Source organism: Arthrobacter sp. S2(2024) (assembly GCF_036662515.1).
Classification (GTDB): Bacteria; Actinomycetota; Actinomycetes; order Actinomycetales; family Micrococcaceae; genus Arthrobacter.
This window is the reverse complement of the sequence record NZ_JAYKZI010000009.1, coordinates 13,072-69,996: the sequence shown is the minus strand read 5'-3', so window position 1 is coordinate 69,996 and position 56,925 is coordinate 13,072. Positions and strand designations below refer to the sequence as shown.

53 protein-coding genes, 6 tRNA genes and 1 riboswitch (1 of these 60 only partly in view) are annotated in these 56,925 nt (G+C 64.7%); of the genes, 36 read left to right on the top strand and 23 right to left on the bottom strand.

Annotated elements, in window-relative coordinates:
* The 9 genes from VLA65_RS16500 to VLA65_RS16460 form a co-directional block, all read right to left on the bottom strand.
* Window positions 1–195, bottom strand: partial view of a 3-hydroxyacyl-CoA dehydrogenase NAD-binding domain-containing protein gene (locus VLA65_RS16500; protein ID WP_332603111.1) — the start only. 1,956 nt of this gene lie to the left of the window's left edge; 195 of the gene's 2,151 nt are visible here — the first part of the coding sequence; its start codon is at window positions 193–195; the stop codon falls past the left edge of the window.
* Window positions 192–1,484, bottom strand: a complete 1,293-nt coding sequence (locus VLA65_RS16495; protein WP_332603110.1) for a thiolase family protein — start codon at window positions 1,482–1,484, stop codon at window positions 192–194. The genes VLA65_RS16500 and VLA65_RS16495 overlap by 4 nt, the downstream gene beginning before the upstream one ends.
* Window positions 1,485–1,797: 313 nt before the next feature.
* On the bottom strand, window positions 1,798–3,150 hold the full coding sequence (locus VLA65_RS16490; protein ID WP_332603109.1) for an HRDC domain-containing protein: 1,353 nt from the start codon (window positions 3,148–3,150) through the stop codon (window positions 1,798–1,800).
* Window positions 3,151–3,219: 69 nt separating this feature from the next.
* Window positions 3,220–3,885, bottom strand: a complete 666-nt coding sequence (locus VLA65_RS16485) for a DUF3000 domain-containing protein (RefSeq protein ID WP_059389098.1) — start codon at window positions 3,883–3,885, stop codon at window positions 3,220–3,222.
* Window positions 3,886–3,946: 61 nt separating this feature from the next.
* Entirely contained in the window at window positions 3,947–5,059 is a 1,113-nt protein-coding gene (locus tag VLA65_RS16480) for a threonine aldolase family protein (RefSeq protein WP_370872286.1), read from the bottom strand.
* Between the two features lie 9 nt (window positions 5,060–5,068).
* Window positions 5,069–5,800 carry an SDR family oxidoreductase gene (locus VLA65_RS16475; protein WP_307055152.1) on the bottom strand — a complete coding sequence of 244 codons (732 nt, stop codon included), beginning with the start codon at window positions 5,798–5,800 and terminating at the stop codon, window positions 5,069–5,071.
* Window positions 5,797–7,167 (bottom strand): DUF6421 family protein, encoded by a 1,371-nt coding sequence (locus VLA65_RS16470; protein ID WP_332603108.1) that lies wholly within the window; start codon window positions 7,165–7,167, stop codon window positions 5,797–5,799. Before VLA65_RS16470 ends, VLA65_RS16475 begins: the two co-directional genes overlap by 4 nt.
* 174 nt (window positions 7,168–7,341) lie before the next feature.
* Complete coding sequence (msrB, locus tag VLA65_RS16465; RefSeq protein WP_253257371.1) at window positions 7,342–7,833, bottom strand: peptide-methionine (R)-S-oxide reductase MsrB; 492 nt, start codon at window positions 7,831–7,833, stop codon at window positions 7,342–7,344.
* Window positions 7,834–7,846: 13 nt separating this feature from the next.
* The gene (locus tag VLA65_RS16460; RefSeq protein ID WP_059389095.1) at window positions 7,847–8,338 is read right to left on the bottom strand and encodes a hypothetical protein; all 492 of its coding nucleotides are present in this window, start codon (window positions 8,336–8,338) and stop codon (window positions 7,847–7,849) included.
* Between the two features lie 141 nt (window positions 8,339–8,479).
* Here VLA65_RS16460 and VLA65_RS16455 point away from each other — a divergent pair, with 141 nt between their 5' ends.
* On the top strand, window positions 8,480–9,730 hold the full coding sequence (locus tag VLA65_RS16455) for an alpha/beta hydrolase family protein (protein WP_332603107.1): 1,251 nt from the start codon (window positions 8,480–8,482) through the stop codon (window positions 9,728–9,730).
* Between the two features lie 27 nt (window positions 9,731–9,757).
* On the opposite strand, the gene ybaK is transcribed toward VLA65_RS16455, so the two are convergent.
* The 3 genes from ybaK to VLA65_RS16440 form a co-directional block, all read right to left on the bottom strand.
* On the bottom strand, window positions 9,758–10,249 hold the full coding sequence (gene ybaK, locus VLA65_RS16450; RefSeq protein ID WP_332603106.1) for a Cys-tRNA(Pro) deacylase: 492 nt from the start codon (window positions 10,247–10,249) through the stop codon (window positions 9,758–9,760).
* Between the two features lie 15 nt (window positions 10,250–10,264).
* Window positions 10,265–10,720, bottom strand: coding sequence for a SufE family protein (locus tag VLA65_RS16445; RefSeq protein WP_284990698.1), 456 nt, complete (start codon window positions 10,718–10,720; stop codon window positions 10,265–10,267).
* Window positions 10,721–10,821: 101 nt separating this feature from the next.
* Window positions 10,822–11,745 (bottom strand): sulfurtransferase, encoded by a 924-nt coding sequence (locus tag VLA65_RS16440; protein WP_284990697.1) that lies wholly within the window; start codon window positions 11,743–11,745, stop codon window positions 10,822–10,824.
* A gap of 209 nt (window positions 11,746–11,954) precedes the next feature.
* Here VLA65_RS16440 and zapE point away from each other — a divergent pair, with 209 nt between their 5' ends.
* The gene (gene zapE, locus VLA65_RS16435) at window positions 11,955–12,992 is read left to right on the top strand and encodes a cell division protein ZapE (RefSeq protein WP_284990696.1); all 1,038 of its coding nucleotides are present in this window, start codon (window positions 11,955–11,957) and stop codon (window positions 12,990–12,992) included.
* 23 nt (window positions 12,993–13,015) lie between these two features.
* On the opposite strand, the gene VLA65_RS16430 is transcribed toward zapE, so the two are convergent.
* From VLA65_RS16430 to VLA65_RS16400, 6 genes are all read right to left on the bottom strand, one after another.
* The gene (locus VLA65_RS16430) at window positions 13,016–14,233 is read right to left on the bottom strand and encodes a benzoate/H(+) symporter BenE family transporter (protein ID WP_332603105.1); all 1,218 of its coding nucleotides are present in this window, start codon (window positions 14,231–14,233) and stop codon (window positions 13,016–13,018) included.
* A gap of 464 nt (window positions 14,234–14,697) precedes the next feature.
* Window positions 14,698–16,125: an amino acid permease gene (locus VLA65_RS16420; protein ID WP_442880317.1), complete on the bottom strand. Its 1,428-nt coding sequence runs from the start codon at window positions 16,123–16,125 to the stop codon at window positions 14,698–14,700.
* Between the two features lie 268 nt (window positions 16,126–16,393).
* Window positions 16,394–16,469, bottom strand: a tRNA-Gly gene (locus tag VLA65_RS16415).
* Between the two features lie 57 nt (window positions 16,470–16,526).
* Window positions 16,527–16,601 (bottom strand) — tRNA-Val (locus VLA65_RS16410).
* Window positions 16,602–16,642: 41 nt separating this feature from the next.
* Window positions 16,643–16,713: transfer RNA gene (locus tag VLA65_RS16405), tRNA-Cys, on the bottom strand.
* A 55-nt stretch (window positions 16,714–16,768) separates the two neighbouring features.
* Window positions 16,769–16,841 (bottom strand) — tRNA-Gly (locus VLA65_RS16400).
* A gap of 260 nt (window positions 16,842–17,101) precedes the next feature.
* On the opposite strand from VLA65_RS16400, the gene VLA65_RS16395 reads away from it, so the two are divergent.
* A tRNA-Val gene (locus tag VLA65_RS16395) sits at window positions 17,102–17,176 on the top strand.
* A 76-nt stretch (window positions 17,177–17,252) separates the two neighbouring features.
* On the opposite strand, the gene VLA65_RS16390 is transcribed toward VLA65_RS16395, so the two are convergent.
* The gene (locus VLA65_RS16390) at window positions 17,253–18,401 is read right to left on the bottom strand and encodes a GGDEF domain-containing protein (RefSeq protein ID WP_307054254.1); all 1,149 of its coding nucleotides are present in this window, start codon (window positions 18,399–18,401) and stop codon (window positions 17,253–17,255) included.
* Between the two features lie 162 nt (window positions 18,402–18,563).
* Between VLA65_RS16390 and VLA65_RS16385 the strand changes: the two genes are divergently transcribed.
* From VLA65_RS16385 to hisF, 14 genes are all read left to right on the top strand, one after another.
* Window positions 18,564–19,445 carry a cytochrome gene (locus tag VLA65_RS16385; RefSeq protein ID WP_059389088.1) on the top strand — a complete coding sequence of 294 codons (882 nt, stop codon included), beginning with the start codon at window positions 18,564–18,566 and terminating at the stop codon, window positions 19,443–19,445.
* Window positions 19,446–19,495: 50 nt separating this feature from the next.
* On the top strand, window positions 19,496–20,062 hold the full coding sequence (def, locus tag VLA65_RS16380) for a peptide deformylase (protein WP_059389087.1): 567 nt from the start codon (window positions 19,496–19,498) through the stop codon (window positions 20,060–20,062).
* Entirely contained in the window at window positions 20,059–20,979 is a 921-nt protein-coding gene (gene fmt, locus VLA65_RS16375; RefSeq protein WP_307054256.1) for a methionyl-tRNA formyltransferase, read from the top strand. The genes def and fmt overlap by 4 nt, the downstream gene beginning before the upstream one ends.
* Window positions 20,976–22,526 carry an RsmB/NOP family class I SAM-dependent RNA methyltransferase gene (locus VLA65_RS16370; protein ID WP_332603103.1) on the top strand — a complete coding sequence of 517 codons (1,551 nt, stop codon included), beginning with the start codon at window positions 20,976–20,978 and terminating at the stop codon, window positions 22,524–22,526. The genes fmt and VLA65_RS16370 overlap by 4 nt, the downstream gene beginning before the upstream one ends.
* A 93-nt stretch (window positions 22,527–22,619) precedes the next feature.
* Window positions 22,620–23,282, top strand: a complete 663-nt coding sequence (rpe, locus tag VLA65_RS16365) for a ribulose-phosphate 3-epimerase (RefSeq protein ID WP_284752056.1) — start codon at window positions 22,620–22,622, stop codon at window positions 23,280–23,282.
* A gap of 99 nt (window positions 23,283–23,381) precedes the next feature.
* Window positions 23,382–23,536: riboswitch (FMN riboswitch) on the top strand.
* Between the two features lie 85 nt (window positions 23,537–23,621).
* Complete coding sequence (pnuC, locus tag VLA65_RS16360; protein ID WP_332603132.1) at window positions 23,622–24,320, top strand: nicotinamide riboside transporter PnuC; 699 nt, start codon at window positions 23,622–23,624, stop codon at window positions 24,318–24,320.
* A complete protein-coding gene (gene ribD / locus VLA65_RS16355) occupies window positions 24,317–25,468 on the top strand; it encodes a bifunctional diaminohydroxyphosphoribosylaminopyrimidine deaminase/5-amino-6-(5-phosphoribosylamino)uracil reductase RibD (RefSeq protein WP_332603102.1) in 1,152 nt (383 codons plus the stop codon). Before pnuC ends, ribD begins: the two co-directional genes overlap by 4 nt.
* Window positions 25,468–26,106, top strand: a complete 639-nt coding sequence (locus VLA65_RS16350) for a riboflavin synthase (protein WP_059389086.1) — start codon at window positions 25,468–25,470, stop codon at window positions 26,104–26,106. The genes ribD and VLA65_RS16350 overlap by 1 nt, the downstream gene beginning before the upstream one ends.
* 71 nt (window positions 26,107–26,177) lie before the next feature.
* Window positions 26,178–26,798 (top strand): 3,4-dihydroxy-2-butanone-4-phosphate synthase, encoded by a 621-nt coding sequence (gene ribB / locus VLA65_RS16345; protein WP_370872257.1) that lies wholly within the window; start codon window positions 26,178–26,180, stop codon window positions 26,796–26,798.
* On the top strand, window positions 26,795–27,496 hold the full coding sequence (gene ribA, locus VLA65_RS16340; protein ID WP_059389084.1) for a GTP cyclohydrolase II: 702 nt from the start codon (window positions 26,795–26,797) through the stop codon (window positions 27,494–27,496). The genes ribB and ribA overlap by 4 nt, the downstream gene beginning before the upstream one ends.
* Before the next feature lie 41 nt (window positions 27,497–27,537).
* Window positions 27,538–28,023, top strand: coding sequence for a 6,7-dimethyl-8-ribityllumazine synthase (gene ribH, locus VLA65_RS16335; protein ID WP_284990685.1), 486 nt, complete (start codon window positions 27,538–27,540; stop codon window positions 28,021–28,023).
* A 117-nt stretch (window positions 28,024–28,140) separates the two neighbouring features.
* On the top strand, window positions 28,141–28,404 hold the full coding sequence (locus tag VLA65_RS16330) for a phosphoribosyl-ATP diphosphatase (protein WP_018778638.1): 264 nt from the start codon (window positions 28,141–28,143) through the stop codon (window positions 28,402–28,404).
* Window positions 28,405–28,562: 158 nt separating this feature from the next.
* Window positions 28,563–29,423 carry an ATP phosphoribosyltransferase gene (gene hisG, locus VLA65_RS16325; RefSeq protein ID WP_284990752.1) on the top strand — a complete coding sequence of 287 codons (861 nt, stop codon included), beginning with the start codon at window positions 28,563–28,565 and terminating at the stop codon, window positions 29,421–29,423.
* Between the two features lie 23 nt (window positions 29,424–29,446).
* Window positions 29,447–30,223, top strand: a complete 777-nt coding sequence (gene hisF / locus VLA65_RS16320; RefSeq protein WP_078105458.1) for an imidazole glycerol phosphate synthase subunit HisF — start codon at window positions 29,447–29,449, stop codon at window positions 30,221–30,223.
* An 88-nt stretch (window positions 30,224–30,311) separates the two neighbouring features.
* Here the strand turns inward: hisF and VLA65_RS16315 are convergent, their stop codons facing one another.
* The gene (locus tag VLA65_RS16315; RefSeq protein ID WP_284990683.1) at window positions 30,312–30,956 is read right to left on the bottom strand and encodes a TIGR03085 family metal-binding protein; all 645 of its coding nucleotides are present in this window, start codon (window positions 30,954–30,956) and stop codon (window positions 30,312–30,314) included.
* 89 nt (window positions 30,957–31,045) lie between these two features.
* Between VLA65_RS16315 and hisI the strand changes: the two genes are divergently transcribed.
* The 11 genes from hisI (at window position 31,046) to pyk (ending at window position 46,313) form a co-directional block, all read left to right on the top strand.
* Entirely contained in the window at window positions 31,046–31,474 is a 429-nt protein-coding gene (gene hisI, locus VLA65_RS16310) for a phosphoribosyl-AMP cyclohydrolase (protein ID WP_332603101.1), read from the top strand.
* 55 nt (window positions 31,475–31,529) lie between these two features.
* Window positions 31,530–33,110 carry an anthranilate synthase component I gene (locus VLA65_RS16305; protein WP_306962447.1) on the top strand — a complete coding sequence of 527 codons (1,581 nt, stop codon included), beginning with the start codon at window positions 31,530–31,532 and terminating at the stop codon, window positions 33,108–33,110.
* The gene (locus VLA65_RS16300; protein ID WP_306962445.1) at window positions 33,107–33,712 is read left to right on the top strand and encodes a Trp biosynthesis-associated membrane protein; all 606 of its coding nucleotides are present in this window, start codon (window positions 33,107–33,109) and stop codon (window positions 33,710–33,712) included. Before VLA65_RS16305 ends, VLA65_RS16300 begins: the two co-directional genes overlap by 4 nt.
* 89 nt (window positions 33,713–33,801) lie before the next feature.
* Window positions 33,802–34,074 carry an HGxxPAAW family protein gene (locus tag VLA65_RS16295; RefSeq protein WP_236817197.1) on the top strand — a complete coding sequence of 91 codons (273 nt, stop codon included), beginning with the start codon at window positions 33,802–33,804 and terminating at the stop codon, window positions 34,072–34,074.
* Between the two features lie 2 nt (window positions 34,075–34,076).
* Complete coding sequence (trpC, locus tag VLA65_RS16290) at window positions 34,077–34,895, top strand: indole-3-glycerol phosphate synthase TrpC (protein WP_284990677.1); 819 nt, start codon at window positions 34,077–34,079, stop codon at window positions 34,893–34,895.
* Between the two features lie 108 nt (window positions 34,896–35,003).
* Window positions 35,004–36,386: a tryptophan synthase subunit beta gene (gene trpB / locus VLA65_RS16285; RefSeq protein ID WP_284990676.1), complete on the top strand. Its 1,383-nt coding sequence runs from the start codon at window positions 35,004–35,006 to the stop codon at window positions 36,384–36,386.
* Window positions 36,386–37,198: a tryptophan synthase subunit alpha gene (trpA, locus tag VLA65_RS16280; RefSeq protein WP_284990675.1), complete on the top strand. Its 813-nt coding sequence runs from the start codon at window positions 36,386–36,388 to the stop codon at window positions 37,196–37,198. The genes trpB and trpA overlap by 1 nt, the downstream gene beginning before the upstream one ends.
* A 20-nt stretch (window positions 37,199–37,218) precedes the next feature.
* Complete coding sequence (gene lgt, locus VLA65_RS16275; RefSeq protein ID WP_332603100.1) at window positions 37,219–38,430, top strand: prolipoprotein diacylglyceryl transferase; 1,212 nt, start codon at window positions 37,219–37,221, stop codon at window positions 38,428–38,430.
* A 262-nt stretch (window positions 38,431–38,692) separates the two neighbouring features.
* Window positions 38,693–43,306, top strand: coding sequence for a glutamate synthase large subunit (gltB, locus tag VLA65_RS16270; RefSeq protein ID WP_307054268.1), 4,614 nt, complete (start codon window positions 38,693–38,695; stop codon window positions 43,304–43,306).
* The gene (locus tag VLA65_RS16265) at window positions 43,299–44,756 is read left to right on the top strand and encodes a glutamate synthase subunit beta (protein WP_284990672.1); all 1,458 of its coding nucleotides are present in this window, start codon (window positions 43,299–43,301) and stop codon (window positions 44,754–44,756) included. Before gltB ends, VLA65_RS16265 begins: the two co-directional genes overlap by 8 nt.
* 57 nt (window positions 44,757–44,813) lie before the next feature.
* Window positions 44,814–46,313 carry a pyruvate kinase gene (pyk, locus tag VLA65_RS16260; protein ID WP_284990671.1) on the top strand — a complete coding sequence of 500 codons (1,500 nt, stop codon included), beginning with the start codon at window positions 44,814–44,816 and terminating at the stop codon, window positions 46,311–46,313.
* Window positions 46,314–46,447: 134 nt separating this feature from the next.
* On the opposite strand, the gene VLA65_RS16255 is transcribed toward pyk, so the two are convergent.
* Window positions 46,448–47,053, bottom strand: coding sequence for an ANTAR domain-containing response regulator (locus VLA65_RS16255; protein WP_059389079.1), 606 nt, complete (start codon window positions 47,051–47,053; stop codon window positions 46,448–46,450).
* Between the two features lie 196 nt (window positions 47,054–47,249).
* Here VLA65_RS16255 and VLA65_RS16250 point away from each other — a divergent pair.
* Window positions 47,250–47,331, top strand: a tRNA-Leu gene (locus VLA65_RS16250).
* Between the two features lie 662 nt (window positions 47,332–47,993).
* Here the strand turns inward: VLA65_RS16250 and VLA65_RS16245 are convergent.
* Together VLA65_RS16245 and VLA65_RS16240 are read right to left on the bottom strand one after the other, a co-directional pair.
* A complete protein-coding gene (locus tag VLA65_RS16245) occupies window positions 47,994–48,854 on the bottom strand; it encodes an MBL fold metallo-hydrolase (protein ID WP_332603099.1) in 861 nt (286 codons plus the stop codon).
* A 122-nt stretch (window positions 48,855–48,976) separates the two neighbouring features.
* On the bottom strand, window positions 48,977–49,315 hold the full coding sequence (locus VLA65_RS16240; RefSeq protein WP_332603098.1) for a carboxymuconolactone decarboxylase family protein: 339 nt from the start codon (window positions 49,313–49,315) through the stop codon (window positions 48,977–48,979).
* A gap of 132 nt (window positions 49,316–49,447) precedes the next feature.
* On the opposite strand from VLA65_RS16240, the gene VLA65_RS16235 reads away from it, so the two are divergent.
* The 7 genes from VLA65_RS16235 to VLA65_RS16205 form a co-directional block, all read left to right on the top strand.
* Complete coding sequence (locus VLA65_RS16235) at window positions 49,448–50,356, top strand: helix-turn-helix transcriptional regulator (RefSeq protein WP_332603097.1); 909 nt, start codon at window positions 49,448–49,450, stop codon at window positions 50,354–50,356.
* 2 nt (window positions 50,357–50,358) lie between these two features.
* Window positions 50,359–51,345 carry an aldo/keto reductase gene (locus tag VLA65_RS16230; protein WP_332603096.1) on the top strand — a complete coding sequence of 329 codons (987 nt, stop codon included), beginning with the start codon at window positions 50,359–50,361 and terminating at the stop codon, window positions 51,343–51,345.
* Window positions 51,346–51,367: 22 nt separating this feature from the next.
* Entirely contained in the window at window positions 51,368–51,802 is a 435-nt protein-coding gene (locus VLA65_RS16225) for a cupin domain-containing protein (RefSeq protein ID WP_332603095.1), read from the top strand.
* Window positions 51,799–52,656 (top strand): aldo/keto reductase, encoded by an 858-nt coding sequence (locus VLA65_RS16220; RefSeq protein WP_332603094.1) that lies wholly within the window; start codon window positions 51,799–51,801, stop codon window positions 52,654–52,656. The genes VLA65_RS16225 and VLA65_RS16220 overlap by 4 nt, the downstream gene beginning before the upstream one ends.
* Before the next feature lie 19 nt (window positions 52,657–52,675).
* Window positions 52,676–53,047, top strand: coding sequence for a DUF2255 family protein (locus tag VLA65_RS16215; protein ID WP_332603093.1), 372 nt, complete (start codon window positions 52,676–52,678; stop codon window positions 53,045–53,047).
* Between the two features lie 487 nt (window positions 53,048–53,534).
* A complete protein-coding gene (locus VLA65_RS16210) occupies window positions 53,535–55,490 on the top strand; it encodes a beta-glucoside-specific PTS transporter subunit IIABC (protein WP_332603092.1) in 1,956 nt (651 codons plus the stop codon).
* Between the two features lie 27 nt (window positions 55,491–55,517).
* On the top strand, window positions 55,518–56,925 hold a 1,408-nt coding region (locus tag VLA65_RS16205; protein WP_332603091.1), incomplete at its 3' end, for a glycoside hydrolase family 1 protein.

Here is a 56,925-nt window from a genome sequence, read left to right as displayed (position 1 = left end):
TTCAAGTACCGTGCCGAGCTCGACGAGGGTATTGGGTCCGAGGGTGGTGGGCTTGGTGTGGTCCAGGCCGTTGTCGAGGGTGATCAGGGCGAACGTTCCGGCGTTGCCGGGGAGTTCGATGTCCTGAACGTAGGAGTGGGTCACGGTCTCGTCCGGGAACAGTCCGGCCAGTTTCTGGAATTCTGCGGCGCTCATGCTGCGGCTCCCTTGCTCTCGGTCTCGACGGCGGTCTCGGTCTCGCTGTTGTAGCTGTTGTGGCTGTTGTAGTCGGGGTGGTGCGGGTTCTCCCAGATTACTGTGGCACCCATTCCCAAACCGATGCACATGGTAGTGATGCCGTACCGGACGGACGGGTCTTCCTCGAACTGGCGGGCCAGTTGATTCATGAGCCGAACGCCGGATGATGCGAGGGGATGCCCGACGGCGATCGCTCCGCCGTAGCGGTTGACGCGAGGGTCGTCGTCGGCGATTCCGAAGTGGTCCAGGAAGCTCAGGACCTGAACCGCGAAGGCCTCGTTGATCTCGAAAAGGTCGATGTCCCCGATGCCGAGTCCGGCGTTCTTGAGGGCCTTCTCAGTGGCCGGGACCGGGCCGATACCCATGACCTCGGGTTCGACCCCCGCGAAAGCATAGGAGACCAGGCGCATTTTCACGGACAGGCCGAGCTCTTCGGCAGCCTCCGCGGAGGCCAGGACTGCCGCCGTCGCGCCGTCGTTCAAGCCGGCCGCGTTGCCTGCGGTGACCCGGCCATGGGCCCTGAACGGCGTACGCAGCTCCGCGAGGTCTTCAACGGTGGTCCCGGGCCGCGGCGGCTCATCGACGGTGTTCACTGTCCAGCCTTGTCCGGGCTTCATCGTGGCGACCGGGACCAAGTCGGGCTGGATCTGTCCCTTGCCGTAGGCGGCGGCGAGCTTTGCCTGGGACGCCGCTGCGTAGGCGTCGGTTCGCTCTTTGGTGATCGCCGGGAAGCGATCGTGCAGGTTCTCGGCGGTGTTGCCCATGTTCAGGGCGGCTGGATCGACGATCCGCTCGGACATGAACCTGGGGTTGGGATCCGCGCCCGCACCCATGGGGTGGTTGCCCATGTGCTCCACGCCCCCGGCGATCACGACATCGTACGCGCCGAAACCGATGCCGCTCGCCGTCGTCGTGACTGCGGTCATTGCTCCGGCACACATGCGGTCGATCGCAAAGCCGGGCACGCTGCGGGGGAGGCCGGCCAGGAGGGCCGCAGTGCGGCCGATGGTCAAGCCTTGGTCGCCGGTCTGCGTCGTGGCGGCGATGGCGACTTCGTCAACGCGTTCGGCGGGCAAGCCCGGGTTGCGTCGCATCAGTTCCCGGATGCACTTGACTACGAGGTCGTCGGCACGGGTGCCCGCATAGATGCCCTTGTCGCCCGCTTTGCCGAATGGCGTCCGGACACCGTCAACGAAAACGACGTCGCGGACTGTCCTCGGCTTGGCGCTGTTCCCGGTTTGGCTCATGTGTGACTCCTCGTTGAGACATAGATGCCGGACAGCCCTCACGGGGGAAGCCGGTGTCATTTACCGCCATGTTACTCGCCAGTAACTTAGCGCGCAAGGAGATCCGCGCTCACATATGACGGCCTTTGGTCCGATCCTCGCTCGCGTATGACCGGTTTCCGGCGGACCCTCGCTCACGTCACCGAGCGGGGGTTGGGCCGGGAGGGCTTGTTTGTGAGCGGGGGTTGGGCCGGGAGGGCTTGTTTGTGAGCGGGGGTTGGGCCGGGAGGGCTTGTTTGTGAGCGAGGGTCCCAGGGGAGGCGGAAACCTCGGTTCAGGGCGCCGGGGTCCGTTCCTTGGACGCCGGGGTCCGCGGCTCTTTGGGCTCCTTGGGGGGCAACGGCTGCGGATTAAGTGACGCCTCGGTGAGGATCGGCGCCGTGATGGCGATTTGCCACTCGCGGGCGCCAAGGGCGCGCAGCTCTTCCGACACGGACTCCACGGTGATGTCCGACGGCGGCCGCCACAGCACGCGCCTCATGTAATCCGGGGTGAGCAGGTTTTCCACGGGAAGCTTGAGCCGATCCGCGGCCTCTTGTAGCCGGGGCCGGGCAGTCCCGAGCCGGGCCGCGGCTTCGGGATCGCGGTCTGTCCAGACACGAGGCGGCGGGGGAGCGTTGGTTGGAAGATGGAGCGGCGGAAGGTCGTCGGTGGTCCTCGCGCCGGCAATGCAGCGCAGCCAGCGTGGTGCTTCGCGCTGTGCCGCCCGTCCGTGGAAACCTTTGGTGGCCAGGAGCTGCGGAACGGTTGTGGGCATGGCCTTGGCGGCGGCGACCAAGGCGGAGTCGGGAATGAGGCGGCTGGGAGCAACATCCCGTTTCCGAGCGAGCTGATCCCGTTCGTACCAAAGTTCGCGCACGGCAGCCAATTGGCGGCGGTCACGGATCTGGTGCAGTCCGGAGGTCTTGCGCCACGGGTCCACCCGCGGGGCGGGAAGGCCTGCTCCGAGGATTCCGGCGAATTCCTGTTCGGCGAAATCCAGCTTGCCATCCGCTTCCAGGAGTTCGATCAGTTCTTCGCGCAGTTCGGCGAGCACCTCGACGTCGAGGGCCGCGTACCGCAGCCAGGGTTCCGGGAGGGGGCGGGTGGACCAGTCGGCGGCCGAGTGTTCCTTGGCGAGGCCGAAGCCCAGGAGCTGCTCTATGACGGCCGCCAGGCCTACGCGGGGCAGCCCGGCAAGGCGTGCGGCGAGCTCCGTGTCGAAGAGCTTGTCGGGCCACATGCCAAGCTCGGCCAGGCACGGAAGATCCTGCGTCGCGGCGTGCAGGATCCACTCGACGCCGCGCAGCGCCTCGTTGACGATTTTCAGGTCATCGAAGGGTTCGGGATCGATCAGCCAGGTGCCTGCGCCGTCGCGCCTGATCTGCACGAGGAAGGCGCGCTGCCCGTAGCGGAAGCCGGAGGCTCTTTCGGCGTCGACCCCGGCGGGGCCGGATCCCGCGGCGATGGCAGCGGCGCACCGCTCCAGGCCGGACAGGGTGTCGATGACAAGCGGCACCCCCTCGCGCGGGGCATCCAGATCGATGATCTCGGGTATTCGGCCTTCGAAGCCGTCTACCGTGATGTGTGGTGTGGGATCAGCAGCCGGAGCGCCGGCTGTGGTGGGTTCCAGATTTTCAGGGGTCATGGTGCCTTCAGTTTACCGACTCTGTGCCCGGCCGGTCCGGCCAAGGGCTCCAGCACACCTTCACAGGCTTCATGTGAGCCGCCGATTTGGCAGGGGCGTGACACCGGGAGGCAGGGGAGGGAGCCCCGCGAACGTGCAGACCATATCGCACCATGCCTCCAGATGGGCCTGGACATCGGAAGACGCTGGTGTCCATGAGGCGCGGAGTTCGATGTCGATGGTTTCAGGTCTTTCGGCCAACGTGCCGAAGCTCTCGGACAGGATGCGCGTGGCCGTTCCGCCAGCCGCCCGGTACTGGGCTGAATGGTTCTCCAGGGAGTCCACGAGCCATGTCCACGCAACGGAACCGAGCATGGCGTCATTGCCCATGTCGGCTTCCAGCTGGGCGCGGATATAGGTGACGATCCGGAATTCGCCGTCCCATACAGCCGAGCCGTCGGGATCATGGAGCAAGATGAACCGGCCTGTTGCAAGCTCGTCGTCTTCGTCGTCGGCCGCGCCGGGGGAACCCGGTGTGTTTTCGCTGGAAAATGCCATGGCGGCGGGGCCATGGACCGGGGTCCGGCCGGGACGCGTCGACCGGCTGAATACCTCTGCCCCCAGGGCAACGGCGTAGGGGGCCAAGCGGGAGGGCGCCGGGATTTCCGCGAGCCGCAGCTCGCTCCGGCACTTTGCTTTTCGTAGCGTTCCCAACGCATGCAAGAAATCCGCGGGAACCTGTGCGAGTGCGTTCACCTTCGCAGATTATGTGTCCGGGGCGGCGAAACCTTGAAGCCACGCCGCCCCGTCCTGCGGCCTATGCCGCGGCCAGTTCGCGCTTGATTGCGGCAACGAAGGAATCGATGTCCTCTTCGGTGGTGTCGAAGGAACACATCCAGCGCACCTCCCGGTTCGCTTCGTTCCAGTCGTAGAACTTGAAGGAGGAGCGGAGGCGATCGGCGACGCCGGCGGGCAGTACCGCGAAGACGCCGTTGGACTCCGTGGCCTGGGTAGGCTCCACGCCCTCGATGGAGTCGACCGCCGCACGCAGCCGTGAGGCCATGGCATTCGCGTGTTCCGCTGAGCGAAGCCACAGCCCGGACTCCAGAAGCGCGACGAACTGGACCGAGATGAAGCGCATCTTGGAGGCCAGCTGCATGTTCATCTTGCGCAGGAACTTCAGCCCGTGGGCGGCCTCGGGATTCAGGGCGACCACTACTTCGCCGAACAGCAGCCCGTTCTTGGTGCCGCCGAAGGACAAGATGTCGACGCCGGCGTCGCGGGTGAACGTCCGCAAGGGCACGCCAAGGTGGGCGGCAGCATTGGCGAGCCGGGCGCCATCCATGTGCAGTTTCATGCCCTTGGCATGGATGTGGTCGGCGATCGCCCGGATTTCTTCCGGCGTGTAGCACGTGCCGAGCTCCGTGGTCTGCGTGATGGAGACGGCCAGGGGCTGCGCGCGGTGTTCGTCGCCCCAGCCCCACGCTTCGCGGTCGATCAATTCCGGGGTCAGCTTGCCGTCCGACGTCGGGACCTGGAGAAGCTTGATGCCGCCGATCCGCTCCGGTGCGCCGTTCTCGTCCATGTTGATGTGGGCGGTCGATGCGCAGATGACCGCACCCCAGCGCGGCAGCAGCGACTGCAGGGACAACACGTTCGCGCCAGTCCCGTTGAAGACGGGGAAGCATTCGATGCCTGCGCCGAAGTGCTCCTCCATGACTTCCTGGAGCCGCTCCGTGTACTGGTCCTCCCCGTAAGAGACCTGGTGGCCGCCATTGGCTGCGGCCAGGGCCGCCAGGATTTCAGGGTGGACGCCTGAGTAGTTGTCCGAGGCGAAACCGCGGACGGAGGGATCGTGGAGGCGCCCAACGGCTTCCGTGTCGAGGGCAGCCGGGAATTCTTCTGTAGTGCTCGTCACTTGTTCATTCACGCTTTCAGTCTATTTGGCCAGGAGGAGGCGCTGTCCGTTCAGTTCCGCTGCAGGCTTGTCGAAGAGCCCGACGGCGGCCGCCGCCAAGTCCTCGACGTCCGTGTACCCGGGGAATTTCCGCTCCGGGTGCTCCCGCCGCATCGCCGCGTCCAGGAGCGACTTCACCACGAAGACGACGGCGGCGCTGTGCTGCTCGGTTGGTTCGTCCTTGTTTCCTGATTGATCGCGGCGGAAACCGTCAGCCACGGCCAGGGTCCAGGTCTCCGCGGCAGCCTTGGCCGCCGCGTAGGTGGCGGCCCCGGCGGTAGGTGCGGCGACCGCCGTCGAACTCACCATGGCGAAACGGCCCGTGGGGGAAGAGGCGAGATCCTTGTAGAAGACCCTGGAGACGTTCCTCAGGGTTGTGATGGCGCTTTGCTCAAGGGCGGCCCAGTCTTCGTCCGGCTGGTCTTCGATTCCCTTGGCTCCGCGCCACCCTCCCACCAGATGGATGACGCCGTCGACCCTTTCCGTGCTCCCGTGGATGTCCGAGGCGAGTTCGCGCACGGACTCAAGCCGGGAAAGATCGCATACGAGGGGAGTGACGTCGTCGCCCGCTTCGGCCGCTGCAGCCTCGATTCGGGCCTCGTTTGAGCCGATGGTGAAGACCCGGTGCCCGGCCAGCGCGAAGGCGCGGGCCACGGCGATGCCGGAAGAGTTGCTGCCACCTGTGACGACGACAGTCAGCGGTCCGCCGGTCATGAGGCTGCGGTCTGCCCGGTGATACCGGTGGTTGATTCGATGATCGGACGCATTTTCTTCTCCAGTGCTTCGTAGAACATGGACAGGGGGAATTCGTCGTCGAGGACCTGGTCTGTGAGGCCGCGGGGCGGCCCGTCGAGCGGCAGTGCCTCCGGGCCCTTCGCCCAGACCGAAGCCGGGTGCGGAGTGACCGTACCGGAAATGAGCTTATACGCTGCAAGCCAGTGGGCGGCCTTGGGGCGGTCGATCGAGCGCCAGTACAGTTCTTCGATCCGGGCACCGAGCTCGATCACGACGTCGGCCGCCTCGTCCCAGTCGATGCTGAGCTTGCTGTCGGTCCAGTGCAGGACGTGGTGCTGGTGCATCCAGGCGAAGAGGAGCTGGCCGCCCAGTCCGTCGTAGTTGCGGACCCGGTTGCCGGTGATCGCAAAGCGGAAGATGCGGTCGAAGATGACGGCGTACTGCACGAGCTTCGCGTGGCGCCGGGCGTCCGGGGATGCATCCTCGTCCTTTTCGATCCGGACGGATTCGCGGAAAGCCGTCAGGTCGCAGCGGAGCTCCTCGAGCGAGTAGAGGAAGAACGGCATCCGTTGCTTGATCATGAACGGATCGAAGGGAAGGTCGCCGCGCATGTGGGTGCGATCGTGGATCAGGTCCCACATGACGAACGTGCGCTGCGTGAGTTCCTGGTCATCCAGCAGCTCGGCGGCATCTGGGGGAAGCTGCAGGGACGTCGTTGCGGCGGCTGCTTTGAGCACGCGGCGGAAGCGGGCGGCCTCGCGGTCTGCGAAGATGGCGCCCCACGTGAAGGCAGGCGTTTCCCGCACTGCAACGGTCTCGGGGAAGAGGACGGCCGAATTCGTGTCGTACCCGGGAGTGAAATCCACGAAACGGATGGGTACGAACAGCTTGTTGGAGTAGTCGCCGGCCTCCAAGGCGCCGATGAACTCGGGCCAGATCACCTCGATCAGGACCGCTTCCACGAGACGGCTCGTGCTGCCGTTCTGGGTGTACATGGGGAACACTACGAGGTGCTGGAGCCCGTCTTCGCGGTGTTCCTGCGGCTGGAAGGCCAACAGTGAGTCGAGGAAGTCCGGAACTCCGAAGCCGGCGTCGGCCCAGCGGCCGAAGTCCGCGACCAGGAGTTCGAGATAGGCGGCGTCATGCGGGAACGCAGGGGCCAGGCTCTTGATGGCTTCCGTGATGGTGGCCGTGTATGCCCGGGCAGCCTCGTGGTGGAGGGCATCCTGGATGGAACCGTCCTGGCTTTGGAACGCCTGGAGGGCAGTGGCCGCGGCCTTCAGGGAAATCCAGTCCCGGTTGTCAGAGGTGATGCGCGGACGGGTGGTGGTAACGGTGATGGTCATCGTCGACTGTGCCTTTCCTCAAGAATCGTTGTTCTGAGGCGAGCGTAGCAAGCGGTCAGAGTCGCTAATTCAAAAGTGGCTCGAGCATAAGAAACTCTTTCGCAAGTGGCTCCGGCAGCCCCGGAAGATCCAGCCCGGGGAGGGCTGGCCTTGGGGGCTGCCGGCAGCTTGGCGCTACTGCCCGGCCGGGGACTCGACAAGCCTGAGCGAAACGGAGTTAATGCAATACCGCTGGTCAGTAGGTGTGCCGTAGCCCTCACCCTCGAAAACGTGCCCCAAGTGGGAATCGCAATTGGCGCAGCGGACCTCCACCCGTTCCATTCCCAAAGTACGGTCGTGGATGTAACGGACCGTGCCTTCCGCGAGTGGTGCCCAGAAGGACGGCCAGCCGCAATGGGAATCGAATTTCTCGTTGCTGGTGAAAAGCTCTGCGCCGCACGCGCGGCACTGGTAGACGCCTGCCGTATGGGTGTCCCAGTACTCACCCGTGTACGGGCGTTCCGTTCCGGCTTGGCGAAGAACCCTGAACTCCTCCGGGGTAAGTTCCTCGCGCCACTCGGCGTCCGTTTTCTCCACGCATTGCCCGTCCTTCGGGACATCCTGGAGGGGAACCCCGGCCAAGGGGTCCGCGGCTTGGAAGTACTTCCTGTTATCTGCAGTGCTCATGCTCACTCAACGCTCACGAGTCGCCGATAAATCCCGAGCCGGCGTAGAGATGCAGCACGGGCAGCCCCAACTGGTCCTGGGCTTTGTTCGCCCAATCTGTATGGAAGGTATCGGCGATCGCGTGCGGGCGGGTCACGACGACGGCCTGCGCGGCATTGAGAGCCTTGACCTTGGACACCAAGCCGGCCACCGCGCCGCCGTCGACGATTTCACCAGTCACCCCGCCACCCAGCCCATCCAGGGCCGCGAGCGACGCCGACAAGGCCTCGGCAGCCTGGGCCCGCTCCGACTGCGGATCCGGCGCCTCCGCGAGCAGATCCCGGAATGCCTTGGCTACTTCAAGCAACGAGAGGTTCTCGAGGAAGTCCACCAACAAATGCCGTTCGGTGTTTGCAGGCACCAGCACCACTAGGGGCGAGTCTCCGCCGTCGATCAGTTTGGCAATATTGACGCGGTCGTCCGGGCCGAGAGGCTCTTCGGTAAGGATGACGATTGGTTCACTCATGGCTACAGCGTAGACCTGAGCCGTGCCGGGAGGCATGGTTTCGCGCGGCAATTCTGTTCTCGCCGCGGTGTTGCCTCCCGCGAGGAAACGCCACAGAGGGCGCTGTTCGGAACACTGCCCCGCAACCGGGAGAATGGTCACATGGCATCCATGACCCGAGCTGCGCCAAACGTTGAGAGCGGTGCGAAAATGTCCGTCCGCGCCAAATGGGCCGTTGCGGGGATCGTTGCTGGAAGCAGCATCGCCGGCTTGCTGGGCGCAGGGTCTTCTGCGCTCGCAGCCTATTTTGCCCGGCGTGTCATTACCCCCTCAACGCGCGAGGCCGACCAGGAGGTGTTGGCGGTGGTACGCGGTGATAAGGGGCTCCAGGTCATTCTCGCGGCCACCCCGGACACCACCGTCGACGGCGTGTTCAGCCTCTTCTTCGCGGGCGGGACAGGGTTCGCGCGGATCGGTCGGATCGTGTCCTATTCGCCCGCCGAACGGACGGTGCAGCGCGAAGTCGAGGAAGTCTATAGCGGGGATCTGTCGACGGCCCGGCGCGGGTGGTGGAGCGGTGCTGTGTACGACTCCCCGGCGGCGCTTGGCCTGGACTCCGAAGACATACAGATCGACGTCGAGGGTGGGCAGGCGCCTGCGTGGCTGGTTCCGTCAAGCGCCGGGAAACCCGCGAAAACCTGGGCGATCATGGTCCATGGCCGTGGGGCCACGCGGCTCGAAGGCTTGCGAGCCGCGCGCGTAGCGCACGACCTTGGGCTCAACAGCCTGCTCATTTCCTACCGGAACGACGGCCTGGCGCCGTCTGCCCCGGACGGGCGGTACGGCCTGGGGTCGACGGAATGGCACGACGTCGACGCCGCCATTGAGTATGCACTCGCGCACGGCGCCCACGAAGTGGTCCTGTTCGGGTGGTCGATGGGCGGGGCGATCTGCCTGCAGACGGCCGATCTCTCGCATCACCGCCATGTGATCAGGGCCATGGTCCTGGACGCACCCGTGATCAACTGGGTCAACGTCCTGGCGCACCACGCGCAGATCAACAGGATCCCCTACGCCGTGGGCCGTTACGGGCAGCTCATGTTGGGGCACCCGTTGGGCAGGCGCCTGACCGGCCTGGCCGCGCCCGTCGACTTGAAGGCGATGGACTGGGATGCCCGCGCCGTCGAATTGCGGACTCCAACCCTGGTCATCCACAGCGTGGACGATGAGTATGTTCCCTACGAACCCTCGGCCAGCCTCGCCGAAAAGAATCCCGACATGGTCACCTTCGAACCTTTCGAAGGCGCGCGCCACACGAAGGAGTGGAATGTGGATCCGCAGAAATGGGAGCGGTTGGTGCGCTCATGGCTCGCTCCGCACCTCACGCCCCGCGGCGGGCCTGTGTCGGCGTGAGCATGCCGGTGCTACTGCCGGCGTTTGCTAGGGGCTGCCGATCGGCGCGGTGCGTGCGCCGGTCAGCCGGATAAGGTCTGCGGGGTCCAGCTCGATGTCCAGGCCGCGGCGTCCACCGGACACGAGGACCGTGCCGAAGGCCAACGCCGATTCGTCGAGCACAGTTGGCGACGGCTGGCGCTGGCCCAGCGGGGAAATCCCGCCCAGGACATAGCCGGTGCGCCGCTCGGCCATCTTGGGGTCGGCCATGGTGGCCTTCTTCGATCCGAGAGCTGCCGCGATTGCCTTGAGATCCAGCGTGCCGCTGACCGGAACTATGCCTACCGCCAGCTTGCCGTCAATGTCCACCATCAAAGTCTTGAAGACCCGCTCGGGATCGATACCGAGGACCTCGGCCGCTTCAAGCCCGTAGCTGGCCGCCGAAGGATCATGCGTATAGGGGTGCAGTGTGAAAGAAACGCCGGCCGCAACCAGTACGGCTGTGGCCGGCGTTCCTTGTGAGGCCTGTTTCTTAGCCATTCCCGGTATCCCGGATCAGGACAACAAGCGGTCCGCCGCGGCGACCTTGCGCTTGATCCGCCCCAGCATGGCCGTCATGCCACGCATGCGCAGGGGAGTGATTGCCCGGGTGAGGCCCAGCAGTTCCGGCATGTCATCCGGTACAGCCAGGATCTCCGCGGCAGTCAGCCCATCCAGTCCTTCGTGCAGAACCCCCGCGAAGCCGCGCGTGGTAGGCGCCTCCGGCGGTGCCTTGAAGAACAAACGGTAAGCGACGCCGTCGGGGTTCTTTTCCTGTTCAATGGTCAGGAACAGCGGCGACTGGCACTCCACCACTTGTTCCAGCAGCTCAGGGTGGTCCAGCAGCCGTTCCGGCAAAGCCGGGAGCCCACGCGAGAACTCAAGCAACAGCTGAAGGCGATCGGGCTCGGTCAGTGCCTGGAAGTCATCGACAATTTCCGCCAATGCGGCGGGCAAAGTATAAGTACTCATCACTTCCAGCTTACGCAAGTCCGGGCCGGTCTGGCTCCTGTTGCTTGAATATGGCCTAGCCAAGGTGGCAGGCCTATCGGGCAGGGCCCGGAGATTCCGGACTACTTTCCGGCGAGTGCGGGGACGGAGCCCCGCTCAGCGCCCTTGGCGATCGGGACGCGCACCGCGTTGCCCCACTCCGTCCAGGAACCGTCGTAGTTGCGGACCGTTTCGAAACCAAGCAGGTACTTCAGGGCGAACCAGGTGTGGCTGGAACGCTCGCCGATACGGCAGTAGGCCACGACGTCGTCGCCTTCCGTGAGGCCCGCTTCCCCGAGATAGAGGTCCTCAAGTTCGGTCCGGTTACGGTACGTGCCGTCTTCGGCAGCGGCGCGTGCCCACGGGATGGACGCCGCGGTGGGGATGTGCCCCCCGCGCAGGGCGCCCTCTTCGGGGTAGGCAGGCATGTGGGTGCGCTGGCCGGTGTATTCCTCAGGGGAGCGGACGTCGATCAGCGGCTTGCCGAAGTGGGCCAGCACGTCATCCTTGAAGGCACGGATCGGGGCGTCGTTCCGGTCGATCACGGGGTACTCGCCCGGGGCGGGCTGGGGGACATCGGTGGTGATGTCGCGGCCCTCGGCGATCCACTTGTCACGGCCGCCGTCCAGGAGCCGGACGTCCTCGTGGCCGAAAAGCGTGAAAACCCAGAGGGCGTAAGCGGCCCACCAGTTGGACTTGTCGCCGTAGATCACCACGGTGGTGTCCCGGGAGATGCCCTTGGCGGCCGCCAGGGCCGCGAAGGCTTCACCGTCGACGTAATCCCGGGTGACTTCATCGTTCAGGTCCGTATGCCAGTCGATCTTGACCGCGCCCGGAATGTGGCCGGTCTCGTACAGGAGGACGTCTTCGTCGGATTCGACAACAACCAGCTTGCCGTCGCCAAGAGCGCCGCCTTCGAGGGCTGCGGCAAGCCACTCGGTGGACACCAGGCGTTCGGGGTGGGCGTACGCGGCGAACTTCTCGTTCTGTTCAACGGGGTAGGACATTGGTATGGCCTTTCACTGACACTTTCACTGACACCGGGCGGCACCGGGCGTTAGGACATGCCCGGGCTTTAGTCCCACAGTATCGAGGGCCGGGGACTAAAGCTCCTCCCCGTTCATATGGTGAAATATGGCCTTCATCACGTGTCCGCCCTGGGCATGGCATAGCCGGTATTCTTGCTGGGGACTTACGACACGAAGAACGGACCGCATTGGTACAGATCGAACAGCTCGCCGCGCGCACGCCGGCGGTCTCAGCGGATGAGATTCTCAAGGGTTTCTACCCTTCGCCACGGTTCGGCGAGGTGTCCTTCAAGAGCTACCGGCCTGATCCGAACCAGCCCAGCCAGGCGGCAGCGGTCAAGTCCCTGGAAGCGTTTGGGGCGACGGTCGGAGCCGGCGACGGAGACGGCCTGTTCAAGCGCCTTTTCAGCAAGAAGGCCAGCACCAGGGCCGGCATCTACCTCGACGGCGGATTCGGCGTCGGAAAGACCCACTTGCTGGCCTCCCTGTGGCACTCGGCTCCGGGTCCGAAAGCCTTCGGGACATTCGTGGAGTACACCAACCTCGTGGGCGCCCTCTCCTTCCGGAAAACCGTGGAGGCTCTGAGCAGCTACAAGCTTGTCTGCATTGACGAATTCGAGCTCGATGATCCGGGCGACACGGTGCTGATGTCCCGCCTCATGCGTGAATTGTCCGACGCCGGTGTGAAGCTCGCTGCCACATCCAACACTCTGCCTGGTTCACTGGGAGACGGCCGCTTTGCCGCCGTCGACTTCCAGCGGGAGATCCAGGTCCTTGCGGACCAGTTCGATGTTGTCAGGATCGACGGGGAAGACTTCAGGCACCGCGGCTTGCCCGCGGCTCCGGCACCCTTGAAGACCGAAGACCTCAAACGGCAGATGCACGCCGAGTTCGACGGCCAGACCGTGGCCGTGGACGACTTCCGCGGCCTGATCGACCACCTCGCCGGTGTCCACCCCAGCCGCTATCGCAAGCTGATCGCAGGCATCGATGCTGTTGTCTGGCGCGACGTCGAAACCATTACCGAGCAGGCCGTCGCCCTACGCTTCGTGGTACTGGCCGACCGCCTGTACGACAAGGACGTCCCGATCCTTGCCAGCGGTGTGCCCTTCGACAAGCTCTTCACTGAGGAAATGATGACTGGCGGGTACATGAAGAAGTACTTCCGCGCCGTGTCCCGTCTGACCGCCCTGGCGCGCGAGGGCCAAAACCACGAGCCGTCGTAAAGATTGGGGCAGGCTGCCCCACTCTACTTTTGGGGTTCCCTGTTTTTCAGGACCCAACGCACCAGGATTCCGGCGGCAAGCGCCCAGAACGCGGCGCCAATCCCGGCGAAGCTGAGGCCCGAGGCCGCGATCAGGAACGTCACGGAGGCCCCCATGCGTTCTTCGGCAATAGCCAGGGCAGAGGCGATGGCGGATGCCAGGGTGCCCAGCAGGGCCAAGCCCGCGACGGCTTCCAGGAGCCCGGGCGGTGCCGCTGCCACAACGGTCACCAACGCGGCGGAGAAGGCTGCCAGCATGAGGTAGGCCAGGCCTGACGTGAAGGCCGCGATCCAGCGCCGGCCCCGGTCCTCACCTGCCTCTTCCCCAGCCGCCAGGGCAGCGCTCAACGCCGCCAAGTTGATCGCATGCCCGCCAAAGGGAGCCCCCAGCGCGGTCCCTGCGCCGGTCACCAGCATCGACTGGCGCCACGGGACGGTGTACCCGAAGGACTTCAGCACGGCCACCCCCGGAATGTTCTGGGAAGCCATGGTGACAATGAACAACGGCAGGGCGATGCCGGCCACTGTGGTGGGAGTGAAAGCAGGGGTGGTCCACTGCAACTCAGGCAACAGTCGGTTCACAGGAATGTCCACGCCGTTGACCACGATGTAGATTCCGATGACTGCGAGTGCCACCAACAATGCGGCAGGGACCGACCAGCGGGGTGCCAGCTTCATCATGACCAGCCAGCAGAGGATCACCGGAGCCACCAAGAGGGGAGCGGTGCCCAAGGCTTTGAACGGGGCAAGGCAGAGGGACAAAAGCACTCCGGCCAGCATCGCCTGGGCGAGGGCCGTGGGAATCTTCGCCATTAGCTTGCCAAGCGCCGGAATGAGCCCGGTCAAGGCGATCAGTACACCAGCGATGAGGAAGGCGCCGACGGCGGCCGGCCACCCGCCGTCGGGCACTCCGGTTCCCGCCAGCAAAGCGGCCCCTGGCGTCGACCACGCAAGGGTGACAGGCAAGCGGGAGCGCAAGGAAAGCCAGAGCACGCCGAGCCCGAAGGCGAGGGTGAGGGCCAGGAGCCCGCTGGCGGCTTGTTCCTGGGTGGCCCCCATCGCCCGGAGGCCTGCGAGCACTACTGCGAAGGAAGAAGTAAAACCGACCAGCGCGGTCACGATTCCAGCAACAAGCGGGCGGGAGAGCTGCCGGGAGGCGGAAGCTGGACGTGGCTGTCCGGTGTGGAGTGATGACGCTGGCATAGACCATCACGTTACCGGAGCCTTGGTGCGCGTGCCGAGGCGGCAACAGTTAAACGCCAAGGGCACCGGCGGCGCCTCGCGGCGGGACCGGTGCCCCGTTGACGTAACTGTAATCGGGAGCTCTGGCCGGCAGAACCGGCTACGGAGCCTCATTGGCGGAGGGAGCTGTCCAGGCCGTAGCCCTTTCAGCGTCACCGTCGAGGTTGTCCACGAACTCGGAAGCGGCTCTCTGAACCGCATCTAGTCGTCGATAAAATCGGCGGTCTATTCGATCCCGTCCTTGATGGCTTCTTCACTGCCACCAACGAGGTCCTGAACTTTGCCCTTCAGATCGTCAAGTAATCCCACGGGCACCTCCCTTCAATCACGGAGCCAGTTCGCTCCTCCGTTCTCGATCCTAACCCGAGACCTTGGAGGTGCCAAGGGAAAATTTGACTGGAATGTCAAACGATCCTTGGAAAAGGTCACAGCTGCTTCTCGGGAGAAAGCTCCTGGTGGCGGGGGCTGTCCGGATTCATCAAGGAGTGCTTGCGACCGTAGCTGAAGTAGATGACCAGTCCGATGACCAGCCACACCACAAAACGCAGCCAGGTTTCCCAATGGAGCTGGAGCATGAGGAAGCCGGATGCGAGCATTCCGAAGGCCGGAACCACCGGCATGAACGGCAGCCGGAAGGTACGGGGCGCATTGGGCTTCTTGTAGCGGAAGATGATGACTGACAAGCACACCACCACAAACGCCGCGAGGATGCCGATATTGGTCAGGTCGGCGACGGCCTTGATGGGGAAGACGCCGGCGAGCGGCGCCGAGGCGATGCCTGCGATCCACGTGACGCGCTGCGGGGTGCCGTGCTTGTCGGTCCCCGCAAACCAGCCCGGGAGCAGGCCGTCACGGCTCATGGAGAACCAGACACGGGTGACGCCGAGCAGGAAGGTCAGCATCACGGTCAGGATGGACAGGACCGCGAATACGGAGATGATGGTGGCGATGACGGGCAATCCGACTCCGGTGAAGGCGGAGGCGAAACCGGCGGTGGGATTGATGTCCTTGTAGTTCTGCATGCCTGTAAGTACCAGGGTGGCCGCTACGTAGAGGAGCATGGCGATGACAAGCGAGAGGACGATTGCCTTGGGCATGTGCTTCTTGCCGTCCTTGGCTTCCTCCGCGGCTGTACTCATGGCGTCATAGCCGAACACTGCGAAGAAGACCGTTGCGGAGCCGGCCAGGACCGGCCCGAAGCCGCTGGGCATGAATGGGTTGTAGTTGTTGGTGTTGATGTAGAAAATGCCCAGACCGATGATGAACAGAATGAGCACCACTTTGATGGCCACCGCCACGAGTTCGAAGCGGCCAAACGCCTTGGTTCCGCGGCTCAGGATCCAGGTGACCAGCAGGCAGACCAGGATGGCCGGAAGATTGATGACCCCGCCCTTCCCCTCGTCCACGGTGGAGGTCATCCAGGTTGGCATGTGGATGCCTATTCCGGCGAGGAATGCGTCAAAGTAGCCGGAGATGCCGATCGCGACGACGGCAACGATTGCGATGTACTCCAGCAGCAGGTCCCAGCCGATGAACCATCCGATGACCTCGCCAAGGGCGACGTAGCCATAGGTGTAGGCGGATCCGGCGCGGGGGATCATGCCCGCGAATTCGGCGTAGGAGAGTGCCGCGGCCGCAGAGGCAAGGCCCGCAACCAGGAACGAGATCAGCACGGCCGGGCCGACACCCGGGGTATCCGCGCTTCCGTGCGCCACGAGCCCGGCCAAGGAGAAGATCCCGACGCCGATGATGCCGCCGACGCCGATGGCCGTCAGTTGCCAGAGGCCCAGGCTTTTGAAGAGCCCGCTGTGCTTGCTTTCCTCCTCGATGTCGTCAATGGGTTTCTTCCTCATGATCGAGCGGACGAGAGTTTGTTGATTCACCATGTGCTCCTGCGTGTGGGCGTGGACGAATTAGGCCTGAAGAAAAGTATGCGAGCTGAATCACATTGGATAAAGTGATTTTTGCTGAGTGGTATTGATCAGTTCTGCTGATCTTTCGGGTGGGCGACACAGGTAGGCGGGGCGTAGTGGGTGGCTGCGGGCACAAAAAAAGCAGCTCCGGCGGAGCTGCTTGAACGGTGTCACTGCATTTGACCAGGTGCAATTGCGATGGAGGAAATGGAGCGGACGACGAGATTCGAACTCGCGACATCCACCTTGGCAAGGTGGTGCTCTACCAGCTGAGCTACGTCCGCACATGATGGTCATCCGGCCGGGGCCGGACGTTCATCAACAAGCAAGTTGCCTTGCCTTGGTGGGCGATACTGGGATCGAACCAGTGACCTCTTCCGTGTCAGGGAAGCGCGCTACCGCTGCGCCAATCGCCCAAATGCAATCCGGCCTGGACCGGAAACCAAGGTTTTCACCGAGGTGGGTACGGGATTCGAACCCGTGTATACGGCTTTGCAGGCCGCTGCCTCGCCTCTCGGCCAACCCACCGTGTAAGCACGATTCCTGGGGCTCCAAGAAGTCAATGCCGTGACAGTGTCCTGCGAGCGGACGACGAGATTCGAACTCGCGACATCCACCTTGGCAAGGTGGTGCTCTACCAGCTGAGCTACGTCCGCATAGTCTTCTTCGGCGGCCTGCCCGCAGGGGGCATTCCGTCGCTTTCCGACGAGTAAAAACTCTATAGGAGGTTCCGGGAAACTCCAAATCGATCTGCCGGAATCGTGAGCAAAGGGCGTAAGTTCCTTGAATTGGCGCGGAATTTGCGAGTTACACGCTTGTGATTCGTGGGCATTTTCCCGGTTGTTGCCTAGCCTGCCGGCCCGATACTTTCCGGATTTTTGAATTCCGGCCGGGGTCGGTTAGTCTTCTTGTGCACGGGCGATTGGCGCAGTGGTAGCGCGCTTCGTTCACACCGAAGAGGTCACTGGTTCGAACCCAGTATCGCCCACCAAGAAGAGGTCCTGTGCGAAACATGGTTCATGTTTCGCACAGGACCTCTTGTCGTTGCTCGTGGATCCGTCGCCCAATCACGCAAGGGGTGACGCCCGGACCACCCGGTTCCTTCCGAGTGACTTTGCTTCGTAGAGGGCCGCATCGGCGGCCGCAATCATCGCGGTGAGGTCGACGGCGTCGAACTCAGTTGACGTGACCCCGTAACTCACCGTTGGGACGTGGATGTCGTCGAGGCTCTTGGCTGCCGCCAAAGAGCGATTGATGTCGGCCGCGATGCTTTCAGCCCTTTCCTGGCTGGCTCCCGGCAAAAGCAGGATGAACTCTTCGCCCCCGTAGCGTCCGACCAGGTCCGTGGATCGTACCGACTCGGTGCACGCAGCCGCGAACGCCTGCAGTGCGGTGTCCCCGGCGGCATGACCGTACTCGTCATTGATCGCCTTGAAGTGGTCCAGATCGGCCAGGATCAATGAGGCGACCGAGTTTGTGGTGTGCAGGCGCTCGAGCTCCTTGGTGGCCAGCTCCATGAACGTGCCACGGTTGAGGAGCCCGGTCAGGTTGTCGCGGGCAGCGCGTTCGCTGAGCCGGTTGATCAACTGATCGTTGCTGAGGGCGGTCATGCTGAACGAGACGGCAACCAGGAGTATCAGCGTGACCAGGCTGGCCATGGAGGGGCCAAAATACAGGCGGAAGTTCGGTCCGCTTGGACCTTCGACGAGATACACGGACAGGCGGCAGAAATAGTAGGCCGCCAGGAATCCCGCGGCCAAGGCCATCGACTTGTGCACATGGGAGTAGCTGGAATCAAGTAGCCACAGATCGCGGGACGCCAACGCGATTCCCACAGTCATGAATCCCAGATAGACCAGGCCCCCGGACCACGTGTTGTGACCGGGGCTTTCCAAAACGGAGGCGATGGCCGTGACGCCACAGGCCGCGGCAAATTGCCACCGAGGCGGCGGTAACATCCTGAGGGACCGGGCGCCGGTCCACACGCTGAACGCTCCGCCCACCAGGAGGACGTTTCCCGAGGGATTCGCCCAGACTTGATACGGCGTCCCGTTGAGAAGGAACGCAAGGTTGCCTGCGAGGAAGAAGAGGAGTGCGATGCACCACCACCCGTTGTAGGACGACCGCGTGCGCCTGAAGGATGCGTAGAACAAGAGGAGCAGGGTCAGGGCGACCACGCCTAGGGCGACTCGCAGTGTTGTTATATCGAGGACCAAGATGCGCTCCAGTAGCCGAGGACGTGACCAATTATGGCACCGTGAGTCAAGGAACCTTGCGCGCCATGCGTGGGGCCTTGTGAATTACGGGACGGGGAAGTCCCGTCGACGGCCACCAAGGCTCCGCGTTTTCTTGTCGGCGGTGTGTGAAAGAGTTTTCTTATGACAGATCCACTGCTTGCCCATGCCACCGAATACGGCCGGATGTATGCCCGGTCCACGTCCGAGACCTTCTCGGTCCCTTCCATCACCACGGTGATCGGCCAGCAGGCCCATTCCCTGGACGGCTGGTTCGGCTACATGGGCGCCAGCAGCTTGGCGAAGGACCCGGAACTCCCGCAACATCTTTCCAGTCCTGCCAAGATGCGGCAGGCCGTCAACAAGGCAGCCAAGGCCGCGGAGGTGTACCGGGACGACGCCGCGCGCCGCGGCGACCGCGTGCACAACTACTGCGAGCAAGTGGCCCTCCGCACCCTCGGACGCGCGCACCGCGTCAAGGAAACGCGTGAAGAGCTCGCTTCGAACGGCGAGGATGCCTTCGCGGCCCGCTTCGATGAATGGTGGGAGCTGTACCGGGTGGAGCCCATCGCTCCCGAGATTACTGTCTGGAACTCAAGCGTTGGTTACGCCGGAACCTTGGACCTCGTCGCCAAAATCAACGGCAGGGTCTGCCTGATCGACTACAAGACCAAAGGCACAACCCGTGACGGAACAGTGAAACCGCTCGACGACAAGGTAGTGATGCAACTGGTTGCGGGCATGAAGGCCGAAGAAAGCCTCGTGGATCCAGTGGCAGGGGAGTGGGAGCCGTGGAAATACGGTGAGAACCCGGTCCTGCTTGCGGTGGCTATCGGCGAGACCGAAGTGCGTCCCCAGCGGGCCAATCCGGACGTACTCAAGCACCACTGGTGGAAGTTCTGCGCCTTGAAGCGGGTGTGGGAGATGTCTGCCGATGTGGCCGCAGCGGGAACGGCGCTGCTCCCGGTAGCTCCGCCGTCGTACCCTGCCGCTGCGGCGCCCGCAGGCTCAACTAAACTGGCCTAGGCCCCTTTTGCCGGGACCGAAGCTTCGCCGATCGTGAGGAAAGACAGCACATGGCCATTTTGAGTATCCGTATCATCGGCGACCCCGTGCTCCGCACGGTTGCTGATCCAGTCACGGAATTCGGGCCTGAGCTCGCCAAACTGGTGGCGGACATGACCGAGACTATGGAGGACGTGGACGGTGCAGGGCTCGCCGCACCGCAGATCGGTGTCAGCCAGAGGGTCTTCACCTACCGGATCGGCGGGGTGGAAGGCCACATCATCAACCCCGTGCTTGAGAACAGCGATGACTTCCAGCCCGACGAGGTAGAGGGCTGCCTCTCCATTCCCGGACTCGCGTTCCCGGTTCGTCGCCGCAGGACCACCCGTGCAACCGGTGTGGACATCAACGGCAACACCGTGTCCGTGGAGGCGGAGGGCATGCTCGCGCGCTGCTTCCAGCACGAGACCGACCACCTGGACGGGATCCTGTTCACGGACCGCCTGGAGGGTGAGGACCGGAAAACCGCTCTCCGCGCCATCCGCGCGGCGAACTACCACTCTGTGACTGAACGGACCACGGCCAAGAGGGCCAACACCGTGGGCTCGAGCTTCGGCAGCTTCGGGGCCGCCGAATGAGGGTGCTCTTCGCCGGCACCCCGGCTGTCGCCGTCCCTTCCCTTGACGCGCTGATCGAGGCCGGATTCGAGATCGTCGCCGTGCTGACCAGGCCGGATGCCCCGACCGGCCGCAAGCGGATCCTGACGCCGTCTCCCGTGGCGGCACGTGCGGCTGAACTCGGCATCGACATCATCCACGCCTCGAAAGTGGACGCCGGGACCACCGAGCGGATCGCTTCGTATGAGCCGGACGTCGCCGCGATCGTCGCCTACGGGGGCCTCGTCCCCCAAGCCGCGCTCGGAGTACCACGCCACGGCTGGATCAACCTCCACTTCTCCCTCCTCCCTGCCTGGCGCGGCGCGGCGCCGGTCCAACGCTCAGTCATCGCCGGTGACGACATCACCGGAGCCGCCACGTTCCTCCTGGAAGAAGGACTCGACACCGGACCGGTCTTCGGGACGTTGACGGAAACCGTGCGCCCCGAAGACACGGCCGGCGACTTGCTGGAGCGGCTCTCGCGCAGCGGGGCGGTCCTGCTCAGCCAGACGCTGTCCGCCGTCGAGTCCGGCAAAGCGGCGCCCCAGCCCCAGCAAGGCGATGTCTCGCTGGCGCCAAAACTGACGCTCGACGACGGCCGCCTCGACTGGGCGCAACCGGCCCTCGCCATCAACCGCCGGTCCCGAGGCGTCACGCCCGAACCTGGAGCCTGGACCACGCTCGACGGACAGCGCGTCAAGCTGGAGCCCGTCGGATTGCGCCCGGACATCCGGGACCTTGCACCCGGCCAGGTCCGGGTTGACGGTAAGAACGTCCTGGTCGGGACCGGATCCCATGCAGTGCAGCTCGGGCGGATCCAGCCTGCGGGCAAGAAGATGATGCCGTCGGCCGATTGGGCCCGTGGTTTGGCAACACCAGAAAGCGTGGAATTCGAATGAATGAGTCCGGCCGGCGCGGCCCTAACAACAGCGGGAATCGGGACGGCGGGGGCCACGGCAACCGCGGTCCCCGGGGCGAGAGCATCCGCAACGCCCAAGGCCGCGAACGCAATAGGGGCCCGCAGCGCGGTTTCTCGACCAACGCACCGTCGCAGCGGACCCGGCGCGCGGATCCGGCACGATTGGTGGCGTTCGAAGTCTTGCGCGCAGTCGCTTCGGAAGACGCGTATGCGAACCTCGTGCTGCCCTCACGGATCCGCCACCACCACCTCGACAAGCGCGACGCCGGATTCGCCACCGAGCTGAGCTACGGGGCACTGCGCGGCCAGGGGATGTACGACGCCGTCCTGGCCGAGTGTGTCGACCGGCCGCTCGCCCAACTCGATCCGGCAGTCCTTGACGCGCTGCGGCTTGGCGCCCACCAATTGCTCGCCATGCGCGTTCCTGCCCACGCCGCACTCGACCAGACGGTCGGGTTGGCCCGCGCGGTCATCGGGGCCGGCCCGTCGTCGCTCATCAACGCCGTGCTTCGGAAAGTCACCGCCAAGACGCTGCCGGAGTGGCTCGACTACCTGCTGGAGAACGAAACCGACGAAACCAGGATCGCCTCCGTACGCCATGCGCACCCGGAATGGATTGTCAGGGCGCTGCGCCAGTCCCTCGTCACGCATGGACGTCCCGCGAGCGAAATCACCGAACTGCTCGAAGCCGACAATGCGGCGCCGGTGGTGAACCTCGTGGCGCTGCCCGGCATCGGCAATCTTGATGAAGCCCTGGAGAGCGGGGCCACCCCCGGCGAACTCGTCATCGACTCGGCGCTGTCCAGCGGCGGCGACCTCGGGCGCATGTCCTCCATCCGCGAAGGCACCACGCGCGTCCAGGACGTCGGATCCCAACTGGTAGCCCGCGCCGTCGCTGGTGTGGACCTCGGACAGTCCGCCAAGGACGGCGAGAAGTGGCTGGACCTGTGCGCCGGTCCCGGTGGCAAGGCGGCGCTGCTGGCGGCCCTCGCCCACCAGGAAGGTGCGACCCTCCTCGCGAACGAGCCCGCGGAACACCGGGCAAAGCTGGTCAGCCAAGCCCTCTCGGCGGTCCCGGGGGACGCCTGGACCGTACGGGTAGGCGACGGGCGCGACGTCGGCAAGGAACAACCGGAGACTTTCGACCGCGTGCTGGTCGACGTTCCCTGCAGCGGCCTTGGCGCGCTGCGCCGCCGCCCCGAATCACGGTGGCGCCGGACGCCCAAGGACCTTGCCGATCTCGGTCCGTTGCAGCGTGAACTGCTTAACTCGGCCATCGACGCCGTCAAGCCGGGCGGAGTGGTGGCGTACGTGACGTGCTCCCCGCACCCGGCCGAAACCACCGCCGTCGTCAGCGATGTCCTGCGCAAGCGGGACGACCTGGAGCAGATCGACTCCGGCGCGGCCCTGGATGCCGTCAGCCTGAGCGGCAACCTGGGCGCCGGGCACGGGTTGACCGCCCAACTGTGGCCGCACGTGCACCAAACCGATGCGATGTTCCTGGCCCTTATCCGGAAGAAGCCGTAACCTTCGGCGTCTTTCCCCGGCTGAAAGTCCCGCGTGCCTAAGCTGGAGAACTGCCAAACCACCCAGACCGCCACCAACACTGAGGGAACTGCCTTGACTGAGTGCTGTATCAACCCGAGCATCCTGTCCGCGGACTTCGTGAACCTGGAAGCCGAGCTGAAGAGAATCAGCAACGCCGACGCCGTCCACGTCGATGTCATGGACAACCACTTTGTCCCGAACCTGACGCTCGGCCTGCCGGTCGTGGAGCGGATCCAGGCCGTCAGCCCGGTCCCGCTCGACGCCCACCTGATGATCGCCGACGCCGACCGCTGGGCACCGGCCTACGCCGACGCGGGCGTGGCTTCCGTGACCTTCCATGCGGAAGCGGCGATGGCTCCCATCAAGCTCGCCCGTGAGCTCCGTGCCCGCGGTTCGAAGGCGGGCATGGCCCTTCGTCCGGCTACGCCGGTGGAACCGTACCTGGACATGCTCAGCGAACTGGACATGCTCCTCATCATGACCGTGGAACCGGGCTTCGGCGGGCAGTCCTTCCTTGACGTGACCCTGCCCAAGATCCGTCGGGCGCGTGCCGCGATCGACGGCTCGGGTATCGGCGTGGCAATCCAGGTGGACGGCGGCGTCACGGAGGAGACCATCGTCCGGGCAGCCGAAGCCGGCGCGAATGTGTTCGTTGCCGGATCCGCCGTCTATGGCCACGAGGATCCGGCTGCCGCGATTGAGCGGCTGCGCGCCGCCGGCCTCGCGGCAATGTGACCGGCCCCGCGGCAATGTGACAACCATGACGCAATTGCCTGCATATTGGTCGGGGAATACATCAGCCATTCCTCCAGTTGTGTCAGAATAGCAATACACATACGTGCTCCGGGGTCGGTGTAATTCCGAACCGGCGGTTATAGTCCGCGACCCGCGAGCCATCGCGTTTCCTTCACGGGAATCACGGCGGCGGACGGTTGAACTGGTGGAATTCCGGTACCGACAGTTAAAGTCTGGATGGGAGAAGCACGTACAGTCATGCTTTGGGCGCTCCGTGCGCCCGGCATCGCGCTGTCGTACACCCCCGGAGCCATCGCGGCATTCGAGGGAAGGAACGACATGGACTTTCTGCGATGGCTCTTCGAAGCACAGATTCCCGTAGGCGGATCTGTGCTTGTTCTTCGCGAAGTGCTAGGCAATATTTTCGGGCTCGCCAGCGCCCTGGGCGGCATGCGCCGCAAAGTCTGGGCATGGCCCATCGGGATCGCAGGCAACGTGCTCCTGCTGACCGTCTTTCTTGGCAACGTCTTCGGTGCCGCCTCACCGGCAACCCTCTGGGGCCAGGCCGGACGCCAGATCATGTTCATCAGCGTCGCAGCCTACGGCTGGTACCGCTGGCGCCAAGGCCTCCAAGCAGGCACCCACGGCCACGCCATTGTGCCCGGCTGGGCAAGCCCCAAAGTGCGGATCGGAATGCTGGCCGCCATGATTGTCGGAACAGCCGCACTCACCCCCGTCTTTGATTCCATGGGCTCCTACCCGCCCGTGTGGGCTGATGCCTGGACCTTTATGGGTTCACTCTTGGCAACGTATGGGATGGCGCGTGGCTGGACCGAATTCTGGTTGATCTGGGTTGCCGTGGACATTGTCGGAGTTCCGCTGCTTTTCAGCGCGGGCTACTTTGCCAGTGCGTTTATGTATCTCTTTTACGGGTTCTTCACACTCGCCGGATTCTTCGTCTGGTGGCGTGCGGACCGACGGGAAAGGCAGCCGCTCAGGACAACAGCCGAGCCGGAAACCGCAGGAGCCCTCTCATGAGCGAAGCCATTAACCCGAAATTTTCGGAAGCTGAGTCGGCGGCCATGGAGACCGCGCTCCACGTGGCCCTCCGGGGACACCGTGGCGCCAATCCCTTGGTGGGAGCAGTAGTGCTCGGGCCCAAGGGAGAGCAACTCATCACGGGCTACCACCGGGGCGCCGGCACCCCCCACGCCGAGGCGGACGCGATCGCCAAAGCGCAGGCAAGAGGCCTCGACCTCGCCGGAACCACCATGGTGGTCACCTTGGAGCCCTGCAACCACGTGGGCCGCACGGGACCGTGCACCCAGGCGATCATCGACGCCGGCGTATCGCGAGTGGTTTACGCCGTGGACGACCCCCATGATCCGGCAGCGGGAGGGGCCGCGAGGCTGCGCGCTGCCGGTGTGGACGTGCGGTCCGGGCTGGCCGCCGCCGAGGCCTTGAAGCTGAACCGGGAGTGGTTCAATGCGGTGGAGGCGAGGCGCCCGTTCGTCACTCTTCACATTGCCCAGACCCTGGACAGCAGGATCGCGGCCGCGGACGGGACCAGCCAATGGATCTCCAGTCCGGAATCGTTGGCCGACAACCACGGACTGCGCCGCTTGATCGACGCCATTCTGGTGGGTACCGAAACCGTCCTGGTGGACAACCCGCGGCTGACGGCACGGGAAGAGAACGGCGATGAATCGCCAAGCCAGCCACTCCGGGCCGTCATGGGTCTACGGGAGGTCCCGGCGGACGCCGCCGTGCGGGGGACTGACGGGAAGTTCGTCCATTTGCCGACACGCGACCCTTCCGAAGCTTTGGAGTTGCTCTTCGCCGAAGGCGTCCGGCACGTCATGGTGGAAGGCGGCTCCCGCATCCTGAGCGCCTTCCTTGCCGCTGGCCTTGTGGATGAATTGATCGTCTATCTTGCGCCCACCTTGTTGGGCTCCGGTACGCCGGCCCTGACGGATCTGGGCATCTCCACCCTCGCAGACGCCCAGCACTGGAACTGGGACGACGCCGGTGGCGGTGCGGTCCATGCACTGGGCCGCGACCTCCGGCTGCATCTGAGGTCCGGCCCGTCGGATGGAAACAAACCGGCGTGGACGAAGTCGCACACCGAACACCATGAACCATTTCCGGGCAAGGACGCCTCGGACACCACCACAGGAGGACACTGATGTTTACCGGAATCGTTGCTGAACAAGGCACGGTCCTGTCCGTCGAGCACGACGGCGAGGCCAGCGCTACGCTGCGCCTCATGGCCCCCAGCACCACCGAAGGGCTTGGCTTGGGCGGCTCCATCGCGGTCAACGGCGTGTGCCTTACCGCCACGGACATCGACGGCCGGGAGTTCAGCGTTGACGTCATGGGCGAAACCCTCGTCCGCACCACCATCGGCGAACTGGCCGCGGGTGACACCGTGAACCTCGAACGGTGTGTCCAGGCGGGCGGCCGCCTGGACGGACACGTCGTGCAGGGCCACGTCGACGGCGTCGGGCAGCTTCTGGAGCGCGAGTCGCTCGGCAATTGGGACCGGCTCCGCTTCGGCGTGCCGGCCCCGCTGGCACGGTACATCGCCGAAAAGGGGTCCATCGCCGTCGACGGCGTTTCACTCACCGTCACTGCCGTTAGCCCGGCCGAAGCAGAGAACCCCTGGTTTGAAGTGGGGCTCATTCCCACCACGCTGGACGAAACCGGACTCGGGGCCAAGGCCACCGGCGGACGCGTCAACCTTGAGGTGGACGTTCTCGCGAAATACACCGAGCGGCTGCTGTCCTTCCGTGCGCCGGCAACTGCAGGCGGTGCTGCCCAGTGAGCGCCGCACACAACGGCAGCACCACGGTGGTGCGCCAAGGGCTGGACCCCGTTGAAAAGGCCGTGCAGGCGATGGCGGCCGGCCGTCCCGTCATTGTCGTGGACAATGAAGACCGCGAAAACGAAGGCGACATCATCTTCGCCGCCGAACACGCGACGCCTGCACTCATGGGCTGGACCATCCGCTACAGCTCGGGCGTCATTTGCGTCCCCCTCGAAGGGGCGCGGGCCGATGCCCTGGCGCTGCCGCCCATGGTCCTGGTCAATGAAGATGCCAAGGGCACGGCCTACACGGTGTCCTGTGATGCCGCTGTGGGCGTAAGCACCGGGATTTCCGCCACGGACAGGGCCCTGACAGCCCGGATTCTGGCTGATTCCAGCAGCACGCCGTCCTCGATCACACGGCCCGGGCATATTTTTCCGCTCCGGGCCGTTAATGGGGGAGTGCGTGAACGTCCGGGGCACACGGAAGCGGCGGTTGATCTCTGCCGGCTTGCGGGGCTCGCCCCGGTGGGCGTGATCGCCGAGTTGGTACATGACGATGGTGAAATGATGCGCCTGGACAGCCTCCGGGAGTTCGCTGCGGAGCATGGATGTCCTCTGATTTCGATCGAGGATCTCGTTGCTTATGTTGTAGCGTCGGAGGCTGGGAACCAGGTTGCAATTCCGGCAGGAAACGAGGAGCAGCGATGACTACAGCGACAACGCACGACGGCGGCACTCCGGCGCGCGCAACGCATCCGGTGAGCGGCGGCCCGATTGTCCAGCTACCCACCGCCTTCGGTGAGTTCGTGGCACAGGCGTGGACCGACCTTGCTACCGGTGCGGAGCACCTGGCCGTGAGTTCCCCGAAGGCGCCGCTCGAAGGCAAGGCCCCGCTGGTGCGCCTGCACTCGGAGTGCCTGACGGGCGACGTTTTCGGTTCGTACCGCTGCGATTGCGGCGAACAGTTGGCCTATGCCCTCGAGCTGATCCGGGAAGAGGGCGGCACCTTGCTCTACCTGCGAGGACAGGAAGGCCGCGGCATCGGCCTGGCAAACAAGATCAAGGCCTACGCACTGCAAGAAGCCGGATTCGACACGGTCGAGGCCAACGAGCAGCTCGGGCTGCCGGTGGATGCGCGCTGCTACAAAGCGGCTGCCCAGATCCTTGCCGAAATGGGCCTCCACGAAATCCGCCTCCTGAGCAACAACCCGGACAAGCAGAACCGGCTTGCCGCGGCCGGCGTGAAGGTTGTCGAGATGGTGCCCACCGAGGTTCCGTCCCGTGAAGAAAACCTTCGGTACCTTCAGACCAAGAAGGACCGGATGGACCACAGACTGACCCTCGGTGACACCGAACCAGCCGGCACCCACGCTTCCGCCGGCACATTTGACCTCGAACAAGACTGAACTTCACCTACAAGCCTGACTGAACGGACTAACACACACCCATGAGCGGACACGGCGCCCCCACCATCGACCTCACCACCCTCAACCCGGCGGAAACCCACCAGCTGAAGCTCGCCATCGTGGCGGCCAGTTGGCATACCCAGATCATGGACGGGCTCCTCGACGGAGCACTGCGTGCCGCGAAGGAAGCCGGCATTGCCGAGCCCACTGTGCTGCGCGTCCCGGGATCCTTTGAGCTTCCCGTCGCGGCTGCACGGCTCGCGCCGCATTTCGACGCGGTCGTCGCCCTCGGCGTCGTCATCCGCGGCGGGACGCCGCACTTTGAGTACGTGTGCCAGGCGGCGACGGCGGGACTCACTGAAGTCAGCGTCCGCACCGGGGTGCCGGTCGGCTTCGGCGTGCTCACGTGCGACACCGAACAGCAGGGCCTGGACCGGGCCGGACTGGAAGGCTCGTCCGAGGACAAGGGGCACGAGGCCGTGACCGCTGCGCTCTCCACGGCACTGACCCTCAAGCAGTACACCTAGCAAATCGACGAAAGGGATGTGGGCATAACCGCGCACCTTGTGCGTTCGCTCACATCCCTTCCGTCATGCAATGACCCGACAGGCGGGCACCGCCCCCGAGCAAGTAGGCTGTAGGGCGTGAAGAATTTCGAGACGCTGTTCGCAGAACTGAGCGAAAAGGCAGCGACCCGTCCGGCAGGCTCCCGCACCGTCGCCGAATTGGACTCCGGAATCCACGGCATCGGCAAGAAAGTCGTGGAGGAAGCCGCCGAAGTCTGGATGGCTGCAGAGTATGAGTCCGATGAAGCCGCGGCCGAGGAAATCTCCCAGTTGCTCTACCACCTGCAGGTCCTGATGCTCGCCAAGGGACTGAGCCTGGAAGACGTTTACAAGCATCTCTAGCCACGTCCGCTTCGTCAGGACCTGGCAAGGTCCCACCGGAGCCCCAGCGTGGCCCCCGCGCTCACTGCATGTTCCCTCTGAGAAAAGTCTCATCTGAGAACAGTGCTGTGGGCACCATGCCTGAAACACTTACCTTCCACCCCCAAGAAAGTCCCAACATGCTGCGAGTAGCCGTCCCCAACAAGGGATCCCTGTCCGAAGCCGCCTCCGCGATGCTGTCCGAGGCGGGATACCGCCAGCGCCGCGATACCCGCGAACTGGTCATGGTCGATCCCGACAACGACATTGAGTTCTTCTTCCTCCGCCCCCGCGACATCGCCGTGTATGTCGGCCAAGGAACGCTCGACGTCGGCATCACGGGTCGAGACCTCCTGCTGGACGCGCAGGTCGAAGCGGAAGAGCTGCTTCCCCTTGGCTTTGCCGCGTCCACCTTCCGCTTCGCCGGCCCCGTCGGCGACTTCTCCGCCGTCGAGCAGCTTGAAGGCAAGCGCCTCGCCACGAGCTACGACGGCCTCCTGCGCGATTACCTCGCCGAGCGGGGCGTCAAAGCCAAGGTGGTCCGCCTCGACGGCGCCGTGGAGTCTTCCGTGCGCCTCGGCGTCGCAGACGCGATCGCCGACGTCGTCGAGACCGGAAACACGCTCAAAGCAGCCGGAATGGAGATCTTCGGCGAGCCCATCCTCAAGTCCGAAGCCGTCCTGATCCGTCGCACCGGCGAAGGTGGTGCCGCAAACGGCACCGTGAAGGAAATCGAGGTCCTGATCCGGCGCCTGCAGGGCGTGCTCGTGGCCCGCCAGTACGTCCTCATGGACTACGACATCCGCAAGGACCTCGTGGAAGAAGCCGCAACCCTCACCCCGGGCCTCGAATCGCCCACGGTGTCGCCGCTGCGCGACTCGGACTGGGTTGCCGTTCGCTCCATGGTTCCGAAGAAGGAAACCAACCGGATCATGGACGAGCTGTACGACCTTGGCGCCCGCGCGATCCTGGTCAGCAGCATCCACGCCTGCCGCATCTGACACGAGACAATCCAGGAGTAGCAATGGCTGTAGCAGTACGGGTCATCCCGTGCCTAGATGTCGACGCCGGCCGGGTGGTGAAGGGCATCAATTTCGAGGGTCTTCGCGACGCCGGAGATCCCGTCGAGCTGGCGCACCGCTATGACAACGCCGGGGCGGACGAACTCACATTCCTTGATGTCACGGCGTCTTCCGGCAACCGGGAAACTACGTTCGACGTCGTTCGCCGCACTGCCGAGGAAGTCTTCATCCCGCTGACGGTCGGCGGTGGTGTCCGTGGCGTGGCCGAAGTGGACAAGCTCCTGCGTTTCGGCGCGGACAAGGCCTCCATCAACACGGCCGCCGTCGCACGCCCTGATGTCATCGACGAGATCACACGCCACTTCGGCTCACAGGTGCTGGTCCTGTCAGTGGACGCGCGGCGCACGAGGCCCGGCTCCGAGCCCACGGCCTCCGGCTTTGAGGTGACCACCCACGGCGGACGCCAGGGCACCGGAATCGACGCCATTGCGTGGGCCAAGGAAGCCGCGGACCGCGGTGTGGGGGAGATCCTCCTGAATTCCATCGACGCCGACGGCACCAAGGACGGTTTCGACCTCGAACTCATCCGCCTGGTCCGTGCGGCAGTCCACATCCCGATCATCGCTTCCGGTGGCGCTGGAAAGCCGGCGCATTTCCCGCCCGCGGTGGAGGCAGGTGCCGATGCCGTGTTGGCGGCTTCGGTGTTCCACTTCGGTCCGGATGACATGATCGCCCAGGTCAAGGCAGCGATCCGCGAAGCAGGCTTCCTGGTCCGCTAGCGGGTCCCGCCCAACTAGCTCGCAGTTGTTGTCGTTTTGAGCCCTCATAACGACAACAACTGCGAGCTAGTTGGGGTTAAAGAGCAGGTTAGAGGCCGACTTCGGCTGACTGGAGCAGGGCGACGGCGTCGGGCTGGCCTTCGAAGGTGACGAGCGCGTGATGCGTGCGGCCGTGGGCGTGCATCAGGAGCTCACCGGGCTCGCCCACGATGGCGACGGATACGGGTGCCCGCTTGGCAACATGGCGCGGACCGGTAGGGCGGACCAACACGATTCCGAGGTCCACGCCGCGGTAGAGAATGGCGGCACGCTTGATCAGTTCATCCCACAGGGCGTCCGAGTATTCCTCGTCCAAGGCCCGCGGAGCCCAGCGGTCTCCGGCCCGGCGGATGTCTTCCGTGTGCACGAAATACTCAATGAGGTTCGAGGACTCGTCGAGGGCCTTGATCTTCAGAGGAGACAACGCGGGTGGCCCCGAGCGGAAGGTATTCACCAGCTCGGCGTAATCTTCCGGCGTTTTGAGCTTCGAGGCCAGTTTGGCCGTGGCTTTATCGGAGGCCCTGGCGAGGCTCTTGATGAGCAAGCCGATACCGACGGCCGCTTTGCGCTCCCGCAAGTACAAGTGCGCCGCGAGGTCCTTCGTCAGCCACCCTTCGCAGAGCGTGGGGGAGTCAGGTCCGGCCGCCAGGAGTGTTTCGGCCAGTACTTCGCGGGAGGGATCGACGAAATGCATCACTTGTGAAACTAGCACGAGACGCGCTCTGTTGCGCAGTGGAACCGCCGCTGAATTTCGGCTCCATTTGAGGCACTAGACTTGATCTGATGTCTGAGCAGTCAACACCCCCAGCCACGCCCGCCGCCGCTTTCGCCGCGGAGCCCGCCGTCGCGCCCGTCAGCCCGCTCCCGCACGAGCTGGCCACCGCGCTGAAGCGCGATTCCGCCGGTCTCGTGGCAGCGATCATCCAGCAGTTCGATACCGACGAAGTGCTCATGCTCGGCTGGATGGACGACGAAGCTTTGCACCGGACCCTGACTACGGGACGCGTGACCTTCTACTCCCGCTCCCGCCAGGAATACTGGCGCAAGGGAGACACCTCCGGGAACGTCCAGTTCGTGAAATCGGTGGCCCTGGATTGCGACGGCGATGCCCTCCTGGTCCGCGTCGACCAAGTGGGTGCGGCCTGCCACACCGGTACACGCACCTGCTTCGATGACCGCAGCCTCGCAGCCGTGACAGGCGAGCGGGACTAGCCCACCACACACCATCCACTGAGGCAAGCACACAAGAAGGCGGAGAACACAAACCATGCAGGACCTTGGAATCATCAGCCCGGGCCTGGAGGAGTTCCGCGAACTCGCCGCACACAGCCGGGTCATCCCGGTCCGGCTCAGGGTATTGGCCGACGCCGAGACGCCCATCGGGCTCTACCGCAAGCTGGCCCAGGGCCAGCCCGGCACCTTCCTCCTGGAGTCGGCAGCCGTCGGCGGAGCATGGTCACGCTATTCCTTCATTGGCTCCCGTTCGCGTGCAACACTGACCAGCAAGGACGGCCAGGCCCACTGGATCGGCGAGCCTCCCGTCGGCGTGCCGGTAGACGGCAGCCCGGTCGACGCCGTCCGTGACACCATTGCAGCCCTGCAGACGGACCGTTTCCCGGACCTTCCGCCCTTCACCTCCGGCCTGGTCGGCTTCCTCGGGTGGGAAACCGTCCGGCATTGGGAAAAGCTGACCAGCCCCCCGGAAGATGACCTCCACCTGCCGGAACTGGCCCTGAACCTTGTCACCGACATGGCTGTCCACGACAACATGGACGGCACCGTCCTGCTGATTGCCAACGCGATCAATTTCGACAACAGTTCCGAACGCGTCGACGAAGCCTGGCACGACGCCGTCGCCCGGGTGAAGCGACTGCTGGACCAGATCAGCACCCCCGTGAAGCAGCCCGTATCGGTGTTGCAGTCCGAAGCCCTCGACTTCGCGTCGAGCGTCCAGGAACGTTGGAACGAGCAGGAATACCTCAACGCGATCGACCGCGGCAAGGAAGCCATCGTAGACGGCGAGGTCTTCCAAGTGGTCATTTCGCGACGCTTCGAAATGGAGTGTGCCGCGGATCCGCTGGATGTCTACCGCGTGCTGCGCAACACCAACCCGAGCCCGTACATGTACCTTTTCAGCCTCGAAGATCCGGACGGCCGCGAATACACGATTGTCGGTTCCTCTCCCGAGGCCTTGGTGACCGTCACGGGCAATGAGGTCATCACCCACCCCATTGCCGGTTCGCGGCCCCGAGGCAAGACCGTCGAGGCCGACAAGGCGCTGGCCACCGAGTTGCTCGCGGACCAGAAGGAGCGCGCCGAACACCTCATGCTCGTGGACTTGTCCCGGAACGACCTGTCCAAGGTCTGCGTTGCAGGAACCGTGGACGTTACGCAGTTCATGGAGGTGGAACGCTTCAGCCACATCATGCACCTCGTGTCCACGGTGGTCGGAGAGTTGGCGCCCGGGGCGAAGGCATACGACGTGCTGAAGGCTACCTTCCCGGCCGGTACGCTCTCCGGTGCCCCCAAGCCGCGTGCCTTGCGTCTCCTGGACGAACTCGAACCTCACCGGCGCGGCATCTACGGCGGCGTGGTGGGTTACCTGGACTTCGCAGGCGATATGGACATGGCGATCGCCATCCGTTCAGCATTGTTGCGTGAGGGCCGGGCCTACGTCCAGGCGGGCGGCGGGATCGTGGCCGATTCCCACAAGCCTTCCGAAGCGCTCGAGACTGTCAACAAGGCGGCGGCCCCCTTGCGTGCCGTGCACACCGCGGGATCGCTCCACAACATTTCCCCGGACGCAGTTTCCGTGGAGACGGTCGTCGACGGGAACCCCGGCCTGTGAGCGCTGCCCGCCCTCAGCCGGCCACCACCAAGCCTCCCGTGTGGGCACGGAAAGGCAATGTCGTGCTCGGCATGGCAATTCTTGCCCTCGCGGTCTTCGGGACCACCACACAGACCTGGATCAACGTCCGGCTCGATCCCGCTGCCGCGGCGAATGCCGATCTCCACGTCCAGGGGAGCAAAGCGGCAACTGCGGTGACCGCACTCGCGCTCGTGGCACTTGCCGGGGGACTGGCATCGTCCATCGCGGGCAAGGTTTCACGCTGGATCATTGCAACGATCATCGTGCTTGCCGCGGCAGGGATCCTCATTGCCGCGGTGACCGTCCTGGCGGATCCCCTCGGCGCGGCGCAGGGAACCATTGCGGCGACCACCGGGATTTCGGGTGGGCAGGCAGCTGCGTCGTCCACTGTGTTCCCCGTGCTCGCGGTCGTGGCTGCGGGCCTGCTCGCTTTGTGCGGCGGCCTGCTGCCGCTCGCGGGCCGGCACTGGAAGGCGCGCACCAAGTACGACGTCGCCAGCAGGGCGGCCCTCGCGGGTTCCGGGCCGGTCGACGAGATCGATAGCTGGGACAGCCTCTCGCGCGGAGAAGACCCTACGTAAGACCCGACTGTCCGGACGTCGGACAATGTCCCGGGTGCGGTCAATAAATGGCAGAATGTAAGCAGTATTCATCCTGAGGAGATTTTCACATGAGCAAAACCACAGTGTCCGCGAGCAAGGCCCCTGTGACCGCTGCGAGCCACAGCGACGCCATCGGCCACGGCAACAGCCCGGCCGCGTGGACCTGCGTGATTGTCATGCTGGTAGGGGCCTTGGTGTCCTCCATCGCCTTTGTCATCGCCAGCACCCCGATCTTCATCGCCGGCATCGTCGTGATGGTGGCCGGCCTGATTGCCGGCTGGGCCATGCGCAAGGCCGGCTACGGCGTCGACGGCAGCAAGCTGAAGAACGCCGGCCACTGACTGTGACCGTTCTTGATGACATCATCGTCGGTGTCAGGGAGGACATGGAGGCCCGCCGCCGTCTTGTTTCCCTCGACGAGCTGAAAGAGCGCGCCGCGGCCACCGCGCCTGCGCTGGACGCGTGGGCTGCCTTGGGCGGTCCGGCGGCCAGCCGCGACGAACTGAAGGTCATCGCGGAAATCAAGCGCCGCAGCCCCTCCAAGGGCGATCTGGCGAGCATCGTCGACCCCGCGGCCCTTGCGGTGCAGTACGCCGACGGCGGTGCCTCCGTGATCAGCGTCCTCACCGAGCAGAGGCGCTTCAACGGGTCCCTGGCGGACCTCGACGCGGTGCGTGCCGCCGTCGACATTCCGTTGCTGCGCAAGGACTTCACGGTTGACGAGTACCAGATCTGGGAAGCCCGCGCCCATGGCGCGGACCTCATCCTGCTGATCGTCGCGGCGCTATCGGACGCACAGCTGCGGGAATTCAGCGCGTTGAGCCACGAGCTCGGCATGAACGTCCTGGTGGAAACCCACACGCCCGAGGAAATCGAGCGTGCGGCCGCGGCCCAGGCCCGGATCATCGGCGTGAACGTCCGCAACCTCAAGACGCTCGACGTCGACCGCTCCCTGTTTGCCTCGCTCGCCGGAAGCATTCCGGCGGGAGCGGTGGTCGTGGCCGAGTCCGGCGTCCGGAACGCCGACGACGTCGCGCATTATGCGGGGAACGGTGCCGACGCAATCCTTGTGGGCGAAGCCCTTGTCAGCGACTCCACCCCGCGCGAGCGGATCAGCGAATTCAAGGCGGCCGGAGCTGCCGCCATCGCCGTCAGGACCTGAGACAGGCCTGATTCGCGGCGTGGACCCGGACAGCAGCAGACGCGGCTGGTAGCTGTCCTGTGGCTCCTGGAAATACCCAACTACCAACTGAACAGGACGGTGAGACTGATGGTGGACGCATCAACAGCCAACTCGCAAGAGAACGTGGCAGACGCATTCCTACAAGGTGGAGCCTCGCTCCGCAACGCCGCCGGGCCGTACTTCGGCTCGTACGGTGGACGCTGGATGCCCGAGTCCCTCATCGCCGCCCTGGACGAGGTCGAGGACACGTTCGAGAAGGCCAAAGCCGATCCGGAGTTCCTTGCCCAGCTGAAGGACCTCAACAAGAACTACTCGGGCCGTCCGTCGCTGCTCACGGAAGCCAAGCGTTTCTCCCAGCACGCCGGCGGGGCCCGCATCTTCCTCAAGCGCGAAGACCTGAACCACACCGGATCCCACAAGATCAACAACGTCCTCGGCCAGGCTTTGCTCGCGAAGCGCATGGGCAAGACCCGCGTCATCGCTGAGACCGGCGCCGGCCAGCACGGAGTTGCCAGCGCCACCGCCGCGGCCCTCCTCGGCCTGGAATGCGTCGTCTACATGGGCGCGGAGGACTGCCGCCGCCAGGCACTCAACGTGGCCCGCATGCAGCTCCTCGGCGCTACCGTGGTTCCCGTGACGAACGGATCACAGACGCTCAAGGACGCCATCAACGACGCGCTCCGCGACTGGGTTTCCAACGTGGACAACACCCACTACTTGCTGGGGACCGCTGCCGGTGCGCACCCCTTCCCTGCGATGGTGCGTTTCTTCCACGAGGTCATCGGGGAAGAGGCCCGCGCCCAGATCCTGGAGCAGACCGGCAAACTTCCGGACGCCGTCTGTGCCTGCATCGGTGGCGGTTCCAATGCCATCGGCATCTTCCACAGCTTCCTGGATGACGCCTCGGTGAAGATCTATGGCTTTGAAGCCGGCGGCGACGGCGTCGAAACCGGCCGTCACGCGGCCGCCATCACCCTCGGACGCCCGGGCGTGCTGCACGGTGCCCGCTCCTACCTCATGCAGGACGAAGACGGCCAGACCATCGAGTCCCACTCGATTTCCGCAGGCCTGGACTACCCGAGCGTGGGTCCTGAGCACTCCTACCTCGCGGACATCGGCCGCGTGACGTACGAGCCCATCACGGACACCGAGGCCATGGACGCCTTCCGCTTGCTCTGCCGGACTGAAGGGATCATCCCCGCCATCGAGTCCTCGCACGCCCTGGCCGGTGCCATCAAGGTGGGCAAGCAGCTCACCGAAGGCAAGGACAACCCGGCGGATACCATCATCATCGTGAACCTGTCCGGACGCGGTGACAAGGACGTGGAAACGGCCGCCGAATGGTTCCACATGTTGGATGAAAACGGCAACGTCAAGGGCACCACCCTCTCCACGCGCAAGCCCAAGGGTCCGTCCGAACGCAGCAACCTTGAGATCAGCATTGACGAAGCAAACGGGGGCCAGAACTGATGACTGAGCAGATGAGCAGCAAGTCCGCGGCCGCGATCGACCGCGCCAAGGCTCAAGGCCGGGCGGCGTTGATCGGATACCTGCCGGCAGGCTACCCGGACGTTCAGTCAAGCATCGACGCCGGAATTGCCATGGCCCGCAACGGCGCGGACCTCATTGAAATCGGCATCCCGTACTCGGACCCCGTCATGGACGGCGCCGTCATCCAGGCTGCGACCACAGAGGCAATCGCCAACGGTTTCCGCGTCGCCAGCGTCTTCGACGTCGTAGCGGGCATCACTGCGGCCACCGACGCCGCCGTGTTGGTCATGACCTACTGGAACCCGGTCATGCGCATGGGCGTCGACGAGTTCTCGCGCAGGCTGGCCGAGGCCGGGGGAGCCGGGCTCATCACGCCGGACCTCATTCCGGACGAGGCAGCCGAATGGTTTGAAGCTTCGGACAAGTACGGACTCGACCGGGTCTTCCTCGTTGCCCCGTCGTCCACGCCGGAACGCCTGGCCATGACGGTGGAGGCAAGCCGCGGCTTCGTCTACGCCGTCTCCATCATGGGTGTCACCGGAGCCCGGCAGTCAGTCAGTAGCGCCGCGGAGAAGGTTGTGGCCGATACGCATGCTGCCGGCGCCGAACGGGTTTGCGTCGGACTCGGTGTCTCCACCGCGGACCATGTCCGCGAGATCGCCGCTTACGCCGACGGCGTGATCGTCGGTACCGCGCTGGTTGCGGCAATCCGCGACGGCGGCGTTGACGCCGTCGCGCAACTCACCAAGAACCTCAGCGCCGGCCTCGGCCGCGCAACAGCGCAGGCCTAGAAAAAGGAAAAGCGTAGACAATGCAGAGTCTCCTCCACGTCGCGGCAATGGCTCCCATGAGCATTCCGAGCCCCTCATGGTCCGGATTTGATATTCCGCTGCCGTGGGGGACTCTGCGCATCCATGCGTACGCCCTATGCATTCTTCTGGGCATCATCCTGGGCCTGTGGCTCACCGCCGTGCGCTGGAAGCGCCGCGGCACCCCGGAAGGCAGCCTGTGGGACATCGCCATCTGGGCCATCCCCTTCGGCATCGTGGGCGGCCGGCTCTACCACGTCATCTCCTCACCGGACGCCTACTTCGGCCCCGGCTTCAACGGCACGGGTGACCTCTCCCTGATCCCGCAGATCTGGCGAGGCGGCCTGGGTATCTGGGGTGCCGTGGTTCTCGGCGTTGTCGGTGCCTGGCTCGGTTGCCGCCGGTCCGGCGTCAAGCTCACGGCCTTCCTGGATGCCGCAGCCCCCGGGCTGCTGCTGGCGCAAGCGATCGGACGATGGGGAAACTGGTTCAACCAGGAACTCTTCGGCGGACCCACCACCTTGCCGTGGGGCCTCCAAATAGATCCCAACAGCCCCAATTTCCCGGCCGGAATGCCCAGCGACACGCTCTTCCACCCGACGTTCCTTTACGAATCCCTCTGGAACATCGTCGGCGTCGTGGTCCTCCTCGTCCTGGACCGCCGCTTCCATTTCCGCCGGGGCAGGCTCTTCTGGCTGTATGCCATCTACTACACGCTTGGCCGCGTCTGGATCGAAGCGTTGCGGATCGACGATGCCGAACAGATCAACCTCTTCGGCATCACCACGCGGCTCAACGTATGGACGAGCATCTTCGTCTTCGTCGCGGCGCTCATCATCTTCATCGCCCTGAGCCTGCGCGGCAGGCCGGAACCGGACACAGCGTACCTTCCCGGCAGGGAGCCCTCCGCGGGGACAACCGACGAAGATGAGCCCGCCGCCAACTCAAATGCCGATGAGCCGACTGCTGCCACTGAGGCGGACAGCACAATTGTGACCGATGCGAAGGCCCATGATACGGACGGATCTGTCTCAGATACCGGTGCGCATGGTAATCTCCGGAATAACCAAAGCGATCTGGGCCATACTGCTGAGCCTACGGAAACGGCCGAGGAGTCACACGCCGGCGTCACGTCGGATTCCGGCTCCGCGTCCACCGAAACCACCGCCAGCAGCGCCCCCGGATCCGGGCCGGAAGCTGGCAGCACCAAGTAGCCAGCGCTACGGCACAGGGGAACCGGGCTACCGCCCAGAGGCCCCCGGCCACAGCGTCGTGGCACACTTGGCAGTCGCCCGGCAGCACACAGAGGCTCCGCGGTCAAGCTTGGGTCAGGGGCGTGCGTAACTGTTCGTTGCGACTTGCCCGCTGACCTACAATTTCAAGTAACTAGCGCTTTGTTATGCCCGTCACACGGCAGGCAAGGTGGGGCCAACGTTGTCCCTTCCATTCGCACGATCTCGAGGAAGGACGTCTTCAATGACCCATCTTCATAACCCAAGCTGGTCCGAAACAGTCGAACCGCAGGGGGCCATCTCGCCCTTCAAGCGTTTCGCTGCGCTCCCGGAAGCCCAGGGACTCTACAACCCTGAGCAGGAGAAGGACGCTTGCGGCCTGGCCATTATCGCCACCCTGCGTGGTGAACCCGGCTATGACATCGTGGAAGCGGCACTGACTGCCCTGCGCAACCTCGAACACCGCGGCGCCGTGGGCGCCGACGAAGGCACGGGCGACGGCGCCGGGCTCCTCATGCAGGTTCCGGACGAATTCTTCCGGGCCGTCACTGAGTTCGAGCTCCCCGCACCCGGCCAGTACGTGGTGGGCACCGCCTTCCTGCCTGCTGAAACCCGCGAAGCAGAGACCGCAAAGGCCGGCATCGAGGCGCTTGCAGTCGATGAGGGACTGACGGTCCTTGGCTGGCGTGAAGTGCCGGTGGTCGGGGACCTGGTCGGCGCCATGGCCCGTGCCTGCATGCCTTACTTCGCGCAGCCGTTCCTTGCTTCCGCGACGGGCGAAGTGCTGGACCGGAATGAACTCGACTCCCGGGCCTGGCGTATCCGCAAGCGTGCCCAGAACAAGTTCGGCGTCTACTTCCCGTCGCTGTCCTCGCGCACCATCGTGTACAAGGGCATGTTGACCACTGCCCAGCTGGAGCCGTTCTACCCGGATCTCTCGGACAAGCGCTTCAAGACCAAGCTTGCGATCGTGCACTCGCGCTTTTCCACGAACACGTTCCCGTCGTGGCCGCTCGCCCAGCCCTTCCGCACCATCGCCCACAACGGCGAAATCAACACCGTCAAGGGCAACCGGAACTGGATGCGGGCGCGCCAGTCCCAACTCGCGAACCCGCTGCTGGGCGACTCCCCGGAGGAGTTGTACCCCATCTGCACGCCGGGTGCCTCGGACTCCGCGTCCTTCGATGAGGTTGCCGAGCTGCTCTGGCTTTCCGGGCGGCCCATCACGCATTCGATCATGATGATGATCCCCGAGGCGTGGGAAAACCACGCCACGATGGATCCGGCACGCCGCGCCTTCTACGAGTACCACTCCCTGCTCATGGAGCCGTGGGACGGTCCGGCGGCGGTGTCCTTCACCGACGGCAACCTCGTTGGTGCGACCCTTGACCGCAATGGCCTGCGCCCCGGCCGTTACTGGATCACCGAAGACGGCCTGATCGTCTTCGCCTCCGAAGTCGGCGTGATCGAGGTCGAACCGGCCAAGGTGGTCAAGAAGGGCCGTGTTTCGCCGGGGAAGATGTTCCTGGTGGACACCGAAGCCGGTCGCATCATCGACGACGCCGAGGTCAAGGCCGAGGTGGCCGCGGCCAACCCTTGGGCTGAATGGGTCAAGGACAACCTGATCGACCTCAACGAGCTACCCGAGCGCGAGCACGTGCTGCACACGGCTGCGTCCGTGAACATCCGCCAGCGGACGTTCGGCTACACCACCGAGGAGTTGAAGATCCTCCTCGGGCCGATGGCCCGGACCGGGGCCGAACCGCTCGGCGCCATGGGCTCCGACACTCCGGTTGCCGTGCTGTCCAAGCGCCCGCGCTTGCTGTTCGACTACTTCGTGCAGTCTTTCGCCCAGGTCACCAACCCGCCCCTGGACGCGATCCGCGAAGAGCTCGTGACCTCGCTGAAGTGCGCCATCGGTCCCAACGGCAACCTTCTCGACGTCGGGCAGGTCCGCCAGCCGCAGATCTCCCTGCCGTTCCCGGTGATCAACAACGACCAGCTCGCCAAGATCGCCAACATCGAGAACGCCGACGGCGACAAGGTCGCCATGAAGGTCCGCGGACTCTACCGTCCGGAGGGCGGCGAAGCAGCACTGCGGAGCCGCCTCACCGAAATCTGCGAGCAGGTTTCCGGCGCGATCAACCGCGGCGTGCAGTACATCGTGCTGTCCGACCGCGACTCCAACGCGCAATGGGCCCCGATCCCGTCCCTGCTGCTCGTCAGCGCGGTACACCACCACTTGCTGCGCAGCGCCAACCGCACCAAGACCGCCCTGGTGGTCGAGGCCGGCGACGTCCGCGAAACGCACCACGTGGCGGTGCTCGTAGGCTTCGGCGCTTCCGCCGTGAACCCTTACCTGGCCATGGAATCCGTGGAGCAGCTCATCAGCACCGGCGAAGTGGTTGGGGTGACTCCCGAAGACGGCGTCTACAACCTCATCAAGGGCCTCGGCAAGGGTGTCCTGAAGATCATGTCCAAGATGGGCATTTCCACGGTGGCTTCCTACACCGGTGCCCAAACATTCGAAGCCTTGGGCCTGTCCCAGGACCTCGTGGACGAGTTCTTCTCCGGCACCCACTCCCAGTTGGGTGGCGTCGGCCTGGACGTCATCGCCGCCGAGGTTTCGGCACGCCACCAGATGGCCTACCCGGAAGGCGGCATCGAGCTGCCGCACCGTCCGTTGCTCGGCGGCGGTGAATACCAGTGGCGCCGCGACGGTGAACCGCACCTGTTCAACCCGGAGACTGTCTTCCGCCTCCAGCACGCCACGCGCGAACGCCGCTACGACATCTTCAAGTCCTACACCAAGGGAATCGACGACCAGTCCGAGAACCTCATGACCCTGCGTGGGCTCTTGAAGTTCAAGGACACCCTGCGCCCCGCCGTGCCGCTTGAGGAAGTCGAGCCGGTTTCCAGCATCGTGAAGCGCTTCTCCACCGGAGCGATGAGCTACGGCTCCATCTCCAAGGAAGCCCACGAAACCCTCGCAATCGCCATGAACCGGTTGGGCGCCAAGTCCAACACCGGTGAAGGCGGCGAAGACGTGGACCGCCTACTGGACCCGGAGCGCCGCTCCGCGATCAAGCAGATCGCCTCCGGCCGTTTCGGTGTGACCAGCCTGTACCTGACCAACGCCGAGGACATCCAGATCAAGATGGCCCAGGGCGCCAAGCCCGGTGAAGGCGGCCAGCTGATGGCGCAGAAGGTGTACCCCTGGGTAGCCCGGACCCGCCACTCGACCCCCGGCGTCGGGCTCATCTCCCCGCCCCCGCACCACGACATCTACTCGATCGAGGACCTCGCACAGCTCATCTACGACGCCAAGCGGGCCAACCCCTCGGCGCGCGTGCACGTGAAGCTGGTGTCCGAAGTCGGGATCGGCACGGTGGCGTCCGGCGTCACCAAGGCGAAGGCCGACGTCGTGCTCGTCTCAGGGCACGACGGCGGAACCGGCGCCTCGCCGCTCAACTCCCTCAAGCACGCGGGTGTCCCGTGGGAGCTCGGCCTGGCCGAGACCCAGCAGACGCTCATGCTCAACGGGCTCCGCGACCGCGTGGTGGTCCAGGTGGACGGCCAGCTCAAGACGGGACGCGACGTCGTCATCGCCGCCCTGCTGGGTGCCGAGGAGTACGGTTTCGCGACCGCGCCCCTGGTGGTGTCCGGCTGCATCATGATGCGCGTCTGCCACCTCGACACCTGCCCGGTCGGCGTGGCAACCCAGAACCCCGAGCTCCGCGCCCGCTTCAACGGCAAGCCCGAGTTCGTGGTCAACTTCTTCGAATTCCTTGCCGAGGAAGTCCGGGAGCTGCTTGCCGAACTCGGTTTCCGCAGCCTCGAAGAGGCCATCGGCCACGCCGAGGTCCTCGACACCCGGGAGGCGGTGGACCACTGGAAGGCCGATGGGCTGGACCTCGACCCGATCCTGCACGGCCTCGAGTTCGACGACGACGTTCCCCTGCGGAACCTCACCGGCCAGAACCACGAGCTCGACAAGCACTTCGACCAGCGCCTCATCGGCATGGCCGCCGAGGCTTTGAGCGACCGCACCCCGGTGAAGATCGCGGTCGACGTCATCAACACGGACCGGTCGGTCGGCACCATGCTGGGCCACGTCGTAACCAAGACGTTCGGCGTCGATGTGCTCGCGACGGACACCATCGACATCACGCTGAAGGGAACGGCAGGGCAGTCGCTGGGCGCCTTCCTCCCGGCGGGCATCACCCTGCGCATGTTCGGCGACTCCAACGACTACGTCGGCAAGGGTCTCTCGGGTGGACGCATTATTGTCCGCCCGGACCGCACCAACGTTTTCCAGGCGGAGCGCAACGTCATCGCCGGCAACGTGATCGGCTACGGTGCCACGAGCGGCGAGATGTTCCTGCGCGGCCAGGTGGGCGAACGGTTCCTGGTACGCAACTCGGGCGCGACCGCCGTCGTCGAAGGCATCGGTGACCACGGCTGCGAGTACATGACCGGCGGCCAGACGCTGATCATCGGCCGCACCGGACGCAACTTCGGTGCCGGCATGTCCGGCGGTACAGCCTACGTGCTGGACCTCCAGCCTGCCCGGGTCAACAAGCAGGCGTTGGATTCCGGCGAGCTGCAGTTGCTCGAGCTTGACGACGAGGACCGCACCATCGTCCACAGCCTCCTGGTCAAGCACCTGGAAGAAACCGAATCCGTCCTCGCGGGCCGCTTGCTCGAAAACTTCGATGACACAGCCGCCCGCATCACCAAAGTTCTGCCGCGCGACTACGCCGCAGTCCTGCAAACCCGTCTCGACGCCATTGAAGAGGGCCTTGATCCCGATGGCGAAGAAGTATGGTCTCGAATCCTGGAGGTAACCGGTGGCTGATCCACGCGGATTTCTGAAAGTCCGGCAGCGCGAGACGCAGCCTCGCCGTCCTGTTCCCGTCCGCATCATGGACTGGAAGGAAGTCTACGAAGCCCAGGACAAGGGCGTGCTCAAGAGCCAGGCAGGGCGCTGCATGGACTGCGGCGTTCCGTTCTGCCACCAGGGCTGCCCGCTCGGGAACCTCATTCCGGAGTGGAACGACCTGACCTGGCGCGGCAAAGGCGAGGAAGCGATCGAGCGCCTGCACGCGACGAACAACTTCCCGGAGTTCACCGGCCGCTTGTGTCCCGCGCCGTGCGAAGCATCCTGTGTCCTGGGCATCAACCAGCCCGCCGTGACCATCAAGCAGGTGGAAGTTTCGATCATCGACGACGCCTTCGAAAACGGCTGGGTCCAGCCGCTTCCGCCGGCACGCCTCTCCGGCAAGACGGTCGCCGTCGTCGGCTCCGGCCCCGCCGGGCTTGCCGTCGCACAGCAGCTGACTCGGGTCGGCCACACCGTGGCCGTCTACGAACGCGACGACAAGATCGGGGGACTGCTGCGCTATGGCATCCCCGACTTCAAGATGGAAAAGGAGCAGGTCGACCGCCGCGTCGAGCAGATGAAGGCCGAGGGCACCCGTTTCCGCACGGGTGTGGCAGTCGGAAGCGACGTGACGTGGGAGCAGTTGCGCCGCCGTTACGACTCCGTGGTGATCGCCACCGGTGCCACCGTTCCGCGCGACCTTCCCATCCCCGGCCGCGAACTCGAAGGCATCCACTTCGCCATGGACTACCTGGTGCCCGCCAACCGCGTGGTTGCCGGTGAAACCGTCGAGGGCCAGATCGACGCCAAGGGCAAGCACGTGATCATCCTCGGCGGCGGCGACACCGGCGCCGACTGCCTCGGCACGGCACACCGCCACGGCGCCGCGTCTGTCACGACCCTCGCGATCGGCAAGCAGCCGCCACTCGAGCGCGCCACGCACCAGCCATGGCCGACGTTCCCCACGCTCTTCGAGGTCGCCAGCGCACACGAAGAAGGCGGCGAACGCACCTACCTCGCTTCCACCGTTGAGTTCGTCGGCGAAAACGGCAAGCTCACAGGGGTCAAGGTCGCCGAGACCGAGTTCGTGGACGGCAAGCGCCTCCCGAAGGCCGGCACGGAGCGCGTCATTCCGGCCGACCTGGTCTTCCTGTCGCTCGGCTTCACGGGGGCGGAACCTGCCGGTATCACCGAACAGGTCAGCGCAGAATTCGACGGCCGCGGCAACGTGGCCCGAGATGGGTACTACATGACCAACACCGAGGGTGTTTTCGTGGCAGGCGATGCCGGCCGCGGGCAGTCCTTGATTGTCTGGGCGATCGCCGAAGGCCGCGCCTGCGCTGCCGCCGTCGACAAGTACCTCATGGGCAGCACCATTCTCCCCGCGCCGGTGGCTCCCACCGACCGGGCCATAGCGGTCCTCTAAGGACCGGCGCACGACGCTTTCCCAACTCCAACCGCAGCACACTACTAGGGTAGGTATATGAGACGCGCAAAAATCGTGGCAACGTTCGGACCGGCAATTTCCAGCTTTGACAACACCCTCGCGGTGCTGGAAGCCGGCGTCGACGTCGCCCGCATGAACATGAGCCACGGAGACTACTCGGTACACGACAACACGTACGAGAACGTCCGCAAGGCTTCCGCCCAGCTCCACAAGCCCGTTGCCATCATGGCCGACTTGCAGGGCCCGAAAATCCGCCTGGGTCGATTTGTCGACGGCCCCCACGAACTCGCCGTCGGTGACACTTTCACCATCACCACCGAGGACGTCCCGGGTACCAAGGAAATCTGCTCCACCACGCTCAAGAGCCTGACCGAAGACGTCAACGTCGGCGATGCACTCCTGATCGATGACGGTAAGGTTGCCCTGCGCGCCATCGAGGTTGACGACGTCAAGGTGGTCGCCACGGTGACCGTCGGTGGCTGGGTCTCCAACAACAAGGGCATCAACCTTCCCGGCGTTGCCGTCAATGTCCCCGCACTGAGCGAAAAGGACGAGGACGATCTCCGCTGGGCCATGAAGCGCGGTGTCGACATGGTGGCACTGTCCTTCGTCCGCGATGCGTCCGACATCAAGCGCGTGCACGAAATCATGGACGAAGAAGGCCGCCGCGTGCCGGTGATCGCCAAGATCGAGAAGCCGCAGGCAGTGGAGCAGCTCCACGAGATCATTGACGCGTTCGACGCCATCATGGTTGCCCGTGGCGACCTCGGCGTGGAACTCCCGCTCGAGGAAGTGCCGATCGTCCAGAAGCGCGCCATCGAACTGGCCCGCCGCTGGGCCAAGCCGGTCATCGTGGCCACCCAGGTCCTCGAATCCATGATCGACAACCCGCGTCCGACCCGTGCCGAGGCTTCGGATTGCGCCAACGCAGTGCTCGACGGCGCCGACGCAGTCATGCTTTCCGGCGAGACCAGCGTGGGCAAGTACCCGATCGAGACGGTCAAGACGATGGCCCGCATCATTGAGTCCACGGAAGAGCACGGCCTTGAGCGCGTTCCTCCGCTGGGGACCAAGCCCAAGACCCGCGGTGGCGCCATCACGCGTGCCGCCGTCGAAATCGCCGACCAGCTGGACGCAAAGTACATCTGTACTTTCACCCAGTCCGGCGACTCGGCGCGCCGTCTGTCCCGCCTGCGTCCCGTCAAGCCGGTGTTCGCTTTCACCCCCGTGGAGCACGTCTGGAACCAGCTGGCGCTCACCTGGGGCATCCAGCCTGTCCTCGTCCCCATGGTGGGCCACACTGACGCCATGACTGCCCAGGTGGACCGCAGCCTCCTCGAGATGAAGATCGTGGAGAACGGCGACCTCGTGGTCATCGCTGCCGGTTCCCCTCCCGGACAGGCCGGTTCCACGAACTCGCTCAAGGTCCACAAAGTGGGCGACCTCGCAGACACGTCCCGTGTGGAAGAGGCCGCAGCCCGCAAGGAAAAGGTCGGACCGTGGCCTGAAAAGAAGAAGTCCAAGTCCAAGGCCTGATCTTTTAGCGCTGTTGAGGAGGCTCCGCCGTGTGGCGGGGCCTCCTTTGTCTTGTTTTGGGGCGGGGTGGTTCGCGTCCGGAGACGACGAAGGGCGCCGCTTCCCGTGGAAGCGGCGCCCTTCGCGGGGGAGTGCTAGTTGACCTGGTTGATGATGGTCTCGGCGACCTCGCGCATGCTGAGGCGACGGTCCATGGAGGTCTTCTGGATCCACCGGAATGCTTCCGGCTCCGTGAGGCCCATCTTCGTGGTCAGGAGGCTCTTGGCGCGCTCCACAAGCTTGCGGGTGGCGAATTGCTCCTGAAGGTCGGTTACCTCGCTTTCGAGGGCCCTGATCTCCTCATGGCGGGACAGTGCGATTTCGATGGCCGGGATCAGATCGGCCGGAGTGAAAGGCTTCACGACGTAGGCCATGGCCCCGGCGTCGCGGGCGCGCTCCACGAGTTCCTTCTGGCTGAACGCTGTCAGCAGGACGACGGGGGCAATCCTCGCCTTGACGATCTTCTCCGCGGCAGAAATGCCGTCCATGACAGGCATCTTGACGTCCATGAGGACCAGATCCGGCTTCAGTTCTTCGGCCAGCTGGACGGCCTTCTCACCGTTGTCGGCTTCACCGACAACGTCGTAGCCTTCGCCCTTCAAGATCTCGATGATGTCCAGGCGGATGAGGGTTTCATCTTCTGCGACAACTACTCGGCGTGCCGGCTGGGATGCGGGCTTGGACTCCGTCTGTTCTGACACGGGATCTCCTTCAAGACGTACGGCGGGTTCTCAACCATCTTAGTTGCACCCGGTCCCTGCGTATGATTTATTGCTCGGCCGAGCCGGTTCTGGAATTTAGCCTATCTGCATGTAGAGTAGTTTCGCGCACTGCAACAGGGAGCGTTGAGTTCTGTGAAGAGCCCGACGTCGGTTAGTCTTGTTTCGGTGTTTCCGCGCCCGAGTGGCGGAATTGGCAGACGCGCCGCACTCAAAATGCGGTATCGAAAGGTGTGTGGGTTCGAGTCCCACCTCGGGCACAGCATTCCCCCTCGTCAGAGGGGTTTTTGCTTTAACGTGTTGACAAAGCTTGCGCTGGCGCGCCTCTGACGCTGGTGGTGCGGGCTTCGGCCTGGCCGCCGCGGGGCCAATTCAGGTGTGTGGGTGGCGGGTTCAACGCCCTGGCTGGTGGCCTTCCGCCTGCTGTGGGGTGGGTTTAAGCGGTTCCTCGTTCCGGTTCGCTCAGGTTGGTCGTGAATGGCCAACACCAGTTCATGGGATTGGGGTGCAGGTACGACATGATGAAACCGATTTTGTTGGGGAAGGGTTCTCGGAAGGTTTCTCGTGGCCACCCGGGGGGACTGTGTGGGTGAGTTGGTCCTGTCAAAGCGGGTGTGGACACTGTCAACACTGATGTCTGCTTTATCGACGCTGGGGGTGCGGTGAAAGCCACCGGCACAACCCACCTCACCACAGTCACTGGTGAGTGAATGTGCGGGGACGCATATGGGTCGTCAGCCGGTCGCTGGAAGGTATCGCCGCATTTCAGAGGCACATTTGCATACCTATCTGACAACGTTGGTAAATCGCTCATGTCGCGAGATTCTGCGCTCGAGTCAGAAGTCACATGCCATGTTCTTTGACTGGGCAGATCGTCGAATTGGCTCTAGTCTTGGCGGCGGTTCCACTCACCTTGGCTATGTCAACCGCTGAGTGTGTCGCGCCTCCGCGGACGCGCCCCCAGCCGGAAAGGCTCGCCCGGTGCGAGCACACGGATGCGCTTGGGGTTGACCACGGCGTCCCGGAGCGTGTCAGGGTCGGCGTTGAACGGGGCGAACTCGGGTGAATCTACGCTGCCCCAGTGGTGCAGGAGCAAGTCCGCATCGGGATGGGCATTGGCCATCTCGACCGCGCCGTCGAAGGTGAAGTGCCATTCGCTGTCCGAGAAGTCGAAGAGGAGCGCGTCCGGAGTCGGCATGGTCAGATGGTGTTTGCGGATCAACCGTGAATCGCCTGGTGCCCAGATCACGCCGTCAAGGGTCTCGATCCAGAAGCCACACGAGTCCTCATCGTGGAAGGTACGCTGCCCCGGCTGGGGCTCGGCATTCTGCCAGGCGTGGTCGGCCGGGGTGACCGTGACCCGGACCCCTCCGACGGAGAAGGCGTCGCCGATGCCGTGGCCGTCGGCGGGCATGCCAAGTTCGCGCATCAGCTCGGCAACGTAGCGGGTCGAGTGGAACCGCTGAGTGACTGCATTCAAGGCCGTACATGTCGGCACGCTGAAGTGGTCATTGTCGGCATGGGTGACGAGGACCGCGTCGAGTCGGGGCACGTCTGCCGCCTGCAGCGGGAAGTCGATGAGCAGGGGCATGTCGAAGTCCTGGAGCAGCGGGTCGACGGCCAGCAAAGTTCCTCGTGCGTTGATCAGGAATCCAGCCATGCCGAGCCAGTACAGGACGGTGCCGTGTGGGTCGTCGAAGGCCTCGGCCCGAATCGGCACCGTCGGCGGGGCCATGGCCTGCCCGCGGGGGCTGCGCCGGACCGGTGTGCGCGGATCGTTCATTTACTCTCCTTGGGACAATTCTGGGGTGCAGCGGGTGCTTCTCCGATCGAGTCGGGGAATGGGCACCGCCGATTTGCTGCCAGGAACGGGTCAGTCTGGTCGTACTATGCAGCTGTAAACGCTCAGCTCTCTTTCTCGATAATGCCCTTCAATACGCTCATCGCGCCCATACCGTTGGGCCAACCGGAGTAGAACGCCAGGTGCAGGAGGGCTTCCTTCAGCTCTTCGTCGGTGACACCGTTTTGTCGGGCGAAACCGAGATGGAACTTTAGCTGGTCCATCTTGCCCAGTGCGGTCAGCGCCGCGACCGTAATCAGGCTCCGATCGCGCTTGGACAGCTCCTCGCGCTCCCAGACCTCATCGAAGAGAACCTTGTCGGTGTAGTGGACCATTCCGGGGGCGAAGTCGCCGAAGGCCTTCTTCCCGCCGCTCCAGCCGGTGTTCTGCTCTTCATGGCTCATGATCATTCTCCTTAGTCGTAGCTGCTCGAATGCTTCTATTCCATCGCCGCGGCGGCGGGGGAGGGAGTCTCCAGTGAAGGGTGTACCAGTGGGGACTCCCTCCAGGTCGGTGGCCGGAATAGCGTTGTCTGCATGAATACCAGGGACGAAGCGCGGGAGTTCCTCATGTCCCGTCGGGCGAATATCAGCCCCGAGCAGGCCGGGCTGGCCGTCTCGGGTCACCGTCGCGTGGCGGGCTTGAGGCGTGGTGAGGTGGCGATGCTTGCGGACGTGAGCCCGGAGTATTACGCCAAGATCGAGCGAGGCAACCTCGTCGGGGTGTCCGGCTCCGTGCTGGAGTCGGTCGCCCGGGCCCTGCAGCTCGACGATGCCGAGCGCGAGCACCTGTTCGACCTCGCCCGGGCCGCCAACGGGCGTGCGCAGCCTGTGCGGCGGCGCAAGCCGAAGACGTGGGTGGCGAGGGATAGCCTGACCCGTGCACTGGAGGTCATCGTGAACGGCCCGGCGTTCGTACGCAACGGGCGGATGGACATCTTGGCCACCAACGCTCTGGGCCGCGCCTTCTACGACGAGGTCTTCGCCGGGCCCGGGCAGGGAAACCTCGCCCGGTACTGCTTCCTCGACGAACGCGCCAGGACCTTCTACCCGGACTGGGAGGCAGCCGCCGACGTCACCGTCGCGATCCTGCGCACGGAGGCCGGCCATGACCCACGGGACAAGCAGCTGCACGACCTCGTCGGTGAACTCTCCACCCGCAGTAACGCGTTCCGCACGCGGTGGGGTGCGCACAACGTCCGCCGCCACGGCTCGGGGACAAAGGACTTTCACCACCACGAGGTCGGCGACCTCACCCTCACTTACGAGGGTCTGGAACTGACCGCCGAGCCCGGGCTTTCGTTCCTCATTTACACCGCCGAGCCCGGATCGCCGAGCGACCAACGGCTGCAGCTGCTCGCGAGCCTCGCCGCCACCGAAATCGCCACCATGACCGTATCGCCGTCGCGCCCCGTGCTGGACGACACCACTACTACGAAGGATTGATCATGCACACCAGAACACTTGGCCAGGGCCTCAAGGTCTCCGCGATCGGGCTCGGCGCGATGGGCATGTCCCAGAGCTACGGACCCAATCCCGGCGATCGCGATGAGATGGTCGCCGTGCTGCGATCGGCAGTCGACGAGGGCGTGACGTTTTTCGACACGGCAGAGGTCTACGGGCCGTACGTCAACGAAGAGCTCGTCGGCGAGGCGCTTGAGCCGATTCGCGACCGGGTGGTCATCGCCACCAAATTCGGCTGGGACATCCGGGACAACAGGATGGCGGGCCTGAACAGCCGGCCAGAGCAAATTTGCCGCGTCGCAAACGAGTCCCTACGCCGCTTGCGCACGGACGTGATCGATTTGTTCTATCAGCACCGCGTCGACCCGGCCGTGCCGATTGAGGATGTCGCCGGCACGGTCGGCGAGCTCATCGCCGAAGGCAAGGTTAAGCATTTCGGCCTCTCCGAGGCCTCCGCGGCCACGATCCGCCGCGCTCACGCCGTGCACCCGGTCACCGCGGTCCAGAGCGAGTATTCGCTCTGGACACGGGACCCTGAGACAGAGGTGCTGCCGACGCTGATGGAGCTCGGCATCGGATTCGTCCCCTTCAGTCCGCTCGGCAAGGGCTTCCTCACAGGCACCATCAACTCGGCGACGGCTTTCACCGAGGGCGATATCCGCAACCGTGTCCCGCGGTTCGAGGCGGAGAACCTCTCAGCGAACCAGAAGCTCGTCGACCACGTAAAGGGCCTCGCCGAGGCGAAGGGCGCGACGCCGGGCCAGGTCGCCCTTGCCTGGTTGCTCGCGCAGCAACCAGGGATCGTGCCGATTCCCGGCACCCGACGCACCGAGCGCATCCAGGAGAACGCAGCAGCCACTCAGCTCGCGCTCTCCGCGGACGAGCGCTCCGACCTCGACAGCCTCGCCCGGCGCCTCGGCGTCCGCGGAGACCGCTACAACCCCGAGCACATGGCGTACGTCAATCACTGATCACAACATAAGGAAAAGCAGAATGACTGACAACAACTTCACACAGATCTTCCCTCTCGGGGAGAAGAACGACGCCTACGCCCAGTACTTCATTGGCCAGAGCTACCTGGCCCCGCTCGCCGGCGGGATCGTGCCGGTCAGCAACGTCTCTTTCGAGCCGGGATGCCGCAACAACTGGCATATCCACCACGGCACCGATGGGGGAGGCGATCAAATCCTGATCTGCACTGCGGGCAGCGGCTGGTACCAGGCAGAGGGCACCGAGCCGATCAGCCTGGAGCCGGGAGCGGTGATCCGTGTGCCGGCCGGCACGAAGCATTGGCATGGGGCGAAGGCAGACTCGTGGTTCTCCCACGTCGCCTTCATCACCCCGGGTGAGAACGTCAGCAACGAATGGCTCGAGCCCGTCACCGACGAAGTGTACGCCCAGCTGCCGAAGAACGAAGAAGGCGCATGAGCATTCTGAACGAGAGCTACACACTAGCCAACGGCGTCGAGATTCCCAAGCTGGGCCTCGGCACCTGGTTCATCGACGACGACAAAGCTGCTGACGCGGTGAAGGCCGCGATCGAGATCGGCTACCGCAACATCGACACAGCTCAGGCCTACGGCAACGAGCGCGGTGTGGGCGGAGGGATCCGCACCAGCAGTGTCGCTCGTGAAGAGCTGTTCGTCTCGACCAAGCTGGCTGCGGAAATCAAGGACTATGACGGTGCGGTGGCAGCGATCGATGGGTCGCTGGAGAAGCTCGGGCTCGAGTACATCGACCTGATGCTCATCCATTCTCCGCAGCCGTGGGACGACTTTCGCGGCGGGGACTACGCAGACGGGAACCGTCAGGCATGGCGTGCCCTGGAAGCCGCCTACCGAGCCGGCAAGGTCCGTTCCATTGGGGTGTCGAACTTCCTGGAATCCGACCTGGACACCATCCTGTCCACCGCGACCGTGGTCCCGCAGGTGAACCAGCTCCTGGTCCACGCGGGCAACACGCCGGCAAATTTGCTGGCCTACTGTGCGAGCAAGGGCATCCTTGTCCAGGCATACTCGCCGATTGCCCACGGGGAGATGCTGAAGAACACCGAGGTGCGGGCGATAGCAGGGAGATACGGGGTGACGGTGCCGCAGCTGTGCATCCGGTACACGCTGCAGCTGGGCACGGTGTCGCTGCCGAAGACCGCCGACCCCGAGCACATGCGCTCCAACGCCGAAGTCGACTTCGTCATCGCCGATGACGACATGGCCGCGCTGCGCGAGCTGCAAGACATGGACTACGGCGAGCACACCGCTTTCCCGGTCTACGGCGGCAAGTGACACAGGAGGACGATGAAGGATGACGGCTTGGACTCCGCAGCAGCTTGAGGAGATCGGCTCGACCGACGACTTCCACATCTCGCCCTACCGTGATGACGGCACGACTCCGGGCACACCGACCTGGATCTGGTCTGTCGTCGTCGAGGGTGACGTGTACGTTCCCGCGTACAACGGGCCCGCATCCCGCTGGCGCAGCTCAGCGATGACGCAGGGGGCTGGGCGCATCCGCGCCGGCGGCATCGACGCTGAAGTTGCGTTCACCCCGGTGGACGGCGAGATCAACGACCGCATCGACGCAGCCTATGCGAAGAAATACGCAGGCAGCCCGTATCTACCGCCGATGACCTCAACGAGGACTCGCGCGGCGACAGTGCGCGTCGACCCGAGGTAGGGCTCCCTCCCTCCGACCGCTGATCGAGCTGGGCAGTCCGGCGTCGACGACGCCCGGCTCAATCAGAGGCACACGGCCGTCCGAGAAGACCTCGATCAGCTTGCCGGTTTCCTTTTCGTGAGCTGGTCGAGGAATACCCCGATGAGGTAACGGAGCCAAGCAGGTTCGTGCCGATCACGACGCCTTGCAACCTTTGCGGCCGGTCATGAGGGACACCCGATCGGTGAGGTCAATGCGTCCCGCGATCGATCCGATGGCCGCTTCGCTTGACGTGACTCATATCACCTGACATGATGGTTGCTGGTTCTTTCGAGACCTGGGTATGTAACTCGCTTCGGGCGAGGCAAGGCTCAAGCTCTGCGACCTTCATCGGTCAACCGGCTTGGGCCTTTTTCGTGCCCCGAAACAGGATCACCTGAAACAGCTCAAGCCGCGTTGCCTCACACCTCCGCCCAATGAAGGGCGGATCTGAGAACGCGAGGAAATCATGAGCAAGCAATACGCTCCCTTAGCCGCAGACATCGTGCGGCTGGTTGGCGGCAAAGCCAACATCACCGAGGCCTACCACTGCCAGACCCGGCTTCGTTTCGCCCTCAAGGACGAGTCCGCCGTCGCGCTGGACGAACTGAACGCCACTGAAGGCATCGCAAAAACCCTCTCCAAGGGCGGAGTTTTCCAAGTGGTGGTCGGCATGCACGTCAAGGACGTGTTTGACGAAGTGGAGCGCGAGCTCGGCGATCTGTCTGCCAACGCCAAGGACGACGACGGCCCAGCCAAGGGCAAGCGCAAAAACGTGGGCAGCGCGGTCATCGAGTTCGTCTCCAGCGTCTTCCAGCCCCTCATCCCGGCTCTGTCTGGTGCTGGTATGGTCAAGGCCCTCCTGGCCCTGCTGGTCGTCCTGAAGGTAGTGAACACCGGCTCCCAGACCTACGTGCTGGTGAACCTCTTCGCAGATGCGGTGTTCTACTTCCTGCCCGTGCTCCTGGCGTTCAGCGCGGCACAGAAGCTGAAAATCAGCCCCATCCTGGCCGCCGCGGTCGCCGCCATGATGCTGCACCCCAATTGGGTGGCCCTGGTGACAAAGAAAGAGCCGGTCAGCTTCTTCGAGATCCTACCCTTCCCGCTGGTGAACTACTCAGGTGCGGTCATCCCGATCATCCTGGTCATCTTCGCCCAATACTACGTGGAGCGCAGTCTCACCCGGGTAATCCCGAAGTCCGTGAACCTCGTGTTCGTCCCCATGCTGACCTTCCTCATCATGGGCACTCTGGCCCTCGGCGTCCTCGGCCCGATCGGCAGCATCCTCAGCGGCTACCTGGGCTCGTTCTTCACCTTCCTCAGCACCAACGCCGCCTGGGCACCGGCCCTGTTGGTCGGTGCGACCCTTCCGGTGATGGTCATGTTCGGCCTGCACAACGGCATCGCGCCCCTCGGTGTCGTCCAGCTGGCCCAGACGGGCAAGGAGAGCATCTTCGGCCCGGGCGCCCTGGTCTCCAACATCGCCATGGGTGCGGCGTCTCTGGTCGTCGCTTTCCGAACCAAGGACAAGAAGACGCGTCAGATTGCCACCGCCGGCGGCATCACCGGCCTGATGGGCATCACCGAACCGATCCTCTACGGTGTGGCTCTGCCCAAGCGGTACCCGCTGATCGCGGCCATGATCGGTGGCGGCGCGGGCGGCCTGTACGCTGGCCTGTCCCAGGCGCACCGTTTCGCCACCGGATCCTCCGGCCTGCCTGCCGTGCTCCTCTACATCGGTGACAACACGCTGGCGAACATGATCAACATCATCATTGCCTTGGTCATCTCCGCGGTGGTCTCCGCCGTGCTGACCTTCATCCTCTCGTTCAAGTTCGAAAAGTCCGCCGGCGAAGCAACTGCGGCAGCGGACGACGCCGTCGCCGCACCGTCCGGCCGCCGCTCGTCCGTTGCCGAGAGCGCCGTCGTCGCCAGTGGTGCGGGTGGCATGGCCACGCTGGTGCGTGCCGAGACCGTGGAGCTCGCGGCCCCTTGCGCCGGCTCCGTGGTGCCGCTTGCCGAGGTCAGTGACCCGGTGTTCGCTTCCGGAGCCATGGGCCCGGGCATTGCCGTGGAGCCGTCCTCGAGCGTCATCGCCTCCCCGGTGAGCGGCACCATCGCTGTGGCCATGAAGACCGGTCACGCCTTCGGCATCAAGACCGACGACGGCGCGGAGGTGCTGGTGCATGTCGGCATCGACACGGTGACCATGAAGGGTGAAGGCTTCCACGGCGCGCTGGAACGCGGCACCCGTGTGGAGGTAGGCCAGCCGCTTGTCACGGCCGATCTGGACGCCATCCGGGCCGCCGGCCACCCGGCCACCGTGCTGGTGGTGGTGACCAACGGTCCCAAGGACGCACCGGTGGAGCAGCTCGAGAGCGGCTCCGTGGTGGCAGGCGCGGCGATCGCCGCCGTCGGACGCTGACCAGGAAGCCACGAAAGGAACCGCAGAATGCAGCATGAACAGCTCACCCCATTTCCCGGGGACTTCCTTTGGGGGGCCTCCACCTCCGCCTACCAGGTGGAGGGCGGCTGGGACGCCGATGGCAAGGGCGCGTCAGTGATCGACATCCACATGCACCGTCCGAAAGGTGTCACGGACTTCAATGTCGCCGCGGACCATTACCACCGCTACGCCGAGGACGTGGAGCTCTTCGCAGAGCTGGGGCTGAATGCCTACCGCTTCTCCATCGCCTGGACCCGGATCATCCCGGACGGTGACGGCGAGATCAACGCCGCGGGCGTCGCCCATTATCACCGGGTGATCGACGCGCTCTTGGCCAAGGGCATCGAGCCCGTGGTGACCATGTACCACTTCGACCTGCCCGCGGCGCTGGACGCTCGTGGCGGTTGGTCGGAGCGGGCCACCATCGACGCCTTTGAACGCTACGCCCGGGTCCTTTTTCAGGAGTACGGCTCCAAGGTGAAGTTCTGGCTCACCATCAATGAGCAGAACATGATGATCCTGCACGGCCGGGCCATCGGGACCACGGGCCGCAGCGGCCAGGTGGGAGGTAAGGAGCTCTATCAGCAGAACCACCACATGTTCCTTGCCCAGGCCCGGGCAATGGTGCTCTGTCATGAGCTGCTGCCGGAGGCGAAGATCGGGCCGGCCCCGAACATCGTCTCCGTCTACCCGGCCACGTCCGCTCCGGAGGACGTCGTGGCGGCGGACGACTGGGATGCCATCCGCAACCTGCTCTACGTGGACCTGTCCGTGCGGGGCAGCTACCACAACCTGGCCTGGGCCTACTTGAAGTCGAAGGGCTGGGAGCCGGAGATCCTGGACGGGGACCTCGAGTTGCTGGTCGCCGCGAAGCCGGACTTTCTCGCGTTCAATTACTACTCCACCCAGACCGTGGGTGCGTCCCGCGGGGATTCCTCGGACATCCAGGTACGGGGCGGGGACCAGCAGATCGTACGCGGCGAGGTGGGACTCTACCGAGCGGTGAAGAACGAACATCTGCCCGTCAACGCCTTCGGCTGGGAGATCGACCCGGTGGGCTTCCGCACCACCATGCGCCGCCTCTGGGACCGGTACCAGCTGCCGCTCATCATCACTGAGAACGGCCTGGGTGCCTTGGACGAGCTGGTGGACGGCCGGGTCCGGGACGACTACCGGATCGAGTTCCTGAAGCTACACCTGGAACAGATCCGCCTGGCCATCAGCGACGGCGTGGACGTGTTCGGCTACTGCCCCTGGACTGCGATCGACGTGATCTCGACCCATCAGGGCATCTCCAAGCGGTACGGGTTCATCTATGTGGACCGCACGGAGGACGATCTGAAGGAACTGGCCCGGGTACGGAAGGACAGCTTCTTCTGGTACCAGGACGTCATCGCCACCGGCGGTGAGTCAC

Coding starts and splice junctions, on each gene's coding strand:
- VLA65_RS16495 (WP_332603110.1), bottom strand. CDS start 1,484: ATGAGCCAAACCGGGAACAGCGCCAAGCCGAGGACAGTCCGCGACGTC.
- VLA65_RS16490 (WP_332603109.1), bottom strand. CDS start 3,150: ATGACCCCTGAAAATCTGGAACCCACCACAGCCGGCGCTCCGGCTGCT.
- VLA65_RS16475 (WP_307055152.1), bottom strand. CDS start 5,800: ATGACCGGCGGACCGCTGACTGTCGTCGTCACAGGTGGCAGCAACTCT.
- VLA65_RS16470 (WP_332603108.1), bottom strand. CDS start 7,167: ATGACCATCACCGTTACCACCACCCGTCCGCGCATCACCTCTGACAAC.
- msrB (WP_253257371.1), bottom strand. CDS start 7,833: ATGAGCACTGCAGATAACAGGAAGTACTTCCAAGCCGCGGACCCCTTG.
- VLA65_RS16460 (WP_059389095.1), bottom strand. CDS start 8,338: ATGAGTGAACCAATCGTCATCCTTACCGAAGAGCCTCTCGGCCCGGAC.
- VLA65_RS16455 (WP_332603107.1), top strand. CDS start 8,480: ATGGCATCCATGACCCGAGCTGCGCCAAACGTTGAGAGCGGTGCGAAA.
- ybaK (WP_332603106.1), bottom strand. CDS start 10,249: ATGGCTAAGAAACAGGCCTCACAAGGAACGCCGGCCACAGCCGTACTG.
- VLA65_RS16445 (WP_284990698.1), bottom strand. CDS start 10,720: ATGAGTACTTATACTTTGCCCGCCGCATTGGCGGAAATTGTCGATGAC.
- VLA65_RS16440 (WP_284990697.1), bottom strand. CDS start 11,745: ATGTCCTACCCCGTTGAACAGAACGAGAAGTTCGCCGCGTACGCCCAC.
- VLA65_RS16430 (WP_332603105.1), bottom strand. CDS start 14,233: ATGCCAGCGTCATCACTCCACACCGGACAGCCACGTCCAGCTTCCGCC.
- VLA65_RS16420 (WP_442880317.1), bottom strand. CDS start 16,125: ATGAGGAAGAAACCCATTGACGACATCGAGGAGGAAAGCAAGCACAGC.
- VLA65_RS16385 (WP_059389088.1), top strand. CDS start 18,564: ATGACAGATCCACTGCTTGCCCATGCCACCGAATACGGCCGGATGTAT.
- def (WP_059389087.1), top strand. CDS start 19,496: ATGGCCATTTTGAGTATCCGTATCATCGGCGACCCCGTGCTCCGCACG.
- fmt (WP_307054256.1), top strand. CDS start 20,059: ATGAGGGTGCTCTTCGCCGGCACCCCGGCTGTCGCCGTCCCTTCCCTT.
- VLA65_RS16370 (WP_332603103.1), top strand. CDS start 20,976: ATGAATGAGTCCGGCCGGCGCGGCCCTAACAACAGCGGGAATCGGGAC.
- pnuC (WP_332603132.1), top strand. CDS start 23,622: ATGGACTTTCTGCGATGGCTCTTCGAAGCACAGATTCCCGTAGGCGGA.
- ribD (WP_332603102.1), top strand. CDS start 24,317: ATGAGCGAAGCCATTAACCCGAAATTTTCGGAAGCTGAGTCGGCGGCC.
- VLA65_RS16350 (WP_059389086.1), top strand. CDS start 25,468: ATGTTTACCGGAATCGTTGCTGAACAAGGCACGGTCCTGTCCGTCGAG.
- ribB (WP_370872257.1), top strand. CDS start 26,178: ATGGCGGCCGGCCGTCCCGTCATTGTCGTGGACAATGAAGACCGCGAA.
- ribA (WP_059389084.1), top strand. CDS start 26,795: ATGACTACAGCGACAACGCACGACGGCGGCACTCCGGCGCGCGCAACG.
- ribH (WP_284990685.1), top strand. CDS start 27,538: ATGAGCGGACACGGCGCCCCCACCATCGACCTCACCACCCTCAACCCG.
- hisG (WP_284990752.1), top strand. CDS start 28,563: ATGCTGCGAGTAGCCGTCCCCAACAAGGGATCCCTGTCCGAAGCCGCC.
- hisF (WP_078105458.1), top strand. CDS start 29,447: ATGGCTGTAGCAGTACGGGTCATCCCGTGCCTAGATGTCGACGCCGGC.
- VLA65_RS16315 (WP_284990683.1), bottom strand. CDS start 30,956: ATGCATTTCGTCGATCCCTCCCGCGAAGTACTGGCCGAAACACTCCTG.
- hisI (WP_332603101.1), top strand. CDS start 31,046: ATGTCTGAGCAGTCAACACCCCCAGCCACGCCCGCCGCCGCTTTCGCC.
- VLA65_RS16305 (WP_306962447.1), top strand. CDS start 31,530: ATGCAGGACCTTGGAATCATCAGCCCGGGCCTGGAGGAGTTCCGCGAA.
- VLA65_RS16295 (WP_236817197.1), top strand. CDS start 33,802: ATGAGCAAAACCACAGTGTCCGCGAGCAAGGCCCCTGTGACCGCTGCG.
- trpB (WP_284990676.1), top strand. CDS start 35,004: ATGGTGGACGCATCAACAGCCAACTCGCAAGAGAACGTGGCAGACGCA.
- trpA (WP_284990675.1), top strand. CDS start 36,386: ATGACTGAGCAGATGAGCAGCAAGTCCGCGGCCGCGATCGACCGCGCC.
- lgt (WP_332603100.1), top strand. CDS start 37,219: ATGCAGAGTCTCCTCCACGTCGCGGCAATGGCTCCCATGAGCATTCCG.
- gltB (WP_307054268.1), top strand. CDS start 38,693: ATGACCCATCTTCATAACCCAAGCTGGTCCGAAACAGTCGAACCGCAG.
- pyk (WP_284990671.1), top strand. CDS start 44,814: ATGAGACGCGCAAAAATCGTGGCAACGTTCGGACCGGCAATTTCCAGC.
- VLA65_RS16245 (WP_332603099.1), bottom strand. CDS start 48,854: ATGAACGATCCGCGCACACCGGTCCGGCGCAGCCCCCGCGGGCAGGCC.
- VLA65_RS16240 (WP_332603098.1), bottom strand. CDS start 49,315: ATGAGCCATGAAGAGCAGAACACCGGCTGGAGCGGCGGGAAGAAGGCC.
- VLA65_RS16235 (WP_332603097.1), top strand. CDS start 49,448: ATGAATACCAGGGACGAAGCGCGGGAGTTCCTCATGTCCCGTCGGGCG.
- VLA65_RS16230 (WP_332603096.1), top strand. CDS start 50,359: ATGCACACCAGAACACTTGGCCAGGGCCTCAAGGTCTCCGCGATCGGG.
- VLA65_RS16225 (WP_332603095.1), top strand. CDS start 51,368: ATGACTGACAACAACTTCACACAGATCTTCCCTCTCGGGGAGAAGAAC.
- VLA65_RS16220 (WP_332603094.1), top strand. CDS start 51,799: ATGAGCATTCTGAACGAGAGCTACACACTAGCCAACGGCGTCGAGATT.
- VLA65_RS16215 (WP_332603093.1), top strand. CDS start 52,676: ATGACGGCTTGGACTCCGCAGCAGCTTGAGGAGATCGGCTCGACCGAC.
- VLA65_RS16210 (WP_332603092.1), top strand. CDS start 53,535: ATGAGCAAGCAATACGCTCCCTTAGCCGCAGACATCGTGCGGCTGGTT.